Raw genomic sequence first — 57,671 nt, 5'->3', positions numbered from 1 at the left:
CCCAATAGGTAGGTACTTTTTCCGGGTAATAGATGGAAACATCGACCAGTTTATGAATATGTTCACCCATTGCCGATAATGCAAAAGCCAGCCCACCCGCCTTAGGTTTTAACAGGTGTGAGAATTGAGAGTTTTGCTTCGAGTGTTTATGGGCTCTGAAGCGAGTTCCCTCTACGAAGTTCATCACGCTGACCGGCGTCGATTTAAATTTTGCACAAGCCTTTCTCGTGATCTCGATATCTTTGCCCCTTAGCTTAGGGTTTTTCCTAAGTTGAGCCGTGCTATATCGACGCATAAATGGAAAGTCGAGCGCCCACCAGGCCAAGCCGAGAAACGGCACGAAGATCAGCTCTTTTTTCAAAAAGAACTTAAGGAAAGGTATTTTGCGGTTCAGCACCCTTTGTAGAATTAAGATATCTACCCAGGATTGGTGATTGGCGATCACCATGTACCACTCTTTGGGCGAAAGTTCGCCTTCACAGTGCAGGTGGACCCTTACGGGGTGAAAAATGCGTTCTATGACGCCGTTAATGCTTATCCAGGCGCTCGCGCAGTTATCGAGCAGTGAAGAGCAAGCCTTTCGTATCGCAGCGATTGGGATAAGTTTAATCGGGCTTAAAATGACAATGGGTAATACCCAAAAAATGGTATTAATGACCCAGCAAACAAATGCGAGACAGCCTCTGATTAATGAAAAAACTCCACCCACTTAACATCCCCCGATAAAAATTGGAGACTTATATTACTAGCAGTAGGGCTTTTGCTCAATCTAGATGTGCTCAATCATGGAAATATTCACATTTTCTTATGGAAAATAGCCGGTAAATGGTCGCATATTGCTGGCACTGAAAATGATATGGCTTTGTAGCTTGAGGTGTGATTTGCTAAACTAACAGGTGTAATGATTCTCATTGTTATCATGTCAATTGCTAACGGTGTCGACAAAAAGGAAGGCTGCATGAAGTTGATATCTCTATTTTGTCTGCTTTGCCTGTTGTGTACCCAGGTGCAAGCTAAGGCTGATGTGATCTTTTTTAACCCCGGAAAAGCGCAAGAAAGTTTCTGGGGTGATGTTGATCAAGCAATGGCTGAAGCGGCAAACCTAGTTGGCTTGGAACTTGAAATCCTTCACTCCAATCGAGACCGTCTATTGATGATAGATCAGGTAAATGCCTTGGTACGATCAAAGACCCTGCCTAAATATGTTGTGCTGGTTAGCGAAGAGGCTAGTGCTTCGAAGATGCTTGAATCATTTTATGGTCGGCCTGTGTATGTGGCCTTGATGCTTAATGATATCAGTAAGGAGGAGAGAGCACAGCTTAAGCAAGATCCGCATTGGCAGAAATTTTTACTGCCTGCGGTGGTGCCAGATAACTACTTTATCGGCCAAGATTCAGCGCGAGCCCTAGCTGAATCCATGACCTCTGAATCTCCCGAAGTTATATGCATTTCAGGCGACACCCTAACTCCTGCCTCTGTAGATAGAACGTCTGGGGCTGCTGACTTCTTTAAGTCACAAACTCAGCTGACTTTGCATCAAGTTGTTTATGCCCATTGGCGAGAGGATTCGGCATATTGGCTGACATTAAAGATGCTTAAACGCTATCCTAATCTGACAGGTATTTGGACCGCCAATGACCATATGGCTTTTGGTGTATTACGGGCACTGGAGGAGCAGGGAATTATTGCTGGAAGAGACATTTTCATCAGTACCGTCAATACCTCTGAAAAAGTATTGCGTTTGCGTCAGCAGGACAAAATCACTGCGTTAGGCGGAGGCCATTTTCTTGCAGGTGCGGTAGTTATGGATAAAATTGCAAAGCATCAACACAGTGGTCAATATAGTGCTGGCTCGCCATTCCCGCTGTTTAGTTTATTAGAGCCCGGCAGCGAATATTTCACGGCTTTGCTTAATCGAGATTGGAGAGCAATTATTAGTCATAAGCTCTGTCTGCCTGATCCCGATCTAAAGCTCGGCTGTGGTGTCTCTGTAGGTGCAAAATAGTGAAGATAGATGATTAGAGTTTCACCTATTAGCAAAGCGTGTTCAATAAGCCGATTTAAGGCTATTCAATAATCTATCCATGGCACGATAACCCAGTGCCTGAGCAATGTGGCTGCGATCGACGCGCTTGCTATGTTGCAGATCTGCAATGGTACGAGCCACCCGTTGCAATCGATGAAAGCTTCTCACCGATAAGCCCAGTTTGTTGACGCTCTGTTCGAGAAAAAGCAGATCGGACTGTTCGAACCCGCCACTCTCTTGTAGCTGTCGTCCACTCAATTCGCTGTTAAGTACACCGGCACGGGCAAGTTGCAGCTCTCTGGCACTCTTCACCCGAATTGCTATCGATTCACTGGTTTCTCCCATATCGACTTTTTGGGTCAAGGCGCCGGCAGGCAGTTTAGGCACCTCAATGGTCAGATCGAATCTATCCAGAAATGGCCCTGACAGTCGCGACAGGTATCGCTGGATCTGATCTTGTGTCGCCCTGGCGTTATCGACATCGCCACAAGGGCTTGGATTCATCGCCGCAACCAATTGGAAGCGACTGGCGAAGGTGAGTTTAGCCGCGGCGCGGGAGATGACGACCTCGCCGCTTTCCATCGGCTCTCGAAGACAATCGAGTACCCGACGTGGAAACTCGACCACCTCGTCTAAAAAGAGTACTCCCCGGTGCGCCAATGAGATCTCTCCGGGTTTGGGATTGCTGCCACCTCCGACTAAAGAGATGGCCGAGCTGGTGTGGTGTGGGTTTCGAAATGGACGCCGATAAAATTGCTTAGGCGCGAGGGACATGCCGGCTACTGAGTGAAGCGCCGCCACCTCGAGTGCCTCGTCATAACTCAACGGAGGCAATAGTTGCATCATGCGGCTGGCCAGCATGCTCTTTCCGGTGCCGGGTGGGCCGAGCAGAAGTAGGTTATGATTACCGGCGGCCGCTATCTCTAAACCCAGCTTGGCCTGGTATTGGCCTATGACTTCGCTCATACAGCTTGTGTGTTCTTGCGTCTCTGTATCTATCCACTCAAGCTCGGTCTGTATACCCGGCAGTGGCGTCTGTCCGTGCAGATATTCGCTCAGGGTTTGCAGATGACAGGCGAAATGGACTTTTTGATAACCCACCAGTTCGGCATCATCCCTGTTATCCAGCGGAATGACCAAGGTGGTATCTTGTTTGCGGGCATCGACAATCACAGGCAATAGGCCATGGCAGTGACGTATATGGCCGGAGAGTGCCAGCTCGCCGACAAACTCATGGTCTTTGAGTGAGTTTTTAGGAACCTGCTTAGATGCGGCAAGGATACCGATGGCGATGGGAAGGTCGTAGCGCCCCCCCTGTTTGGGGAGATCGGCTGGGGCCAGGTTGACCGTGATACGGCGCATGGGAAATTCAAACCCAGCATTGATAATCGCGCTGCGAACCCGCTCTTTAGCTTCCTTGACTGAGGTCTCGGGAAGCCCGACTAGGTTGAAGGCTGGCAGGCCATTGCTCAGATGAACCTCTACTGTTACCGAGGGGGCCTCGACTCCTTTGCTGGCACGGGTGGCGACACAGGCGATTGCCATAAACAAATCCTTTTGTTTAATAGATATGCGTAGCAGTTCTATTTATATCGCAAAGCGATGTTATTAAGAGTTAATTTTATAACGTATCAAGAGTATTGAGTGTAGCAGGGGATTGGTGATTTCGACTTGTTGTGTCGAAATCGGATCTATTCCGTTTGATAGGGTGCAGGGGATTCGAGTGTCATTCCGGCATGTTTGTTGGCCGGAATCCAGCTTTTGCTCTTCGATTACAGGTAACCAAGCTGTGCTTGAATCATTTTATGTGATTTCATCGCTCTATGGCCTGACGGCCATTAACGTCGTGGATTTTCAACCCACACTCGGCTAGTCCTCCTAGCACTACTCTTTGTTGCGAGAAGGGGAATGGAATTCCACGACGTTAGTTGTTAGACGAAGTTTAACTGTAAGTGATTGATGAATTTGAGCTGAAAGCCTGATTAAAAAAAGGCTTTCTATCGGATGGCGCACATTTTGGGATACAGTTGCAAACCAATTGTTATTCCATATAACTAATCGCTCTTATAACGAGATGTTTTATTCAGGGATTGAGTTAAGATCATTATTCGGTATTTCTTCATTATTTTAAGAGCAATAATATGCGTTATGAAGTTTGGGAGCAGCTCAGGGTAGAGGCAGAGGCTCTGGTTAAACAAGAACCTCTACTGGCCAGTCATGTTTATACTTCGATACTCAACCATGAGTGTCTGGGCTCTGCATTAAGCTTTGTTGTTGCCAATAAACTCTCCGATGGTGTGGTGTCGCCTTTTACCTTCCGCGAACTCTTCGATAAAGCCTTTATTCATTGTGACGAGATGCTGACGAACGTGGCGACCGATATTAAGGCGGTAAAAGATCGTGATCCTGCGGTGAGCAGTTATCTGACCGTGATGCTCAACCTAAAAGGCTTTCAGGCGATACAGGTTCACCGTTTAGCGCACTGCCTGTGGCAACAGGACAGGAGAGAGTTAGCTCAATTTATTCAGAGCCGAAACTCTGAGGTGTTCGGGGTGGATATTCATCCGGCCTGTAAGATAGGCACGGGTATCATGTTTGACCATGCGACCGGTATCGTCATCGGCGAAACGGCCGTGATAGAAGATAATGTTTCCTTGCTGCAGTCGGTCACACTTGGTGGTACGGGTAATCAGCAGGGCGATCGTCACCCCAAGATCAGGCAAGGTGTCATGATTGGCGCCGGGGCTAAGGTGTTGGGCAATATCGAAGTGGGTCAAGGTGCGAAAGTGGGGGCTGGCTCGGTGGTATTAACCGATGTAGCTCCCCATACGACGGTTGTTGGAGTACCGGCAAAGGCTGTCGGTACACCGGTATCTGACTGCCCGGCCGAGACGATGGAGCAGAACTTCTTCGACTCAAGCGCCATAGCTTAAACTTATCGCAGACAGCTACTGATAACTATAGGCTCAGCGGGCTGATGAGCATTATTTGAATGTTATCAGCCCATATGTGCCGCAAATATCTGTAAATGATTGTCGTGCTTCTTGGCATGATACATAGCGATATCGGCACTTTTCATTATGCTCTTTCGAGTATCGCCATCCTGCGGGTATTCGGCAATGCCGATGCTAATACCGATCACTAATGAGTGATTTCCACAAGTAATATCCTTGAGCAACTCCTCCTGAATCGCTCGGGCGACGATGAATGAATCTTGAGCCTGAGTGTTGGGAAGAACCACAGATAGCTCATCACCACCCAGCCTTGCGGCTATAGCGTCGTTGGGCAGCGCTCTGCTTATACGTTGGGCCACGATCTGCAACACATGATCGCCTTCGGCATGGCCAAAGGTATCGTTGATCATCTTGAAGTCATTGAGATCCATCATCAGGCAGCAAAATTTATTGTCGTCAAAGGTGATCAGTTTATCGATCTCTTCATAAAAGAGATTACGGTTGGGCAGCCCGGTTAATTGGTCATGATGGGCCTGATAATGTTTGGCTTGAATCGTGTTCTGGAGTGTAAATATGGTTTCCCGACTCATTTTCGTGATGACAAAAACAAACATCCCTCCACCACAAAATATGGTGGCTACGATCATCTCCAGAGTGCCAATCTCACGATTAATCAGCATCCAGATATAACCCAGGTAACCCAAAATAAACATAAAAATCAGGTTAAGCAGAAGCAGCCAGCCTTTATGTTGGTGATCGGGGATATTGCACATTTGATGAGTCGGGACCAGAGAGGCAATCAGTCCCGTTAACCCTGATAATACTAAGAAGATAGCCAGTATATTCATAGGCGCTTTATATTTTATTCATAATCAATCAATTAAGTATCTGTCTGTCTATTTAAATAAGTATAGATGAACAAATAATTTCTGAGAGTTTGCTCTGTGCAGTTGAGTTTACTCGCTTCTTAACTGTGGTAATTAGTCGTTATTTTTGGCATTTAGCCTGAGTTGATTGAGGTGGTGTGCGAGTAGTTTTTCAAGCTCACCATTGAGAGTGAGCTGTTTGACCTTTTCATTGAATAGTTTATTGATTAGCTCTGCAGAAGGAGACTTGCGTGATATCAACATATGGAAGGGTTCCGGCCGGAGATTTGGAACGGTACTCCTTCCCAGCAGTCGTTCAAACCGATAGAGATGATTGAGGGCTAAGGTACCAGCCAGGGTCTCTTTGCGGGCCAGAAAGAAGCGACAACGTTTCTTTTGCAGCATAGTTGGTAGATGTGCAATCTCATTGATCTCATAGAGCCGGGTTAGGTTTACCCAACCAAAATTAATGTAGTTGAATCCCTTGATTCCACAGATGTTTCCATGACTTTCCAGTTCGGAGAGGGCCTGTATCTCCAGCCCGTCGGGGAAGTCAGACCTGAGGTAGAAGTAGCTGGGGTTTAGAAAGTAATAGGCGTCAGAGTGAAGATAGTCTTTAGCTCGTTGAGGATTGAGAGAGGCGCTCATCACGCCATCGATAATTCCTTCGCTGACCTCTTTGAGGCATCGTCGCCAGGGGAGGGCTATCACCTCATACTCGATACCTGAGGGCTCGAAAACGAGTTTGAGTAGATCGATATCATAGCCGCTGGATTGCCCTTTCTCTCCATCGATTCGTTTGAAGTAATTGAAAGGCGGAAACTCAGTGTCTTCTACACAAAATTTTAACTTAGGCTGCAGGTAACTTTGCTCCGCCATCGAAGGCGCCGCAAATAGGGGAAGTAAGAGGGCAAGCACTAAATAGTAAGAACTTAAGGTCATTAGTTACATTCTGCTGAACGCCGATGATACTGAGTATAGCAAAGGCTATGTGTTTGGTTTATTTAACCAGAGTTCAGGTTATTGAGTTAAACCACCTTAAGAAATGCGGCCACTATGGGGTCGTCTAATCGCTTGTTTCTGCAACAGCAGCCTAACTCGAAAGGCGGGATCGCGATGGGAGTCGGGATTATCTGAATTCTATCGCGAACCGGACTGTTGGTGATAACCACTTCCGGAGTGATACTGACTCCGCAGCCTAGTGCCACCATAGAGGCGATGGCCTCCTGCCCCGATACCTGAGCATAAATATTGGGTGATAAGCCAAGCTGTTTAAACCAATTGTCGGTTCGACGTCTTCCCGGTCCGTGTTCGGGGACGATAAAGGGGAGGCGATCCCATGGGATATAGGATTCTGTCAGTAACTCCTGCACCCGACAGCGAAATGTGGGGGCGATGATGACCAGTGGAATATCATCAATTTTTGCGAAATGCAGATTGTCGGGAAAGGGATCCGGCAGTGCGGCAATGGCGATATCGGCGCGGTTATTTCTCACCTCACTGACGGCATTGGCCGCATCACCTGTGGTCAGTGCGATTTCGACCAATGGGTGCTCGCGTCTGAATCTATCGAGTAACCCCGGTAGGTGACTATAGGCGGCGGTCACCGAACAGTAGAGGTTGAGCTTGCCCCTGAGCAGGTCTTGCTTGGGATCTATCTTGGTTTTTAGCTTGGTCCAATGATCCAGAGTCTGTTCGGCAAAGTGGCGATATTCAACGCCTGCACTGGTTAGCGCGACACTTCGGTTATCCCGTTGAAGCAGTTTAGCGCCTACCTCATCTTCTAATCTTTGCATTGCCCTGCTCAGGGTCGACGGACTGACGTGCATGGCCTGAGCGGTACGGGAAAAGTGGAGGCTCTCAGTAAGGTGCAGGTAAAGCTTGATGGTTTTTATATCCAAATCTGATCTCCTTCATTTCACGAAAACGCACTCAAAAAAGCCCACCTCGGTGAGGGGGCAGAGCTTGGCTGCTGGTCATTTGATGTTGCGTAAAGCGCAATACCACGTCCCGAATATATCATTTTAAGCAATTAAAATCATGCGCTATAGTGATCTCAATCACTGCTCAAGCAAGATGAATTGAGCGACTTTTCTAAATTCGATACAGAAGGTGGTATATCAGATGGCTAACTATTTTAACTCTCTGAATTTGCGTCAACAACTAGAACAACTGGCTCAATGCCGCTTCATGGATCGCAACGAATTTAGTGAGGGTTGTGACTTCATCAAGGGCTGGAATATCGTCATCTTAGGTTGTGGCGCCCAAGGCCTTAACCAAGGTTTGAACATGCGTGACTCCGGTTTGAATATCGCTTATGCACTCAGGGCTCAGGCTATCGAAGAGAAGCGTGCTTCCTATCAAAAGGCTACCGGAAATGGCTTCCGTGTGGGGACGATTGAAGAGCTCATTCCCGATGCCGATCTCGTACTTAACCTGACCCCGGATAAGCAGCATACCGATGCCGTAAACACCGTTATGCCGCTAATGAAGCAGGGCGCAACCTTGTCCTATTCTCATGGCTTCAATATCGTTGAAGAGGGAATGCAGGTCCGTGATGACATCACAGTCATTATGGTTGCCCCTAAGTGCCCTGGCACCGAAGTACGTGAAGAGTATAAGCGTGGATTCGGCGTGCCGACTCTGGTTGCGGTTCACCCAGAGAATGACCCTAAGGGGAACGGTTTCGATATCGCTAAAGCCTATGCGAGTGCGACAGGTGGCGACAGAGCGGGTGTGCTTCACTCGTCGTTTATCGCCGAAGTTAAGTCTGATCTTATGGGTGAGCAAACTATTCTATGTGGCATGCTGCAAACCGGTGCAATTCTTGGTTACGAGAAGATGGTTGCCGATGGGGTTGAGCCTGGATATGCCGCTAAACTAATTCAACAAGGTTGGGAAACCACGACCGAAGCGCTGAAGCATGGTGGTATAACCAACATGATGGATCGCCTGTCTAACCCAGCCAAGATTAAAGCGTTCGAGATGGCCGAAGAGCTTAAGGGTATTCTTGCTCCTCTGTTCGAGAAGCATATGGACGACATCATAGGTGGCGAGTTCTCAAAGACTATGATGGAAGATTGGGCAAATGATGATGCGAACCTACTTAAGTGGCGTAAAGAGACGGGTGAAACTGCCTTCGAAAATGCGCCTCAAAGTGATGAAGATATCGATGAGCAGGCCTATTTCGATAAGGGTATCTTCCTTGTCGCCATGATCAAAGCGGGTGTTGAGCTGGCGTTCGACACTATGGTTGCCTCGGGTATTGTCGAAGAGTCGGCTTATTATGAGTCGCTACATGAGACACCACTCATTGCGAACACGATTGCCCGTAAGCGCCTTTACGAGATGAACATCGTTATCTCGGATACGGCTGAATATGGCTGTTACCTGTTTAACCATGCGGCTGTACCTATGTTGCGTGATTACGTCAATGCCATGTCTCCTGAGTTCCTGGGTGCCGGCCTGGGTGACAGTGGCAATGGCGTCGATAACCAGCGTCTAATCGAAGTGAATGCAGCGATTCGCGGCACAGGTGTTGAGAAAATTGGCGCCGAACTGCGTGGCTACATGACAGAGATGCAGCGTATCGTCGAAGAGAAGTAATATTTCTTAATCGACACCCTATGATAGGTTCGGTGCATTATCAGGGCCTATCGATAAAGCTAAAAAATACAAAAGCAAAAAGTTTAACCATTGAAGTAAAAGATAATTTCAAGTGAGAGGCTCGTTAGCCGACACATCTGAACGAACGGTTTGTTGGTTATCATTCAGATAGAGAAACGGTCAGTTTCTTGTTGGTGAAAAGGTTTTTGTTGTGTTTTTTATTGGCTTTGTGGTATTGATTAATAACTCTTCACAGGTGAAGAGACCGAATTTAAGCAAACTAATTAGGAAACAGGTCAAGCATGTTTAACCAAGTCGCCCTGCTCATTATTGAGATTATTACCGTCGTGATTATTAGATCACAGCGGGGGCTACGCACGGCGCATCGACAAACCTAATTAGGTAAAAGATTGCAACTAACCCCCCGCTCCGAAAGGACCGGGGGGTTTTTCGTTTAGGGCCCTGAAAAATCAATATTAAACGCAGGATTAGATAGGGCTCTACCCTTACAAATACAGGTTTTAAGTGAGTTTTTGAGAGAGTACTCACCGCAGACCGGCAAATAGAGAGAGTGGCAGATGGAGCAAGGGCAGATGAAGCAAGGGCAGATGATGAGAGGCGCTGACGCGGTCATCAAGGTATTAGCGGCTCACGGTGTCACCAACATATTTGGTTACCCGGGTGGTGCCATCATGCCAATTTATGATGCTCTCTATGGTGCGCCGGTAGAGCATCTACTGAGCCGCCATGAGCAAGGTGCAGCGTTTGCTGCAGTGGGCTATGCCCGCGCCAGCGGAAAGACCGGGGTCTGCTTCGCAACCTCGGGGCCAGGTGCCACCAATCTGGTGACGTCACTCGCCGATGCTCTGCTCGACTCTGTCCCTCTCGTTGCTATTACCGGTCAGGTATCGACCGCCGTGATCGGTACCGATGCCTTTCAGGAGATCGATGTCTTGGGGCTGTCACTGTCATGCACTAAGCACAGCTTCATGGTCACAGAGATGGATGAGCTGATCCCGACCCTGTATAAGGCTTTCGAAGTGGCTGCTTCTGGACGTCCCGGACCTGTGCTTGTCGATATCCCTAAAGATATTCAGATAGGCATGCTCGAATACAGGACGCCGCTGCAGGAGCGGATATCTGAGCCCGAGTTCGATGGGGAGAAAATTGATGCGGCACTGTCTCTGCTCAGGCAGGCCAAGCAGCCAATGCTCTATGTTGGCGGCGGTGTTGGGATGGCCAGTGCCGTCGATCAGTTGAGGGAGTTTATCGATGTCACGGGTGTTCCTTCGGTTGCTACCCTGAAAGGCTTAGGCTCAATTGGGAATGACAGCCCGGGTTACTTAGGCATGTTAGGCATGCACGGCTCGAAGGCGGCGAACATTGCCGTTCAGGAGTGCGATCTGCTGATCGTCGTCGGTGCGCGTTTCGATGACCGCGTTACCGGACGCCTGGCCTCATTTGCCGAGCATGCGAAGGTGATCCATCTCGATATCGATATTGCCGAACTGGGCAAGCTACGTCGCCCGGATGTCGCCATCGCCGGCGATCTTCGTCAGATCTTACCGGCCTTGTGTGCAAATCTTGAGATAGCCCCATGGCAGGACGAAGTGGCGCAGCTCAAGCGTGAGCATAATTGGAGCTACGACCGACCCGGTGAGCTCATCTTCGCCCCCGCTATGCTGAATCGTTTAGCCGATAAGTTACCCGAAGACAGCGTGGTGTGTTGCGATGTCGGCCAGCACCAGATGTGGGTTGCGCAGCATATGTGGTTCCGTAAACCCGAAGACCATCTCTCCAGTGCGGGCCTCGGTACCATGGGGTTCGGCTTACCCGCCGCTATCGGCGCTAAAGTTTCCCGTCCCGGTGCGACAGTGGTCGCCGTATCCGGAGATGGCTCATTTATGATGAATGTTCAGGAGCTGACCACCATCAAGCGTCGTAAGTTACCGGTCAAAATCTTACTCATAGATAATCAGAAGTTGGGCATGGTGAAGCAGTGGCAGCAGCTGTTCTTCGAAGAGAGGTATAGCGAGACCGATCTCTCCGATAACCCCGACTTTGTCACTATGGCGTCGGCGTTCGACATTCCCGGTCGCACTATCACCACAACCGATGAGGTCGAAGCGGCGCTGGATCACTTAGTCAATTGTGAAGGGCCTTACCTGCTGCATGTTCGAATTGATGATGCTCATAACGTGTGGCCACTGGTCCCGCCAGGGGCATCGAATCGCGACATGATGGAAGAGATGGATAAATCAACATGATGACATTATCGGACACAAGAAAGGCCTCACTTAAGACCTCATTTAAGACAGGCGTGATGGAGAAGCAGAGATGATCTACACATTAACCTTAACCCTTGCTCAGCGCCCCGAGGTGTTGGAGCGGGTACTCAGAGTCGTGCGCCATCGTGGCTTCAAAGTCACCGGGATGAATATGCAGTTAGAGGACAGCAAAACCGCCAGCCTGGATATGTCAGTTGAGAGTGAACGTGCCGTTGAGCTGCTCACCAACCAGCTGGAAAAGCTTATCGATGTTATCCAGTGCCGGGCGCTAACCCTAGAGCCGGTAAAAGCAGAAAAAGTCATCAGTTAGTTGTTTTTTACAGACAAGAGAAATTAGTAAGCAAGTTGTAGTTGCCAGTTGCTATAGACATTGAAAGAGATTGAGGGAAGAGATATGACCGCAAAGAAAGCTGAGTTCATTTGGTTTAATGGTGAAATAATGCCTTGGGGTGATGCCAAGGTGCACGTTATGTCACATGGCTTGCATTATGGCTCATCTGTCTTCGAGGGGATCCGTGTCTATGATACTCACCTTGGTCCTGCTGGATTTCGCTTGACCGATCACGTCCAGCGTCTGTTCGACTCGGCCAAAATCTACCGCATGCCAATCCCTTACACTTTTGATGAGGCGATGCAGGCGTGTTGTGATAGTGTGCTAAAGAATGATCTCAAGAGTGCCTATATCCGTCCTCTGGCCTTCTATGGTGACATAGGTATGGGGATCACTCCGCCGAAAGATGCCGTTTGTGACTTGATGGTGGCAGCATTCCCCTGGGGCGCCTATTTAGGCGAAGACAGCATGGAAGCCGGGGTCGATGTTGCCGTGAGTTCCTGGAATCGCCTCGCGCCCAACACCATACCGACCGGCGCTAAGGCCGGAGGTAACTACCTGTCATCGATACAGATATCGACGGAAGCGAAGCGCAATGGTTTCCATGAAGGGATAGCGCTGGATGTCAATGGCCTGGTCAGCGAAGGCGCCGGTGCTAACCTGTTTGTGGTTAAGAAGGGCAAGATCTACACGCCACCGGCAACGGCAGCCATCTTGATGGGCCTCACCCGGGATAGCATTATCACCCTGGCACGAGATCAAGGTTACGAAGTGGTAGAGGAGGCGATGTCCCGTGAGTTTCTCTACCTTGCCGATGAGATATTTATGACAGGCACCGCCGCCGAAATTGTACCTGTACGCAGCGTCGATCGCATCGACGTAGGCTGTGGTAAGCGCGGGCCGGTGACTAAGGCGGTTCAAGACAGCTTCTTCGGTCTGTTCAATGGCGAGACACAAGACAAGTGGGGCTGGCTGGAAGTGCTGTAAAAGAAGGCTCTAGGTTCTAGAAGCTAGGACGTAGATAAGCAAAGAATAACGACACCTAAGCGCATCTGTTCTTAGGTTTAAAGAATTACACTAGAAGGTTAAGCTGTGAGTGCTTCCTGGAACCTAAGTTCTAGCACCTCGCCCCTTCTTTGAAAAAGGACAATCGCAATGCCAAAATTACGTTCAGCTACCAGTACCGAAGGTCGTAACATGGCCGGAGCCCGCGCTTTATGGCGTGCTACCGGAGTGAAAGAGAATGATTTCGGTAAGCCGATTATTGCGATTGCTAACTCTTTTACTCAGTTTGTACCGGGTCATGTTCACCTTAAAGATATGGGCTCATTGGTGGCTGGCGCCATCGAAGAAGCGGGCGGTATCGCCAAAGAGTTTAATACTATCGCTGTCGATGATGGTATCGCCATGGGCCATGGCGGCATGCTTTATAGTTTGCCTTCACGGGAGCTTATCTCCGACAGTGTCGAATATATGGTGAATGCTCACTGCGCCGATGCCTTAGTCTGCATCTCAAACTGTGACAAGATCACCCCAGGCATGATGATGGCGGCGCTACGACTGAACATTCCGGTGATCTTCGTCTCCGGTGGTCCGATGGAAGCGGGTAAGACTAAATTATCAGACAAGATCATTAAACTCGACTTAGTCGATGCCATGGTCGCCGGCGCCGATGACCGGGTCTCGGATGAAGACAGTGAACAGATCGAGCGTAGCGCCTGCCCGACCTGTGGCTCATGCTCCGGCATGTTTACCGCCAACTCGATGAACTGCTTAACCGAAGCCTTAGGATTGTCACTTCCCGGTAACGGCTCTATGTTGGCGACTCACGCCGACCGTCGCGAGCTGTTCTTAGAAGCGGGTCGTCGCATCATGGATCTGACTACCCGTTACTATAAGCACGATGATGAGTCTGCACTGCCACGTAATATCGCTAACTTTAACGCATTCGAGAATGCCATGACGCTCGATATTGCCATGGGTGGCTCGAGTAATACCGTATTACACCTCTTAGCGGCTGCGCAGGAGGGGGAAGTCGACTTTACCATGGAAGATATCGACAGACTTTCACGTCTGGTGCCGCATCTGTGTAAAGTGGCGCCTTCGACGCCTGAATACCATATGGAAGATGTGCATCGCGCCGGTGGCGTGATGGGGATTTTAGGCGAACTCGACAGAGCCGGCCTGATCCATAACGATGCTTATCATGTGGCGGGCGCGAGCTTGAAAGAGGTGCTGGCTAAGTGGGATATCGCTCAGAGCAGTGATGAAGCCGTGCACAGGTTCTTCTCGGCAGGTCCTGCCGGGATCCCGACAACCAAGGCCTTCAGTCAGGCTTGTCGTTGGGACAGTGTAGATAACGATCGTGTGGGCGGTTGTATCCGTAAGCGCGAATTTGCCTTTAGTCAGGAAGGCGGCCTTGCCGTACTGTCCGGTAATATTGCCGTCGATGGCTGTATCGTTAAGACCGCGGGCGTGGATGAAGACAATCATACCTTTATCGGTTCGGCTCGTGTCTATGAGAGTCAGGACGATGCGGTTGCCGGGATCTTAGGTGGTGAAGTCGTTGCCGGTGATGTGGTGGTTATTCGCTACGAAGGGCCTAAAGGTGGCCCGGGTATGCAGGAGATGCTCTACCCAACGAGTTATCTTAAGTCTCGCGGACTCGGTAAGGCGTGCGCCTTAATCACTGATGGTCGTTTCTCCGGTGGTACTTCCGGTTTGTCTATCGGTCACGTTTCGCCGGAAGCTGCGGCGGGTGGCACCATAGGTTTAGTTGAAACCGGTGACAGAATCGAGATCGATATTCCGGCCCGTTCAATCAAGTTAGCCATTAGTGATATTGAGTTAGCAGCACGTCGCAGCGCGATGGAAGCACGCGGTAAGCAAGCGTGGAAGCCAGTGGGTCGCGTAAGAGAAGTGTCATTAGCCCTTAAAGCCTATGCGCTACTCGCTACCAGTGCCGATAAGGGCGCGGTTCGTGACACCAGTAAGCTGGAGGATTGATATGTTGGCTCTAGCCTCCAAAGAGAAATTAGATTTAGCCCACTATTATCTGCAGAAGATATTGCTCTCTTCTGTCTATGATGTGGCCAAGGTGACGCCGCTATCCAGCCTGAATAAGCTCTCGGGCCGACTCGGGTGTCAGGTGTTTCTTAAGCGTGAAGATATGCAGCCGGTTCACTCCTTTAAGTTACGTGGTGCCTATAACAAGATATCTGAACTCACGCCGCCGGAGTGTCAACGCGGGGTGGTATGTGCCTCGGCGGGAAACCATGCACAAGGTGTGGCTATGTCGGCGGCGGCGCGTGGGATCAGTGCCGTCATCGTGATGCCGGAAACCACTCCGGAGATCAAGGTCGATGCGGTCAGACGCCTCGGCGGCGAAGTCCTGTTGCATGGTCAAGCCTTCGATCAGGCCAATGCTCATGCGCAGAAGCTCGCAGAGACCGAAGGGCGCGTGTATGTGGCGCCTTTCGATGATGAAGCCGTGATTGCGGGACAGGGCACCGTCGCTCAGGAGATGCTGCAGCAGCAGCGCGATCTCGAGATGGTCTTCGTTCCTGTCGGTGGCGGAGGCTTGATTGCCGGTATTGCCGCTTATTACAAGGCGGTGATGCCTCAGGTTAAAATTATCGGCGTAGAGCCGGAAGATTCAGCCTGCTTGAAGGCGGCACTGGAGGCCGATGAGCGGGTCATCTTGCCACAGGTCGGCCTGTTTGCAGATGGCGTTGCGGTTAAGCAGATTGGTGATGAGCCGTTCAGGCTTGCCCGTGAATATGTCGATGATGTGGTCACCGTAAGCTCAGATGAGATCTGCGCTGCGGTAAAAGATATCTTCGAAGACACCCGCGCCATCGCCGAACCCGCCGGAGCACTTTCTCTTGCTGGCTTGAAGAAGTATATGGGTGATGAAGGGAAGGGTGAGAAGGTTGCGGCTATCCTCAGTGGTGCTAACGTCAACTTTCACAGCCTGCGCTATGTATCCGAGCGCTGTGAACTCGGCGAGCAGAAAGAGGCTATCCTGGCGGTTAAAGTACCCGAACGTCCCGGTATTTTTCTGCGATTCTGTGAGCTGCTGAATAAGCGAGTGATGACCGAGTTTAACTACCGCTTCAGTAGTCGTGATAGGGCCGTCGTGTTTGCCGGTATTCGTCTGTCGGGCGGGAAAGCGGAGCTCGATGAGATCATTGCGACTCTCGAAGGAGATGGCTTCGAGGTGCAAGATCTCTCCCATGATGAGACGGCAAAACTGCATGTCAGGTATATGGTTGGTGGTCATCCACCGGAGAAGCTCGATGAGCGTCTGTTCAGTTTTGAGTTTCCCGAGCACCCGGGGGCCCTGTTTAAGTTTTTAACAACCCTGCAGAGCAAGTGGAATATCAGCTTGTTCCACTACCGTAACCACGGCGCGGCCTATGGCAGGGTACTGGCGGGATTTGAGGTGCCGGAGTGTGACAGCTTAGCCTTCCAGCAGTTTTTAACTGAGCTTGGTTTTGTCTATCAGGAGGAGACATCCAGCCCGGCTTATAAGCTATTTCTGGATAATAGAGAGTAAAGAAATTGAGAGGACGCAACCGCGTCCTTTTTTATGTTATTGTTATTTTTTAAACACTAGTTTGAATTCTGAACCTGAGATTAAGTTTAATGGGAATGCTGGTGGCCGTTAGCCTTAAGTCCACTTGCGCTCATTAAAGCTAAAAAATAAGATGCCTTAAGGCACAAGTACTTCAATATGACTGTTTAATATGTAGGGAATTCGTGTCGACTTTACCAGTCAGATGCAAAACCTTAACCCCTTATCTTTCAGAGAAGGCCTTACCGAGGAAAGAAGATGTTAGTTGCACCCTATATCGATGCGTTTAATCCCCCACGTAGAACCCTTATGGGCCCAGGTCCATCCGATGTTTATCCCGAGGTGCTTGCCGCACAATCCCGTCCAACCATTGGGCATTTAGATCCCCTGTTTGTCGGCATGATGGATGAACTTAAGGGACTGATCCAGTATGCGTTCCAGACGACCAATGAGATGACGCTTGCCGTCTCAGCGCCGGGCTCTGCCGGTATGGAAACTTGCTTCGTGAATCTGGTCGAAGCGGGTGAGAAGGTGATTGTCTGCCGTAATGGCGTATTCGGTGAGCGCATGCGCCAGAATGTTGAGCGTGTTGGTGCCATTGCCGTTGTCGTCGACAATGAGTGGGGCGAAGCGGTTAGCCCGACAGATGTGGAAGCGGCGTTGCGGGCACATCCCGATGCAAAATTTTTAGCCTTCGTTCATGCGGAAACTTCAACAGGCGCGCTATCCGATGCAAAAGCCTTGTGTGCACTGGCTAAGCAATATGATTGTCTGTCGATCGTCGATGCGGTGACATCACTTGGCGGCGTCGAACTGAGAGTCGATGAGTGGGGCATCGATGCCATCTATTCCGGTAGCCAGAAGTGCCTCTCCTGTGTACCGGGCTTATCGCCGGTCTCTTTCTCTCCCGCTGCGGTTGAGAAGCTTAAAGCCCGTAAAACGCCGGTGCAGAGTTGGTTCCTGGATCAGACTCTGGTTATGGAATACTGGAGTGGCAGCGCCGCTACCGGTGGCAAGCGTAGTTATCATCATACGGCTCCGGTAAATGCGCTCTACGCCCTGCATGAGTCACTGCGTTTATTGGCTAATGAAGGCCTGGAAGCCGCCTGGAAGCGTCATGCAGATATGCACCAAGTGCTGCGTCAGGGGTTGGAAGGATTGGGACTCAAATTCGTGGTCGATGAGGCATCACGTCTGCCTCAGCTCAATGCGGTCTATATTCCCGAGGGGATCGATGACGGTGCCGTGCGTTCACAACTGCTGGAGAGCTATAACCTGGAGATCGGAGCAGGCTTAGGTGCGCTAGCGGGCAAGGCATGGCGCATTGGCCTGATGGGCTTCGGTGCCCGCCGCGAGAATGTCGCCTTGTGCCTGAAAGCATTGGACGATGTACTGAATTAGTGTACTGAACTAGAGACTGATATCGACACTCGGACGATACACAGAAGCAGCATTGAATCGGTTCAATGCTGCTTTTTTTACTAGGTAATCGCTACCCACCACTCACTCAAGGGGACTATTGCGAATGAAGTAGCTTTACCGCCTCTTGCTGATTTTTATCTTTGGCGTAATCCAGGGCGGTCTTTCCCTCCGCATTCTTCAGTTCTTTACTCACGCCAGCGTCTAATAAGGGCTTTATTGTTGCGATCTCACCGCCACCATAACGCGTTGCACAGTGGAGAGCCGTGTCACCTACCGCACTCTGTGCACTGATCTCTGCGCCCCTCTCCAGCAGCAGGTGAATCATATCGACTCGATTATAAGCGGCGGCATAATTGAGAGGATAGGCCCCTTTTTCATCTTTTGCGTTCACATCGCTGCCTTTCTCAATCAATACCTCAACCCGGTTAATTTCTCCCTTAGAAATGGCTTCATGCAGATCACCGGCCACCGATAGGTTTATAGAGATAGTTCCTAATATTAAGCAGATCAGAATGATCATTAAGCTTTTCATTTTTACTCTCCTCAGGAGTACTGGAGCCTTAAGTATAGTCGTTGCGGGCTCAATATTCTGACGCGCCCCCCCGAGGTGCCACAGCGTTTTATGAGGCAAGGATTCAGCGGTTTTTTCTCTTAAAGTAAGTCTGATTATTTGCTGTTTTTCTTTGACAGGTAAGGAGATAGTCTATTCTTAAATTAAGATAGGATAAAAATAATAGGTCAAGGATATGAGAATGACGCTGCAGTTTTTAGGGGCGACGCAAGAGGTCACCGGCTCTTGTCATCTGCTGGAGGTGGATGGCCAGCAACTGCTGTTAGACTGTGGACTTATTCAGGGGGGAAAGGCTGACCAGCTACGTAACCACGAGCCTTTTCTGTTCGAACCGAAGGTCATTGCCGCCGTCGTATTAAGTCATGCTCATATCGATCATTCGGGTCGTCTTCCGCTACTGGTGAAGTCCGGATTCTCAGGCCCTATCTTTACCCATAAAGCGACCGCAGAGCTGTGTGCCATCATGTTAAAAGACGCGGCAATGCTGCAGCGACGTGATGCGGAAAGATTGAATAAGAAGCGGGTCAAGCAGGAGATGGAGCCCATCGAACCACTCTTTATTGAGGAGGATGTCGATAGGGCTATGGCTCAGTTTGTGCTGCTGGATTATGGCGATATGACCCGGGTCATCCCCCACGTGGATATCTGCCTCTCTGATGCCGGCCATATATTGGGATCGGCGATAGTCGAGCTTTTCTTAGGGGAAGGAGTTGAGCAAAAGAAGCTGGTTTTCAGTGGCGACTTAGGCCGTGCGGGTATGCCCTTATTGGAAGACCCCAGTATTGTCGACAGTGCCGATCTGGTGATGATGGAGAGCACCTACGGTAACCGCATGCACCGTAGTTGGAATGACACGATCGAAGAGCTGAAACAGATTTTCTCTAAAGCGATCAGTGAAAGTCATGGCAATATTCTTCTGCCGGCATTTTCGGTGGGGCGCGCTCAAGAGCTGTTATATCTGTTTCACCTTTACGCAAAGGAGTGGGATCTGCAGCGATGGAAAATCTGCCTCGATAGCCCTATGGCGATAGAGGCGACTAGTGTCTACCTGAATAACTACCCCTTGATGGACGATGATTTTAAGCGTTTCACCCGCATGCATCCCGGTCAACATCCCCTGTTATCCAATGTGGAGTTTATTCTCAGCACCGACGAGTCCATGTTGCTCAACGATGTGCATAAGGGACTCATCATCATTGCCGGTAGTGGTATGTGTAATGGTGGGCGGATCCGATGTCATCTGGAGCATAACCTCTGGCGCAGTGAGTGTGATGTGATCATCTGTGGTTATCAGGCCATCAGTACGCCGGGTCGGTTGATAGTGGATGGGGCCGAGCAGCTCACGATTAATGGTAAGAGTATAGATGTGGCGGCGTGCATTCATACGGTCGGTGGTCTCTCTGCACATGCGGATCAGGCCGAGTTGTTACACTGGTATCGTCATTTTAAAGAGAGGCCACCACTCGTCTTGGTGCATGGTGAGTCTGAGGCGCAAGAGGGGCTGGTCGATAAGTTGCGGGAGGATAACAGCACTTGCCCACAAGCCCTCGCTATTGCCACTTATGGAGACAAGCTCGACCTGAATTCGTTACCTGAATTGACCTGGATAAAGCCCTGATGTTTAGGTTTATCGCCCCCATTCCCGGACGAAGGCCAGGGAATAGGAGCTAATTACCAGGCTAAAAGCTATAGTCCAGCTTCACCCATGTGGTACGACCGGGTTCATTGGAGCCTTGTAACTTAGGTTTACTACCTGAGTTCGCTACCTATTCGCCAGGCTAAAAGGTATAGTCCAGCTTCACCCATGCGGTGCGGCCGGGTTCATTGACCTGAAACATAGGCTCACTACCGGGGATATCGTTACCGGCACCAGAGCGACTCACATGTTCGGCATAGGTGATATCAAACAGGTTTTCGATACCGAAACTCACTAAAACCACGTCGCCATGCTTCCATGATCCATTGATGGCGAGTGTGCCGAAGCCACTGCTCTCAGCCAGATCTTGACCTGAGATATTACCTTGACCGATAGAGACTCGATCCTGAGCCGCAACAACACGCCAGAACAGCCCCGCCGTCCACTCTTCTCCCTCATAATTGACAGATACACGTCCCTCCATAGGAGAGACTTGTCCCAGAGGCGTATCCTGAGTGTCATTTTCTCCATGGCTATAGCTGAGGGTCGTTTGCGCTGACCACTGCTCCGTAAACGGGTAGGTTATGCCAACCTCGCCGCCCCATATGGTCGCATCGATGTTGTAGGCGGAGGTTTTCGATGTATTGGAGTCAACTAAGATGTAATCATCGACCTTGCCATAATAGAGTGAGGTCGATATTTCGATATTGGCTTGGTATATCCAACCAATGTCCAGCTGGGTTGTCTTCTCGGGCTCGAGATCGAATGCCTTGGTGGATAGGTTATCCGGACTGGCCTTCATGATCTCCCAATAATCGGGGATCCGCTGCGCATGACCCGTACCAAGGTAATACTGGTTATTACCATTGAGATATTCATAACGAATAAACCCGCTGATCAGGTCGTCACTGCGTTTACCCGTCTGCGCGACAAAGAGTTCACTGTCCCAATGGTCGAAGCGTAACCCTGAGAGTAGATTTCCTCCTCCTAAGGCATAGTCGGCTTCGATAAATATTCCCATGTTTTCATAACGCATATTATCTTTAAATGGTTTAGATAGCAGGTCATCGAGACCGTTATCAAACTCAGGGTTTATACCGCGTCCCTCATGGGTACTCTGCATGTAATCGACCCCTAAGGTTGCCTCCAAACTCTCACTCGGTGTTAGCTCCAGCCAGAAGTGACCCCCCGAGGTTTTGCGGCGAACATTGACTCCGGAGTTCACCCCCTGATCGAACTGGTCCATGATATGGTCGTTCTTGTTGGTGTAGGCCTGAAACTCAATTTCGCGGATAAGATCCGAGTCGAACTCGAACTGAGTCAACAGGGTGACATTTTCATTATTGATCACCCGGGCCTTATTGGCCCTGTCGGCGTACTCGGCTTCACCATCAGACTTACCATAAGCGAGTTCGATAACACTGGTGTCTGTCGGGGTCCACCCCAGGGCGATATTGTAATTGTTACGGTCGTAGCTGGATTGCACCGTGTTTCCGTCACCATCCTGGTAGTGATCGCTGCTGGATTGATTGACATCCAGATCGAGATAGTGGGTCTCATCACCGGCTTTCAGTTCGACGATATAGTCTTGTCGCTCGAAACTGCCGCCTGTGACGCTGGCCCGCCCTTCGACGCCGGGTTCGACAAAGCTATGTCTGTCTTTTTCAAACAAAACAGTTCCGGCGGAGCCCACCGGACCATATTTTACGGTTTGTGGCCCCTTGATCACAGTGATGCTGTCATAAGCCTCCGGGTAGATATAGGCCGTCGGTGGATCCATGCGTCCACCGCAGGTGCCATACACATGCTGGCCATCATCGACGATGCTGATGCGTGAGCCGCCCATGCCTCTTAAGGATGGATCGCCACCGGCCCCCCCTTTTCGACCGATACTGAATCCGGGAATGGTTTTCAGAAATCCTGCACCATCATATGAGGGGAGTGGCAGCCTTGGCTTCTTGGGATCTGTGACGACCTTTGTCGGCTCGCGCATCAAGTCACCCGTGATGACAATATAGTCGTCACATCGACGGTCTCCACAGTCCCTTGGCTCATCTTCGGCAAGGGCTGTCAGAGGGAAAACCAGAGTTGGAATACTCATGGTAGCGGTGATCACTGAGGCCAGTGTTATTGTTTTATGTTTCATGGCGACGCTCTTTATTATTTAGTTGCGTCTTTTTCGCAGATGTTTAGCTTGTTAACAAAGGGAAAGGTAAGTTGTGCGACAATGTGTCACAGCTGAGGTTGATCTCTCTCACATCTCCATTAGTTGCCACCATCTGTTTGCTGAATTTCCCCTCTTTGAGCTGTAACTGCCTGAAGTGAACAATGATGCCACTGAGCCTGTTTAGGCCCGGTGGCTTTTGGGGAACCGATGGCTCTACTTATTAAACAGCTGCACGATAATGAGCGTAATAAGCAGTGGACAGATAAATTTCACATAAACGGGCCAGACACGCCAGAACAGACTTTTGCTATCGACGCCATCCTGAGCCAGGATCTCTTTAAGCAGGCCATTTCTCTGCCATACCCAGCCCAGATAGATGGCGATACCTAAGGCGATGAGTGGCTGGGCGCGCTCGGTGGTTAAGGTGATCATAAAGCCAAACAGATGCTCGAAGTTCATCACCACGGTAAGGGACAGGACAATAATCAGTGCGCCAACCAGATAAGTGGCCTTGTTACGCCCCATATCCCTTTTCTCCATCAGGTAGCTGGTGGGCACTTCGACAATCGAAATTGCAGATGTAAGGCCTGCTATGGTCATTAACATGAAGAAGATAAAGGCCAGCAGGTATTGTAAGTTACCCCCTAAGGTGTCAAACAGTGCGGGCAGTACTGTAAACACTAAGGTGTCTGAGTTTAATAGGCTGCCATCTTCACCGAAGATCTGCACCCCATTGTGTTGAGCCACATACATAGCCGGGATAATCATTAATGCGGCTAAGAAGGCCACACTGGTATCGGTAAGGGTTACATAGGCCGTTAGCTTACCCAAGTGTTCATTCTTATTTAAATAAGCGCCGTAGACCATCATGGCACCCGTACCTATGGTCAGGGAGAAGAAGGTTTGCCCCAGAGCGCCGACGAGAACATCTGGATCCCAGACTCGGGAAAAATCCGGTATCAATAGTACTTTAAGCCCTGTCATCGCACCGGGTAGAGTCAAGATATAGCCCGCCCCTAATACCAATATCATCAGAAGCAGTGGCATTAAGCGTTTGGACCAGCGTTCGATCCCCTGCTGTACTCCCTGGCGTATCACGTAGATAACCATCAAGATGAAGATGGTTGTGAAGAGCAGATTACGTGACAGGGAGAAATCCATTAACCAATCAGATGCCGCCGTAAAACCAAAGATTTCTGCTACAGGTGCCAGGGCAAAGCTGACAAACCAACCCGACAATATGGTGTAGAAGGTACAGATCAAGGTTGCGGTGACAATTGAGGTGAAACCGATCACTTTACCGATTTTCTTACTTAGCGTGTTGTTGCCAAGTTTAGCCATCGCATCGGCAGGGTTAGTCTGACCGTGACGTCCAATCATCAGCTCGGCAACCAGCATTGGATAACCTAAGATTAGGATCAGTATCAGGTATACAAGCAGGAAAGCACCACCACCATGGGTTGCGGCTTGAGTGGGGAAGCCCCAAATATTACCGACGCCAACGGCTGAACCTGCCGCTGCCATAATAAAGCCCAATCGTGAGCTAAAGTGATTTGAATTTGTGCTGGCCATGCCTGCCTCTTTCTGTTTTCAAGAGGGCGCATGATAGAGGTTTATTATTATTGGTCAATGGTGCTTTATGTCGCAAATGTGTTGCATTTTAACTATCTGAATCACCACCAATGCTTTCTGTGATTTTATATTTTAATCTTGGGTCGTTTGGCGATATAAATTTGCGTTGGATGCTTTTGTGGTCGTCACTGACGCAAGAAAGTTGCGTTTGAATTAATTGACTATTTTGAGCCCAATCTCACTAATAATGCCAGGCGGGAGTGAAGTCACGTCTGTATTTTGAGCAATAATGCCAATCGGTATAACCTATGTGGGGAGCTGAGTTCGTGGGTATTAAACTCAGGACTGGGGGAGCGGTATGCTGGTTTGGTTTTTCACCTGTTTGAGCACAAAGCTTGAATGGACTCCGGCAATGTGCGGATCTGTGGTGAGTTTATCCAACAGGAAAACCTTAAACTGACTCATGTCTTCAACCAGCACCTTAAGTTGGTAATCTGCATCACTACCCGTAAGCAGGCAGCACTCGAGTACTTCATCGTAACCACAAACCCGGGTTTCAAATGATTCCAGTACCTCGTGTGAATGCTTATCCAGTCTCACCTGAACATAGGCGGTTAAAGACAGATTGAAATGCTCGGCCGAGAGTAGTGTGGCGTAACCCGCAATGAAACCAGACTCCTCCAGCGCCTTGACACGTCTGGAGCATGGAGAGGGGGATAAACCTATTTTTACAGCCAGCTCTTGATTAGAGAGTTTTCCATGACTCTGGAGCAGCTTTAAAATAGCGAAATCTATCTGATCGAGTTGTAACTCTGCCATGTTATCGGGTCTCGTAAAAGTTCGAGGTTAACTATTGAAGGGGATAGCATAGCCTTATCTGCTCTTGTTAGCATTAATTTCGCCTGTTCATTCCGTTATGATCAAGGTTTGAGCGTGAGCTGCTTCAACCGTAACTTAGCGCTCAGATCTGTATAGAGCTTAGCGCCATAGGGAAAGGTTTTATGGATGAAGAATAGGCTGAATAGGCTTATCACTCCGCCGAGCACTGTCGATGCCAGTACATCTTGAGACCAATGCATACCTAATAACATGCGACTGAACCCCATGGTGATGCTCCAGATGAACAGTATCGTCGGCAGCACCAGATTTCCTGCTAACAGAAGGTAGTAACTGGCTATCATGGTGAGAGTGATAGCGAAGAGCGTGTGGCCCGAGGGAAAGGCAAAACCTACCTCATTCTTCCAATGTTGTTTGACCAGAGGGGAGAGGACCATGTCTGTTTCGGCGTGCTCGAGTCGTTCGAGTGAGGCTGTCATCTGTGCCTTACGCTCTGCCTTTGAGAGAGTGTAGAAGTTTTCTGTGTTGAGCAGGTATTGCTGCTCAAGCCAAACCGCATTGGGGCGAGCCTCGTTGAAAAAAGGCTTGAGGTAGTGATTGAGTCCCAGTGTGGTGCACATACCCAAAGAGATGGTGAGAAACAGGCTGATGAACTCGGCTCTACCGAGACGCTGGTAACTAAGCAATAAGATAAGGAGTACCGTTGCGACGCCATAGGGAGCCGTGCCCGATGAGGTTAACCAAAACAACCCCTCTGCCGATAGTGAATTCAGTGGCAATAGCGGAAATAGAGCGGTATCAGATATCAACAATATTGCTGGTATGATGGTTAAAATGGTCCAACCCATCATCATGGGACCAAGTGGAAAACGCGATTTCAGTAAAGGTAATAGTTTCAAGAATAGGGTCTCATACCGACGGTGAAGGACACTTTGCCAAATAGTTTTTCAGGCTAACGCGCAACAAGAACATTGCCAAGCGAATAGCCCGATAAATCGACCATTTAGGATAATTGAGGGCAAGGGATTAACACTGAATTAGCACTGATGTAAAACTTCGCGCATCATATTTCACAGTGCAGATTCTTATGCCGGGTAATGAACATCAGAACCAAGAGGGCTATAAGCAGCAAGCCCGTTCCCATCAGCAATGCGAAATCTTCAAGTCTTAAAATTGAGTAAAGTACGGCGTACAGACAAACCAACATGGCCGCGATTATCCCTCCCTTTTTCATGCTGGCAGTCGCGCTGGCGACATAAGACGATACAGATAACACCGGGATACTCGCTGCTAGCATATAGGCTTGAGCGAAGACTAAATGTTCAGATAACGAGAGTAACAGCAGGTAAAACAGAGTGACTGCGCAGCCGACCAGCAGGTATTGAACCAGGCTAAGCGAGCTTTGTTGGCCAAGCTCAAAGATTAAAAGCATGATGAAGGTTAATGCAATAAATAACATGCCATATTTGACCGAACGCTCCACTTTGCCATAGTGGGTGACGGGTTCGAATAACGCCGTGCTGGCTTCGACCTCGGTAAGGTTAATTTCAAGTTGTTTAGTGAACACTTGTGGGTAGTTACGGGTCAAGTGGCTAATCTGCCAATTAGCCTTAAACCCAGAGTCTGTGATCTCTCTAGTCGTTGGTAAGAGCCCGTTAAAGCTGGGATGTGGCCAATCGCTTGAGATGCTGATGTTGGTTTGCTCACCTAAGGGCAGCGCACTAATGGCCTGTGATCCCCTAAATTGTATTGCAAAGTCGACATTAAATTGAGTCTGTTTAAGATTCAATTCTATGGGCAGATGGAAGCCGCGCTCCAGTCCTGGTTGTTGGGATAATCCGGTTCCCGGCATGATGTCGCCCACGGTATTTATATTTGATGACGTCGTTTTCGGACTGGTCACTTCAAATGATTCAATTTTCTCAATCGCCTGATTGGCTGATATGCCGAATACCAGCCGGGCATTCTCAGCTTCCAGAGAGATAAGGTTAGGGATATTTATCTCAGGAATGGAGAATTTAGCCTTGCCACTGACCATGGCACTGTAAACTAAGGATTGGTATATTCCTCTGGAGCGAAAGTCGTGGGTCAGATCCATATCCAGATCCAGATCCTTTGGCAAAATAACCAACTCATCTTGGAAACTGCTCTTAAACTTTACTGTTTTTCCTTCGTCATCGCTCTTCTCCTGAACAACCTCATAGCGATAGGGTAAGACAAGCGCCGGCCCTGCTATCATCTGTTGTTCTCCCCATGAACGGCCAATTTCATTAACGACGTCGTGATAGAGGTATTCTCTGTCCGAGGTCATGTTCATAACAAGCCCAAGCGGAATGGAGGAGAGCAGTGACATTCCCACAAGAACGATGATCTTATGGGTTAGGTTAGTGGTAGCCGTAGTGAAGAAATTGAGCATGATAGATCCCTCAGTGGTGATGAGAGTATTGAAACAGAATTTACCTGACCTATGAGGGCAAGCCAGTGATCAATAGTGGCGAGAAAAGGGCAATGAGATGGAGTATCGGAACATATTTGCAGACTGAGTCTGTTGTATATTATTAATCGATGAAATAGCAATTTGGTTTTCCGGGTCTATTGGTGCATCTGATTTGGAGACTTATATGTGCAAGATTAAATCAATACGTGCTTTAGCCATTGCGCGAGTGCTATTGGGAGTATTTTTACTGACAACAGCAATGAATCGCTTTACTGCAGTCGATGCGAGCTATTTTACTAAACAACTGGTGGCTGTGGGCTTGCCTGAGCTGGCCTGGTTATCAGCTGTGCTAGGTGTCATGCAGTTAACTGTGGTTGCCGCATTAATCTTTCCTGCGCATAAGCTGAGCCAGTATATGCTCTATCTCTATTCACTATTGGCTTTGGTACCTATCTTGATGCTATTCACTCACCCGGTGTGGATAGAGAGCTTAGGCGGCTTTCCTGCCATAGGTGCGGGGCAGGGACTGATTAAGTATCTGACCATCGCAGGTGTGAGTGCATATATCGCCTCAGACTACGGCGTAGATCGGCAGCTGAACCGACTTTCACTTAAGTTGATATGGGCGGGGGTGATATTAGTGATGCTATGGATAGGAGGAATGAAATTCACTCAGGTAGAAGCCGATGGTATTGAGCGTTTGATGGCGACGAGCCCATTTTTCAGCTGGATATATGAGTTGTTTAGTGTGCTTCATGGTTCATATTTTATCGGTGTGATTGAGTTGGTTGCGGTATTCGGACTTATTATCGGCTGTAAATACGTGTGGGCGAGGGCATTGGGATTATCGGTTGCCGCATTAACCTTCCTGGCGACACAAAGCTTTATTATTAGCTTACCCGCTTATGAGTTGAGTCATGGTTTGCCACTATTAACGGGAAGTGGTCAGTTTATCGTGAAAGATCTTGTCTTGCTGGCGGGATGCCTTTTATTTTATGCATCGAAAAAGAAAACGGTCGAATAGAGCCTTCTACACAATAAAAAAGAGCGCGAAAGCGCTCTTCATTTGTATTATGTTTAACCTGAAGCTTATTCGCTCTCACTCTCGTTGAGTCTCTTCTCCAGTGCTTCTACCTGTGCCTGAAGGGCTTCAAGTTTCTCACGTGTCTTTAGCAGTACATGTTGTTGTACTTCAAACTCTTCGTGAGAGACAACATCCAACTTCATCAATTGATTTTGAAGGATCTGCTTACTTTTTTCTTCAAACTCGCCAGCGAATTGCTTCAGTCCGCTAGGCAGGTTTTCGCTCAGTTGCTTAGCAACTTCTTCGATTTTCTTTGGATTGATCATGATCTACTTCCGCTGTGGGCTATCGCCTTTGATTCTTAGCTAAGATTGTACCTGAGGCAAGGTTTATTGGAAAACAAAAGCTGTGTAAATAAAAAAGGCCCTAACTATGAAGATAGTTAGGGCCTAGTGCTTAAGCTATGAGTGAGTTATCACTAACTCGCTGCGATATGTCCCTCTTCATCGAACACCGGAAGTGGTTCATGCTTCTCTGCCAGGTAGGTATAGATCACCGGCAGTACAAACAGGGTGAACAGGGTACCGATAGCCAGACCTGAAACAATAACGAGGCCGATATTGAAACGTGCAATGGCACCTGCACCTACCGCGAATAACAGTGGAATCAAGCCGGCAATCATCGCCGCCGTTGTCATCAGAATTGGACGCAAACGTATAGTGGCTGCCAGTTTAATCGCCTCCATCTTACTCAGGCCATTATGCAGCTGCTCCTCTTTGGCGACTTCACACATCAAGATACCGTGTTTGGTAATTAAGCCCACCAAGGTGATGAGACCGACCTGGGTATAGATGTTCATCGATGACAGACCAAAGATGTGAGTCCAGCCCAACGCGATGAGTGCACCGCTGATGGCCAGCGGCACCGATACCAGGATTACCAAGGGATCTCTGGCACTCTCGAATTGACTCGCCAGAACCAGGAAGATGATGGCAAGTGCCAGACCGAAGGTAGCAAACAGAGCCGAGCCTTCTGTGACATATTGGCGTGCTTCACCTAAGAAGTCATAGTTGTAGCCTTTAGGGAGATCGTTATCACCGATATTCTTAAGGAAGTCGATGGCATCGCCGATAGCTACCCCAGGTGTGGCCACTCCGCCCACTGTCAGTGCATTCATCTGATTGAAGTGAGGCAGAGAGCGTGGCTCAGCTACCATCTCAATATCGACCAGGCTCGATAGTGGTATAGAGTTACCGTCGGCAGCCTTAACATAGAAACCATCGAGCGCCTCGGGATTGGCACGATACTGACGCTCAACTTGAGGGATCACCTCATAAGAGCGACCGTCTAAGTTGATGCGATTGACGTAACCATCGCTCATCATAGTCGTTAAGGTAACACCTATGTCTTGCATCGTGATGCCATAGGTCCCCGCTAGATCGCGCTTGATATGGATCTTCATGGTACCTGAGTCAAACTTAAGGTTAATCTCCGAGTAGACAAATAGCGGACTCTGTTGCACTTTCTCCAGCACGCTGCTTCCTATCTGGAACAGGCTCTCAAAAGAGTTAGATGTCGTGATAACAAACTGAATCGGCAGACCACCCGATGCACCTGGAAGTTCAGGCATCTGGAATGTGGTGACCGCCATTCCCGGCACTTGCTTCACCTCTTCGCCCAGCATTTTCTGCATCTCTTTCTGGCTCTTATCTCGCTCACTCCATGGCACTAAGGGGGCGATACCGAAGGCTTGATTCGAGTTAGGGATCCCGACGAAGGCCAGTGAAGCCGCCGACTCAGGATGTGACTTAATCATATCGGTGACTAACGCCATGTTCGATTGGATATAGTCTAAGTTAGCCGTAGAGGGGGCGGTGCCCATCATCATAACGACACTCTTATCTTCGTTCGGTGCCAGTTCTGATGGAATAAAGCTGAACATCACAGGCAGAGAGGCGAAAACGATAATGGCGAAGGCGATAACGACGGGTCTACGCTCCATTACCGCATTCAGCATCCCCTGATAGCGTTTCGTCATGCCTTCGAGGAAGTTCTCGACGGCAAACTCAAAACGGTTGGGTGCCGAATGAGGCTTCAGGATCTTCGAGCACATCATAGGTGACAGGGTCAGGGCCACAATTCCCGATATAAATACCGCACCGGCTAAGGTTAAGGCGAACTCCTTAAACAGAGAGCCTGTGATACCGCCCATCAATGCAATTGGCGCGTACACGGCCGCCAGCGTAATGGTCATAGATATAACGGGAACCGCTATCTCGCGAGTACCGATAATAGCGGCTCTAAATGGCGACTCGCCTAACTTGATATGTCGGTCGACATTTTCTACTACCACGATGGCATCATCGACCACCAAGCCGATGGCCAGTACCATGGCTAGCAGTGTCATCAGGTTCAGCGTAAAGCCAAATATCATCATTATGATGGCAACACCGATCAAGGAGAGCGGAATGGTGACAATAGGGATAATGACCGCGCGAAATGAGCCCAAGAACAGGGTGATCACTATGATAACGATCAACGCAGCTTCACCTATGGTCTTAATGACCTCTTGAATCGATTCATCGATGGCAAGAGAGGAGTCATATAGGATACGGGTCTTCATTGAGACAGGTAAGTTACGTTCGATATCGGGCATGAGAGCGCGAGCATCTGCGGCGACAACTAATGGGTTTGCCGTTGGAGTCACATCCAGTGCAACAACTACAGCCTCCTGACCATCGGCAAGGGCGCGGTAGACATCGTGACTCTTCTCTAAGCTCACGTCGGCAATATCACCAAGACGAACGACAAGCCCCTCTTTACTGCCAATGACCAGTTTTTTCAACTCATCTACGGTAGCAACTTGAGTATCTGCGGTGCCGTTAAACAGGGTAAAAACCCCATTAGCCTGACCCACTGCAGATTGATAGTTATTCGCCTGTAAAACCTGCATGACCTCAGATGATGAGAGGCCGAAGGCTCCCATTCGAGCCGGGTCTAACCAGATCCTCATGGCGTATTTAATACCGCCGTAGAGGTTAACCTTAGCGACACCGTCGATCGTGAAGAGTTGAGGTTTTACCACCCGCTCCAGGTAATCGGTGATCTGACTCGAGTTAATCTCATCGCTATAGAAGGAGATATAGAGTACAGAGGTTTGTGAACCAGTCGACATATCAACGGTTGAGTCTTCGGCTTCCTTAGGTAGCTGAGACCGCACCGAATTTACCTTGGCAAGAATGTCAGCCAGGGCGCCATTGGGGTCGGTATTAAGCTTCATGTAGACGGTGATTTTTGAGCTTCCCAGGAAGCTATCTGACGTCATGAAGTCGACGTTATCGGCCTGAGCCAACGCTTGCTCAAGTGGCTGGGTGATGAAGCCCTGGATCAGGTTCGCATCGGCACCATAGTAGCTGGTGGATACTGTGACCACTGTGTTGGTCATCTCAGGGTATTCACGTACCTGCATTTTGCTCAGGGAGTAAAAACCCAAGAGTAACAGCATGAAGCTTATCGAGGCGGCGAGTACCGGCCTGCGAATAAATATATCAGTAAAGCGCATTGCCAGCTCCTGTTATAGTTGTGGCATAGTGGCTGGAGGAGTTAATGCTTTATCCTCGGTCACTTTGACTTTGCTGTTGTTACTTAATCGAATTTGCCCTGAGGTCACTATCTGATCGTTGGCTTTCAGTTCACCTGTGACTAAGGCGTTATTTCCGTTACGCTCAAGCACTTCCACATTTATCTGTTTAACACGTTTTACGGTTTCTCCATCTTCAGAAACTTCGTTAAGGATGTAGATAGAGTTGCCGTAGAGAGTGAAGTTAATGGCGGTTTGAGGCAGTACAAACTGATTGGTCATCTCTGGCAGTAGCACTTCCACTCTTGCAAACATACCGCTACGCAGCTTTGCATCGATATTTGGAATGGTTGCCTGAATTTGAATTAGACCACTCTGATAGAAAACGGCAGGTTCAATGGCTGATATTTTTCCTTCAAATGGCTGCTCTGGATAGGCATCGACGAAGACGTGGATGGTCTGTCCGGTTGAGATCCGTGGTAGCTGGGTTTGTGGCACGGTAAAACGTATCTTCATGGTGCTGATATCTTCGAGACGAACGATATCGGTACCAGCCTGCAGATACTCACCCAAGTTAACGCTGCGAATTCCGACTAAACCATCGAAAGGTGCATCGATCTCCCTGCGATCTATGGTGGCCGTTAAGCTTTCGATATCGGCTTTCAGGGCCAGATATTTTGATTCACTATTATCTAAGTCTTGCTTAGATACCGACTTTTGCTTGTAGAGGCGTGTGAGTCGTTTGAAATCGGCTTCGGCGGCAGGTAATTGAACCATCTTGCCCTTCAAGTTGGCTTTTTCGACCTTGGAGTCGAGCACAATCAGGCTGTGGCCCTTACTTATGGTGCTACCATTCTCAAAGTTTATCTCAGAGACGACACCCGACAGTTCATTGGCAATCGTGACACCTTGGTTTGGTTCTACAAAACCGATTGCATCTATGGTGGGCTGCCAGCTCTCAGTGATCAGTGTCATGGTGGTCACTGGTGATTCAGGCTCAGGCATATTGGCAATGGCATCGGCAATTTTACCTTTAACCATGATGTTAAAACCTATTACCGAGCCAAAGGCCAGTAATGCGATGATCAGCATAATCAGGGTCCATTTCTTCATCTGCCTGATTGCTCCTTTTGAGTAGTGTTTGATGGTGTAAGTATGGATTGCCAGCAAAGGTTGCAGACAAATTCTAGTTCAGTTTTATCGTATTGCATCTGGCCGCGACGGATGCTTCTTCCTAGCGCGATAGCCGGTTCTAAAGAGGTGGCAAACAGGGTTTTATCTTGCAAGTTATGAAATACCCCGGCATCTCTTCCCTCTGTGAAAATGTGGTGTAGCCCTTCAAAGGTGCTTCTTTCGAAAGCTTGATGCGGGCCGGTGTCTATGCCAGGAAGGTGGATATATTGCTCATAACTTAGGTTCGCATGCGTTCTTTGGCGTCCAAAATCGACAATGTTGAACCAGACACGTTTGAACCTCTGTTCGAGCGTACCCTCTTCACAATTTTCGAGAATATGGCTCGCCACTACACGTAACACATCTTTGCGGAGCTCAGAGATCAGCTCCTCCTTATCTGTGAAATAGCGGTAAATCGTACCTGCAGCAACACCAGCTTCCTGAGCTATCTGCTGCATCGAGAGACCTTGTAGCCCTTTGGTGGCAATGATCTTCTCGGTGGCTTTAAATATAAGTTCGCGTTTGTTATCCATAGTACCTTTCATAGGAGTGGATGCTCTGAATGAACGTTCATTCACTATTCTATGTCACTGACACAAATATCGCAATTATCGATTCAGGCTGACGGATGAAAAGTTGAGAGACGGACGGGTCAAACTTAACTCAGTGTAGTAGACACTTAGCGATTTAATTAGTTTTCACGACGTTTGTTTTGGATAAAAACAGAAGGCCCTGACTAATTTCTGGTATGATTCTCGGTTCCCAAAATATTTCTTAGTTTGTTGGTAAAAGTTAAAAGATGAAGCTAAACCCCGGACAAAATGATGCGGTGCACTATGTTACCGGCCCTTGCTTAGTGCTGGCTGGTGCTGGCAGTGGTAAAACCAGGGTGATCATTAATAAGATCGCCTATTTAGTGCAAAAGTGTGGTTATCAGGCCCGGACGATAGCGGCGGTGACTTTTACCAATAAAGCGGCACGAGAGATGAAAGAGCGTGTCGCTCAGTCTATGGGGCGTAAAGAGGCCCGAGGTTTATGGATATCCACATTCCATACACTTGGTTTGGAGATCATCAAACGTGAACATAAGGTTGTTGGCTTAAAACCTGGGTTTTCTCTATTCGATGATCAAGACTCTCTTGCGCTGCTAAAAGAGCTCACCGAAGATGAGTTCGATGGTGATAAAGACCTGCTCAAGATGCTGATGACGGCGATCTCTAACTGGAAAGGGGATCTGGTTGTTCCCGATCAGGCACTGAAGATTGCCAAAGATGAGCAATCACAGCTTTTTGCCGGCCTATACCAACGTTATGCTAAACATATGAAGGCGTATAACGCGCTGGATTTTGATGATCTTATTCTGCTACCCACCTTATTGTTAAGACACAATCAAGAGGTGAGGGAACGCTGGCAGAAGCGTATTCAATACATGCTTGTGGATGAGTATCAAGATACCAATACCAGTCAGTATGAACTCGTTAAGTTGTTAGTTGGAACGCGTGCCAGATTTACCGTGGTAGGAGATGATGATCAATCTATCTACTCCTGGCGTGGCGCTAAGCCGCAAAACCTGGTCTTGTTGGGTACAGACTTCCCCAAGCTTAAGTTGATAAAACTCGAGCAAAACTATCGCTCGAGCCAGTGTATTTTAAGAGCCGCCAACATACTTATCGCTAACAACCCCCATGTCTACGATAAGGCGCTGTTTAGTGAGCTTGCCTACGGTGAGCCATTGAGAGTATTGATCGCAGCGAATGAGGAGCAGGAGGCGGAGCGTGTTATCGCAGAGATGGTCCGTCATAAATTTGTTGGCAGGACTCAATACGGCGATTACGCCATTCTCTACCGTGGAAACCATCAATCGCGTTTGCTTGAGCGAGCATTGATGACCAACCGGATCCCCTACAAACTCAGTGGCGGGACCTCATTCTTCGGCAGGGCTGAAATTAAAGATATCATGGCCTATCTCAGGTTGGTGGTGAATCCGGATGATGATAATGCGTTTCTACGTGTGGTTAATCTGCCTAAGCGGGGGATTGGCCCATCGACACTTGAGCGTTTAGGGAACTATGCTAACGAGCGTCATATCTCTATGTTTGAAGCTATCTTCGAAGCCGAGTTAAACCATCATCTACCTCCGGCCGCGATGGCGTCCTTGTATAAGTTTGGTCAGTTCGTTATCGACACAGGTGAAAAAGCGACGCGCGGTGATCCGGTGGATGCGGTTAAGCACCTAATTCGTAATATCAATTACGAAGATTACCTCTATGAGACCAGCACAAGTGCCAAAGCTGCTGAGATGCGAATGAAGAACATCTCCGAGTTATACCGCTGGGTCACTGAGATGCTTGAGGGTGATGAGTTGGATGAAGGGATGACTTTGCCTGAAGTCGTCACGCGTTTAACGCTCAGGGATATGATGGAGCGTAATAGTGAAGATGAGAGCGGTGATCAGGTTCAGCTGATGACGCTGCATGCCTCTAAAGGGCTGGAGTTCCCCTACGTGTTTATGGTCGGCACCGAAGAGCGGATCCTGCCTCACCAGAGCAGTATCGATGAAGACAATGTGGAAGAGGAGCGTCGCCTCGCCTACGTGGGGATCACCCGAGCTCAGAAAGAACTCTGGTTTGTTCTGTGCCGTGAGCGTCGCCAGTTTGGTGAAACTATGCGCTGTGAACCGAGCCGTTTCTTGATGGAGCTGCCGCAAGATGACCTTGTTTGGGAAAACCGTAAGCAACCTCAGAGCGAACAACAGCGTCAGCAAGTTGGTAAATCTAATATTGCCAACTTAAGAGATATGTTTAAAAAGTAGCAGGGTTAATTGATACCTATTGTACCGTCATTGCGGTGCTGTAGGTATCTAGCTGGTCTGCGCATAAGGCATAACGCTAAGCGCAAAACAGATCCGATATTGTCGTCAGCCGTAACACTTTCCCCAGTGCCTGCCCTTGTCCCAGAGTGAAACCTATCTCCTGCAGAGCCTCACTTTGTTGTGTTGTACCAATTCCATCGACAAAGACCGTAAGCTCTAATGCTTGAGCCGTCAGGAAGTGAGCCTTTAATAACTTTATATGCTGTTTGCTTTCAAGCTGATTGGCATAGCTGGGATCGAGCTTAAGGCCTTGTAGCGGCAGGAAGGTGAGGCTGCTTAAGGCGCTGTGAGCGCTTCCATAGGCCATGAGGCCAAGATTAACATTCAGACTTGTCAATATTTCAAAGGCATTGATATGGTTATCGGTATCGAGAATAAAGCCTTGTTCATCGAAGAATAACCATAGCTGCTCAGCCTTGAAGCGGCTCTGCTTGAGCGCATTTTTGAGTTGTCTCACCGCATGTTTATGCTTCAGGTGTTTTCCGGATATATTGATATGCAGGGGTAACAGACTGAGTGAGTGTTTTTGCAGTGCCTGGTAATCGCTATTTAGCCTCTGAAGCAGGTAGATATCGAGTTCGGTTGTGAGCCCGCAATGTTCGGCAATATTATTCAGATGAGCCTGTTTGATTTTCCCAAGTCTTGGGTGGTTCCAATAGAGTCGTGGCTCCAATGCCATCGTAGTCTCTGATCTAAGGTTTTGAATCGGCAGGTAACTCAGAAGCAGCTCATGATTAGAGAGTGCATTTTGTAATTCAAGCTCCAGTTTTACATCTTGGTTGAGCAGTTTGTGAGACTTGTCATCGTATATGACATAGCAACCCTTACCATTCGTTTTGGCCTGATACATGGCCGCGTCGGCGTCTCGCAACAGGGACTCGCTGGTATCCGACTTATGATTATGACTAAAAGCGATACCAATACTTGCTCCGGAAATAAAATGTTGATTGGCGAGTTTGTAGGGGCGTGATAGTTCGGTTAGCACACGCTCTGCCACCTCTTCGGCATCGTCGGTTCCATTGATGCTGTCGAGTAGGATTACAAACTCATCTCCGCCAATCCTGCCAAGAGTATCATTGTCGCGTATACAGAGTTTTAGTCGTGATGAGGTTTCCATCAGGAAGCGATCGCCTTCGAGATGACCCAGAGTATCGTTTATCAGCTTGAACCTGTCTAAATCGATAAATAGCAGGGCGAATCGGTCTAGTCCATGTCTTCGAATGTGTTTTACGGCTTGAGAGAGTCGCTCCATAAACATTGCGCGATTAGGGAGGCCTGTTAGCGTATCGTGATTAGCATCGTGTACTAATTGCAGCTCTATTTTCCGCCTCTGAGCGATCTCATTCTCTAAGTCTTGATTTAGTATGGCGAGCGCTTGCGTTCTCTCGACGACTTTTTCTTCTAACTGTTCGTAGCTGTTTTTCAATGTTTCAGCAGATAATTTTTGTTCGATTGCCGTTGCGATATGCTGAGAGACAAAGGTTAATAGTTCCAGGTCTTTTTCTTGATAACTCTGAGAAATGCTTATGCTGTAGATGGTCAACGCCCCTCGAACCTGGCCATGAATAAACAGAGGGATCCCAATCCATTGATAAATATCTTTTGTGCAGTTGAGCTCCGGGGTTTTGGAATAGATCTCACCAGAGTCGATGAGAGCCTCTAGTTCACTGTTGTGCAGCAGTAGAGGTTTTCTGGTTTTAATCACATATTCTGTAAGCCCATCACATACCTTTCGGCTGTCGGGTAAACAAGAGCTGGCTTGGCTGACGTAAAATGGAAAATTAATATGAGAAAGCTGCTTATCGAGCAGTGCAATATAGCAATTGTTAGCGGGTATAAGGTGGCTGATGACTCTGTGAAGCTCAGAATAAAACACTTTACTATCAATATTTGAGGTTGCCAGATCTGCAATTTCAAATAACGACTGTTGCAGTCGTTCGGCGCGACGCCTTTCAAAAACCTCCTGCTTGAGTTTTTCGTAAGCGACGCTGAGTTCTTTGGTTCGTTGAACTATCGCTTGTTCGAGTTGCTCTTGGTGTTGCAGACGTTCCATGACACCAGATATCTGATGACTGACGAAGTTCATCAGCTCAATATCCATTTCGGTGAAATTGATATTAGACGAGTAACTTTGTACGACTAAGACACCGGCAACCGAGTTGTTGACCTTAATGGGAACGCCGAGCCAATGATGGCTGGGAGCTCCGCGGCTGACTATCTGTTTGCTCTCTATCAGTTCATTGAATTTTGACTCATCACAGAGCAGATATTCCCCAGTTCTTAGAACATAACCGGTAATTCCGCTGACTAAGGTCTCTGATAGTGCCTCTTTAGGATAGGACTCGTATGGATGAGTATCTTTTTCATCCAGGAAGAAGGGAATTTCAAGGATATTGGTGTCTGTGTTGAGTAAGGCGACAAAGAAATTATCTGCATGAAGCAGGAGATTAAGGGAACGGTGGATCTCTGAGTAGAACTCTTCGGGTGAATTGACTTGAGCCGCAAGATTTGAGATCTCAAGCAGCATATTTTGAGTCACTTCAGCTCTTTTGTATTTAAGAGCTAATGTCTTTAGGCGCGCAATCCTTTTTTGCATGCGCCCAACTTCGTATTGCGAATATTGAGTCGATTCTTCCCTAAACATGTTTTCCGCCAATCGCTATTTTGTTTTTTTAGAAGCAGGATTTGGACTAACGAGTATTGATAGCATAAAAAAGCAGCAGCGCCAAGTCATAAATTTGACGCGATGTGCTATTTTTTTGACCGTAACCGATAAAAACTCTCGAAAATAGGTGAAATTGAGTTAAAACTTGAGCAAACAGAAAAAAAAAGCATTAAAGGTGTGGACGTAGGGGGGAATAATCCATAATATATGCGGCGCTAACAAGGCAGGCACCCATAGCTCAGCTGGATAGAGCGCACCCCTCCGGAGGGTGAGGCCGAGGGTTCGAATCCTTCTGGGTGCACCAGATTGATTAGGACGTCATGTTAGTAAGGTAAGTTGAAAATCAGTGGTGATTGTAGCTCAGTTGGTAGAGCCCCGGATTGTGATTCCGGTTGTCGTGGGTTCGAGCCCCATCAGTCACCCCATTTCATTTGCTTATCTTTAAAAGTAAAAAGTTTTAAAAGTAAAAAGCTCGGTGATTAGCGCAGCCCGGTAGCGCATCTGGTTTGGGACCAGAGGGTCAGAGGTTCGAATCCTCTATCACCGACCACATTTAAAATAGTGAGATATTATCTCGTTATTAGTAAGACAAGAGATTACGGTGATTAGCGCAGCCCGGTAGCGCATCTGGTTTGGGACCAGAGGGTCAGAGGTTCGAATCCTCTATCACCGACCACTTTCGAAAAGCCTCTTGAAAAATCAAGAGGCTTTTTTCGTTTCCGGCTTTGAGGATTTAGTGAAAAGGGTCAGAGGTTCGAATCCTCCCTCTTTATCAAAGCAGGCCGACCACTTTTCGAAAAGCCTCTTGAGAAATCAAGAGGCTTTTTTCGTTTTATCTCATAAAAACAGCTGACTACCTTAAAAAGTGCAGCCCAGTAGCGCATCCTGATTTGAAGCAAGAGCGGACCAGAGGGTCAGAGGTTCGAATCCTCCCTCTTTATATATGCAGGCCGACCACTTTTCGAAAAGCCTCTTGAAAAATCAAGAGGCTTTTTTCGTTTCCGGCTTTGAGGATTTAGTGAAAAGGGTCAGAGGTTCGAATCCTCCCTCTTTATCAAAGCAGGCCGACCACTTTTCGAAAAGCCTCTTGAGAAATCAGAAGGCTTTTTTCGTTTTATTTTATAAAAACAGTCAACTATTCTTTAAAAAATTTACGGACTCTTAATGAAGTAAAAGTGCGCAGCCCGGTAGCGCATCCTGATTTGAAGCAAAAGCGGACCAGAGGGTCAGAGGGTCAGAGGTTCGAATCCTTCCTCTTTATCAAAGCTGGCCGACCAATTTTATGAGAAAGCCCTTCGAGAAATCGAAAGGCTTTTTCCGTTTTTGGCTGTGGGGATTAGTGAAAAAGGGTCAGAGGTTCGAATCCTCCCTTTTTATCAAAGCTGGCCGACCTCTTTCGAAGAGCCTTCAGAGAAACCGAAAGGCTTTTTTCGTTTCCGGGTTTGAATATACAGGGAGCAAATCACGCAAGTTTCGATAAGTTCGTCATTCCGTAAAGTGAGGGACGAACTTATACGGAATCTAGGCACTTTAGTTTAGTTTGATCCCGGATATCTCGTTCCTCACCCCCTTGATTCTGAGATAATGGGATATACAGGCCGGCCAGGTACGAAAAAGGCCTCAGAGTTCATCTGAGGCCTTTTATTACTGTATCTTGTAGATATTACATTTAATCTTCAACATCCACTGGTGGGGATATGTAGCCCATGTAAGCATTGGTTTTCAATGGGATGAAGCGATCTAACTGAGCTATCTCCTCAATGCCGGTTACTATGATCTTAATATCCAGACCCCTTGCGACATTGATCAATGCACGACATAGTTCGCTACTGTGTTCACTCTCATCATAATAGGCAAATGATTGATCTAGTTTCACATAACTTGGTCTCAGCGTTTGCAGGTAAGACATGGAGCCAAACTGACGGCCGAAGTGATCGATACCGAAGTGAGCTCCATTATCACGAATAATCGTGCAAAGTGCCTGACAGGAATCAGGATCGCTATACACGCCGGCTTCAGGTATATCGAAACAGATGCGTTCAGATAACACTGTTGAGCGTAAGAATTGGTTTAGCCATTCATGGAATTTAGGATCGCTCAAACTTTGGAATGTTAAGTTAATTGCGATGGGCTCAAGACTCTTATCGAGGAGGCGATCCTCATGTACTTTCTCGATGAGACACTTATCCAGCAAAGAGCCAAGTGATAACAGTTCGACATAAGGCATAAACTGCCCTGCATGGACCATCTTTTCACCGAGTTCAAGCTGACAGTACAACTCTCTTTGCATGATATTGTCACTATCATTGTGCTGTACGGGCTGCCACTTAAATTTAAATCGACGGCCATTGATCGCTGAGCTCAAGTGTTCACGCCATTGTTCACGGGTGAAAAGTTGTTTCTCGGTATTTTCAAACCAATGAAAAACTTTATCCTCTTTTATGGCTTTTTGAAGGGCATTATCCGATTGTGCCAAGATGTCAGACACCGTCATTTGACCTATGCGCTCCGCAACACCTATGGCAAAGTTTTCATTGGGCTTGCAGCCTGCTTTAGACATCTCTTGGTTAATTGTGCGGATCAGAGTCTGAAGATATTTGCTGGTTTGCTCATGTTCTGAGCTGGTAATTAAGAACGCAAATTCATAAGCAGCAATTCTTGCTACAACAGAAGTCGCGACCTCATCTAAGTGCTCCTTCAGCTTCTGAGAAAGTAATTTAATCGTTTCATCTCGAACCTGATAGCCATATTTGCTATGCACCTCCTCTAACCAATCCAACTTCGCCATGACCAGAGCACCACTTTTTGGCTCATTAAGCCAACTGCTTAAATGTCCCATCATATATTGGCGGTTTGGAAGGCCTGAGACTTGATCGACTAAGTTCTTCTTACGTAGCTCTCCCACCTCTTCATCGAGAGAGTTAAAGATTAATTTGAGTTGATCTGACATGCTGTTAAAGGCGAGTACGACGGACTTTAACTCCGTGGTTTTAGGTACAGGCATGTCCGGGCCAAATTTTCGTTGTGAGATCTCTCGAGCGTGCTCCGCGATGGTATGTAAAGGTTTGAGGATCCAAGTTAGCCCTACTCGAGCGAATACAATTGCAATTAAAAAGAGCAGTGAAAATACGATAATCGCATTGCTCATCGTGCGCCACAGTTCGTGATAGCCAAACCCCGGGTGAGCGGTTATCTCAAGTCGAGCCAGCTGGATCCAGCCGGAGGTGATGGTACTCTCCTTCTTGATTTTCTTGAATAGATCCAGGTCGATAAACCATTGTGGGACGCCTTCAATCTTAACTGAGTTTTCCCAAACCTGTTGTTTGCCGTCGACTAACCATGTCAATTTTACCTGCTGGTAATATCCACCTTCAAAAATAACATTGATCAGTGTTTCCGCACCGACAATATCGCCAGCTTCAAGATCGGGTACTAACATGATCCCAAGAGAGTTGCTGGTGTTGTTAAGATCTGACTCCATCTGCTTCGTAAGAAAGCTTTGAGTCTCAGTGAACTGCACATAGCCTAGACTCGCCACCACCAGTAGAAACAGGCCAAACAGTAGTGAGTATATCTGTCGAAACAGTGTCATCTTTCTAGCTACTCCAATCTTAATTTTGGTTGTCTAAGTCTTTCGACACCCAATCTATATTTGAGATCGTTCCATTTCGCAAGCTTTTTGGAGGAACCTGCAAGAACGCCTCGTCCTTTTTCCTTGTTAAGCCACAGCTGTCGACCATTAAAGCTGTAAACCGGTATTAAATCTTTTCTCTGGGTAGCGGGTTTAATTCTTGTATCTAGATTATCGAGTACCCAGGGGATAGCAGAAGGTGTTTCGTAATAAGCCAGAACCATATGATATTGGTTAACGCTCGTTGCTTTAACCATAGTGATCCGCAACTTATCTTCTGGTACGCCAAGCTGAAGCAGGGTGAAATACTTTGCTATCGAAAAGTCTTCACAATCACCGCCGTTAACTCCGATAAACTCCATCGGGGTCGACCAGTAGTTACTATCACCCCAAAGTTTAATGTCGTCGACAAAGCGAAAAAGATTAAAAAAGTTGTTCACTTTAGTCATCTTTTCTTTTTCGCTTAACCCTTGTGCCTCATCAAGCACCCTAAACCATGCCTTGGCTCGTTTACCTGCGCGTTCACCATATTTGGACTCGAGTGTCGAAGTAATATGGCCCCTATCCAGTTTTTGCGTGGGTGAAGCGTAAAGGCATGATATGGCCAGAGTCAGTGCCATTAATATGAACTGGCAGACTTTTCTGCATGCTAATTTACTACAATAAAGCCTGCCATTCATGATGCTTGGTTTATTTCCTTACTTTACTTCTTCATCAACGGTATAGATATGCCATTTCATATCTGCCGTTGTATCTTCTCCGGTCACTTCTGCAATGACGCGTCTGTTACGGGTATGGGCAATACTCGTCTCACTCATATCAACCGGGCGGTCAAAACTGTAACCAATCGCGGTTAACCTATCTGGATTAATGCCGAATTGTTCAGTTAACGTCGTCGTTACCGCGTTAGCCCTGTTCTGTGAAAGCGTTAAGTTATGATCGTAAGATCCCGTTTTACTGCAATGTCCCTCAATGGTAACAACAGTATTTGGATAATCGGTCATAAATGTTGCTATGACCTCTATCTGATCATAGTACTGAGGATCTATGTAGTAAGAGTCGTTTGCAAACAAAATCTTAAGCTCAGAGCGTTCATTAATAGCACTCACTTTACCACAGCCGTAGTTGTCTATGGTGGCACCTAATACTGTATCATTACAACGCTCTCGGGCGACAATAACACCATCGGTATCAAGATCGTTAAGATCGTGGATTTGATTGGTGGGTTCATCCATGGTGACGATATCATGCGATGAGCAGCCGCCAAGCAGGGCAATACTTAATATGAATATGAAGGTTTTCATTAGTTAACTCCTCCTTCGTAGTTACGCTCACCTTGCCATACATCCGGGCGAGTGACTCTTAATGATTCCAATAATCGACCTGTAGCATTCAAAATGCGGTATTCAGACAGAATACTATCGTACTCGGCTTCAAGGTAATCTTTACGGGCTTCGAAAAGTTCGTTTTCGGTATCCAATAGATCGAGTAGGGTTCGTTGTCCCAGGTTGAACTGTTGGCTGTAAGCGACTTGTGTATCTTTAGCCGCGATGACGTGCTCACGAATATACATTTTTTGCGGTTCGAGTAGTTCGTAGGCGTTCCAGGCTAGGTTAACACCCTCAACGACTTGACGATGAGCGCGTTGACGGATCTCTTTGGCTTCACCGATTTTATATGCGGCTTCTTTCGTGCGAGCGAGATCTTTACCGCCTGCAAAAAGGTTATATTTGACTCTGACCATGGCAACCAGATCATTGCTGTATCCGCCGACATCATTTAAGAATAGGCCTGAACCTGAGATCCCCTCTTCACCATCTAAGTTATTATTCCAGTTCCCTTCCAGATCCAAAGTGAATTTTGGATAGTAGTTGGATTGAGCCGAAGATTTCTCGTTTTTAGCCGCTTCAATATCGCTGGCAGCCGATTTTAAAATCGGATGATTTTCTTGTGCGACTTTGACGCTGGTGCTGAGATCTTCAGGCAACATATCGTCATCGGGGACAGGAACAATTAAGCTTTCAGGTTGCTGTTCTACCACGCGGATAAATTGTGCTTTCGCATCGAAAAAGTTATTTTTAGCCGAGATAAGGTTTGAATTGGCACGAGCCTGACGACCCGTTATTTGTGACAGATCGGCAACAGAGCCTAAACCCGAATCGGTTCTCTGTTTAATCTGGTCGTATATCTCCTGATGGCTGGCCAGGTTTTTTTCTGCCAGCGTCAGTACCTGCTCGCTACGGATATAGTTAACATAAACTTTAGCCACATCGAGAGCCATATCTTCGGCAGCGGAGAAGAGTGCCCACTGTTCGGCACTGGCTTCGAAGCTATATCTGTCGACTTCGCTACTGGTATAGAAACCATCGAACAGCATCTGCTTGATGCTGAAACCTGCCTCACCACGTTCCAACTCAACAACACCATCAGAATCGACTTCACCTACATTTGGCTTTCTGCGTGTCGATGGGCTATCTGTCTGCTCATATCCATATCCTCCACTGATATCTACCGTTGGCATGTAACCGGCTATCGCTTGACTAACCTGCTCTTCACGAGCTTTAAAGCGATTAAATGCGATACGAATTTCAGGATTCGTATCCAAGGTGTGCGCGACCGCTTGCTCCAATGTCTGGCAGTAAGCCGACGCGGGAATAATCAGTGCGCTAACGGCTAACGCTAAGCCGCTGCGTTTTAGTTGCCGAATTTTACTGGTGTTCATGTTAACCCCTCCAGGTTGATTTTATTAGGCTAGCGCTCTCTGAGTGCCGTATCTTTCGCCCTTAAAATTGGATTAAGTATGTACTCTAAAACGGATCTTTGCCCAGTAATTACATCAACCGAGGTTAACATCCCTGGTATAATTGGCATTTCAGTGCCGTCGTCCTTTTTTAAGCTTGATAGTTCAGTTCGAACTCTGACAAGATAGAAGCTGTTTCCCTCTTCATCTTGTGTTGTATCCGCACTAATATGCTCTACAACCCCATTTAAGCCTCCATACCGTGTAAAGTCATAGGCTGTGACCTTAACTACGGCGGGTAAACCTGGGTGTAAAAAAGCGATATCTTTAGGAACTATTTTGGTTTCAATTAGCAATTGGTCTTCGGATGGAACAATTTCGAGTATATCGATCCCCGGCTGCACCACGCCGCCAAGGGTAGTAATATGAATACTCTTAATGGTTCCATTCACCGGTGATGTTATCTCGGCTTTACTGACTTTATCTTGCGCACCGACTTGAGCTTCGCTCATTCTGGATAGCTTGGTTTGCATCTCATTGAGCTGAGTCCGTGTTTCGGCGGCAAAGACAAACACGGCCTCACGACGCTTCAATATTGCTTCATCTTGTGAGGCTTTAACTTTAGGCCTTAGCAGTCGAAGAGAGGAGAGCTCGCCTTGAATATCGTTAACCGTGCGCTCAAGTTTGAGTAGCTCTACTTCGGGAACGATCCCTTTTTCTGCCAGAGGCTTGGTGAGTTCTAACTCCCTTGAAATTAATTGGAAGCTTCTGGTGAGCGTATTGATCTTCGAAGCCAGCTCTTCAGTTTCCTGCTGTTTTTGTTGGATCTGTCTGGCCAGAATTTCTAGTTGATTGCTCAGGCTATCCATTCGTCCGGAATACTCTTCCGATTGACGTTTTACCAGTTCAGGTTCTTTTTCGATTAGCTCCCCTGAAAATAACAGAGGCGTCTTGGTGATTTTGACCTGCTCTCGCCAATTTGAAGACATATCGGAAATAATAATACTATTGAGCTCGGCTTCTAGCCGTTTTACATTAGCCTGAAGGCTAAAAACTTCTTGTTCCTGTTGATCGAATTCGGAGCGAAAGCGGGTATCATCGATTCGTACCAGTGCTTGGCCCTTAGTGACATGCATACCCTCCTCAACGTAGAGCTCTTGCATTATCCCGCCATCCAGGCTCTGAATCACCTGAATTTGAGAGGAGGGGATCACTTTGCCCATGCCTGTTGTGACCTGATCTAACTTAGAGAAGTAAGCCCAGAGAACGAAGCATAGCGCAAAGGCTGATAGTGCCCAGATGATCAATCTATGACTGGTCGGTGCATCGGTCATCATGGCACCGTATACATCATCGACCATTTCCAGATCTTGAGTCGTCAAGTGTTTACTCATTTCTCTGACCTCCGGCGAGTAAACCTTTGCTCAGTTTTTCCAGCACCTCATTTTTAGGCCCATCGGCAACTACATGACCTCTGTCGAGCACGATAATACGGTCGACCAGCTTTAGCAGATGCATCTTATGGGTGATAAGCAGCAAGGTTCTGTCTCTCGTGACGTTTTCCATGGCTTTTATAAATTGTTTCTCGGCTCTTGCATCTAAGCTCGCCGTCGGTTCGTCCATAAGCAGTACCGGCGGGTCGTTCAGCGTCGCCCTAGCCAGGGCAACGGTTTGCCTCTGCCCCCTGGAGAGTGCGCGGCCACCTTCACCTACCTGTTGATCTAATCCTTCTGTTTCCAGATCTGTAAACTGGCTGATACCAGACAGTTGCACCGCCCGGATCAGTTGGTGTTCGGATACCTGTCGGGTGCCAAACAGAATGTTGTCCCTGATAGAGCCATGGAACAAAGTGATATCTTGAGGGAGATAACCAAAGTTTCGTCTCAGGTCTGTAGGGTGGATCTGAGCGGAGTCCAGTCCGTCATACCTCAGGCTTCCCTTGCTTGGTTGATAGAGTCCGACCAGCATTTTCGCCAGGGTACTCTTACCTGAACCATTCCGGCCTATGATAGCGACTCTCTCGCCTGGCTGAATGTTAATAGACATAGGGTGCAAGACCGGTCTTTCCGAACCGGGATAGGAGAAACTAATATGATCGGCACTCATCTGCCCCTGGAGGCGCTGTCGGCTAACCAGGTGACCCTTATTCTCAAATTCATCCTCTTGGGTCATGATCTCATTGAGTTGCCGTAGGGCGCTTGCGGTGTGATTACCGCGGGTCATGAGTCCCGCCAGCTGCGCCATGGGAGAGATTGCCCGACTGGATAAGATCACGGCCGCAATAATGCCACCCATAGAGATCTCGTTATCGGCCACGCGATATACCCCCAGGATCACCACTGACACGACAGAAAGCTGTACCGTAAAGTTAGCGAGGTTGGTTACTGAGGTTGAAATTTTCTTCGATTTCAATTGCCAGTTGGCGGTATGGCCAATCATCTGTTGCCAGCTTTTCTGCACTAACCCCTCGGCGCCACTGGATTTTATCGACTCTAATGAGGCGAGCGATTCGATAAGATGGCCATGTTTCAGGCTGGAAAACTTGTTGCTCTCCTCAATAGCCGCCTTTAACTTTGGCTGCATGATCAAGGTATAGGTAATAATAATTACCCCTCCCAACAGAGGTACTAAGGCTAAGTCGCCCGCTACTAAGTAGATAATCATCATGAAGAAGATGGCGAATGGTAAGTCCACCAATGTGGTAATTGTTGCCGAAGTCAGAATATCCCGAATACTGTCAAACTCACCTAGCTGCCTGGCCATGCCTCCGACACTGGGTGAGCGATTCTCCAGCGGAATGCCTATTGCTTTGGCAAACAGCTTGGAAGAGACGATGATATCGACCTTCTTACCCGCAACATCGATGAGATAGGCGCGAAGTTGCCGCATGATTAGATCGAAGATATAGGCGATGCCCGCGCCGATGGCTAATACCCACAGGGATTCGAACGCCAGGTTGGGGACGACCTTATCATAGACATTCATGATGAATAGCGGCGAAACCAAAGCGAAAAGGTTGACCAATACCGATGCGATTAATGCATCCCGGTAGATAGGCGCCGAATCTTTAATTGTTTGAAATAACCAGTGCTTATTACTGTCATGGAGATGAATATCGAAGCCCATATCGCCACGATACTGCTGCTTAACCATAAACAGGTACCCGACATAGATAGCTTCAAGATCTTCAAGCGATAGCGTCTCTTCGCCACCAGTCTCCGGCAGCTGAATGACAGCCCTATCTTTTTTTACATCCAATTCACGAAGCAGGCAGGCTTTCTTATCTTTTAGCAGCAAGATACAGGGCAGGAAAATTGGCGATATTTGGTTTAACCCTTTACGGGTTAACTTTGCAGCCAACCCCGCTCGAGCAGCGGCCTGAGGCACCAAGTCTGGTGTGAGTACACTACCGGACAGGGGGAGACCTGCCGCCATGGATTCACTGGAGCAAGGGCTGCCGAAATATTCGGTTAATAACACTAAACTGTCTAACAGGGGATCGACTGACACTCTTTGAGAGGCAGAAACGGTCCATTGCTCAGTTTTCTGAGGAGTGGAAACAGACACCTAAAAGCTTATCCTTAAGATTTTATTATGGAATTATTCTTATTGTATTATAAAAGTATTAGTCAAGATGGTCTATTTTGCTATAGACCATCTTGATAATTAGCAGATTTATGGAAGAAGATAAGTAATTTGATCATCATCCGAGTACGAATTAGAACCAGGTGCTTCAGCAAACGTAGTAGACGAAGTCGTTTCATCGGTTGAATTACTGATGATTAATGCTCCGTTTCCATTGTCACCGAGTAACCCTTGAATAATCGCCCCTTCACTATCTCCAAACGCATCACTCAGGTCGACGCCATCCAAGACGATATGCTGCTCGTATATGCCGTTAAGGTCTGCATCTATATCGATAGATGTTGAGGGCGTCGACGTCGTATTATCGACGGTAAAGTGGAGGTATTCAGCAAGTTGATGCCCACTCTCAACATGTAGAAGGTCGCTAAGATCTAGCTTATCTTCACCTAGTTTAAAGTCTGTGATGTGATCGGTACCCGTTGAGCCCGCAGACCAGACGAAGGTATCTGCACTGGTGGGACCCGTAGGGCCATCGCCGGTCAGAGTATCATCGCCTAAACCACCGATCAGCGTATCTATACCGACCCCGCCAATGAGGTGATCCGATCCCGTACCACCGTCCAAGGTATCGTCACCACCCTGACCGAAGAGGATATCTTTACCTTGACCGCCGTAAAGTTTGTCGTCACCGTCATCATTATTAGCCAGATTAAACATATCTGGGTTGTTAGTAATGAAGTTATGTACATCCTTGACGGTAACGTCAGTGGTTTCGACATTTTCGAGTTGACTAGCCACAAATTTTTGTAAGGCTGAGTAGCCTTGGCCTTCAATATTTTCGAAGCTAACTAAGTCGCCGAAGATAATATCATTACCTTCACCCGCGTTAACCGTGTCGTCACCCTGAAGCAGGACTTCTTCAGAGCCAAGAATAACGCTGGCAATCTCATCCGCCTTAATGTTGTGATGAGCCAGGCCATCGGAGTCGTATGGGGTGAGATCATCTAAATCAATACCGTTGCCTATGCCAATAGCCTTAACTTCTGAAACGATATTTAGAACATCGAAGGCTGCTAAAGCTTCGGTTTCGGCTTGGTCATCACCATACGCAATTTCTGCTACAGTATAATTGCCGTCAGCGCCCAGTTTTATTGTGCCTGTTTGATGGCTACTCCAACTGCCATTGCTATTAGACCAATAGTATGTATTTCCATACTCGTCAATGATGACCTTGTTGTTATATATAAGCTCTTGCCCCTCAATATAAGTATCGAGTAAATCTGATAACTGTTTGCTTTCATAGTACGAATCGTAAGCACGTAGCTCTTCGGGCGTTTGATCTACGTTGTAATTATTAGGTTCACCATCGGTAATAAAGTAAGTCAGATTCGTGCCAGTATTTTCCGATGCCGTTCCACTATTAAACCAGTTCGTCGTTGTTTCAAAGGCTGATTCGTAGTTGGTTCTACCTCCGTCACTAGCGATAGTACTTAACACGTCAGTCAGATTAGATATTGCGTTGTTATCGGCTAAATTAACTGAAACATTGGCTTTAGTTCCATTATTAAAATCGACTAATAAAACATTTACGACACCGGAGTGCACACTGGTTGCACTGGCTTTTAGTGTATTGAAAACTTCCAGTAGTTGCTCTTTGGCTGAAGTGACATTAGTGTTCCCCATGCTGCCCGACGAGTCGAGAATAAATGCGATGTTATAGTTTTCACCACTAACAATCTGTAAGCCTGTAGTGTCACTAACTATTACATCATGATTGCTGGTACCTTGAATGTCATTATTTCCGTCAGTCCCCGTGTTTTGGCCATAGCCTCTTGATGGCACCACATCGAAAGTTACTGTCGCGGTATCGGTTAAGCCTGAAGGATCGGAGATGGTGTACTGATAGCTTGCAGCCCCTGTGTAGCCCTCTTCTGGGGTGAACACTACATTACCATTAGCATCGAGCGATACAGTGCCGTGCTCTGCATTCATGACGTCAATGATGGAGAGTGCGTCCCCATCAGGATCGCTATCATTGCCTAAGATGCTGCTGGCTGAGAAAGTAAATGGCGTATCTTCCATTACCGCTAATGGCGGGGTTAACACCTGGTCGCCTAGCTGGCTGTAATCACCTATCTGCTGGTTATTTTGATCGAACTGGCCCAGCTCAACATTAAACACATAAGCACCACCTTGATCCCAGTAGACGATTTCGATTTCATGTAACCCGGCAGTCTCTATGTCGAAATAGATATGGCCATCATCGCCTGGGGACTTGGTATGTTGCGACTGAATCTTAGAGTACTGTGCCACAACTACCCCATCAACCTTGATGGAGTAACCGTCATCGGCAGTGACTCTCAGGCCATATTTCCCGGCATCTAACTGCACATTGCCCTGCATATGCAAGATGGCATCCGTACTGTTTCCTGGATCGTTACTCAGGCTGGCGGCATCTGTGCCAAGGAAATTTTGTAGACTGGTACCAGTACCTAGATCGCCTCCGCCGTAAGCATAATTCAATGTTGTAGCGGTGAAGGTCGCATCGGGAGCGTTTTTATTGATGAAAGTATTAACTTGGCTTAGGAGGTTTAAGTTTCCACCATCTTTGTCGCCATAGGCTTTGCTGTCGTTATAGCCGTAGTAATGACTCGTTAAGCCACCAAAGTTGTCATTCTCAGCATCGGGGGCGCGGTTATGATCTGCGACACTGACTGTGACGTTCGATGTTGCACTCTCTCCTGAACCATCGGTGGCAATGACTTGAATACCCGTCACTAACAGGTCGTCTACGTCAATGTTGTGCGGAAATTTACCAAGTAACTCTGCATCGAGAATGACTGAGCCTTGTTGTCCTGACGCGATTGCATCCCAGTCCAAGGTTAACTTAAGCAGATCTCCGCGCCCATTCATCGAACCAATGAGATTACCACCTTCAATACGCCATTCCATCGGTTGGCGAATCCCATATACTTCAATGTTATTGGTATCGCCAAAGGTAAAGCTATTGATTTCAGTATCACCCGCTTTGAACAGTAATGTCTCTTTGTCATTATCAGCGGCATCAGAGAGTAATGTGGCTTCATCGAGCTGTGCAACGGCGTTGGCTGTTAAAACTGACAATGATGTAGGAGCGTTCAGTATAACGCTGAAATCATTATCATTGTCTACATCTCCATCGCTGTCTATTATATCCACAGTAAAGTCGAGTGTCGTTCCAGCTGAATCAATTATGATTGAGTCGGTGGATAAGCCTTGGAGGTTAAAGTCTTCACCTCCTACAGCTTTGGAAAGTGTAATTAAGTCAACTTCTACTATCGAAGAATTGGATAGGGCCGTTGCAAATTCCTCACTTGTGCCGGTGAAGTCTAATACTGTTTTCACACCCAGAGCATTCTTACCTTCAACATAGAAAGTGGCATTACCATCAAAAACAGTGCCGCTATTGTTACTTAAGGTGATCTGAATGTCAGTGGTAATAGTTTGATTGAATGACAAAATAAGAACGTCGCTGTCACTAATATCTTTTCCTGCACCTGGACCTCCTCTTGAGCCGACACCGATACCATTGTTACTGTTATTGACAGTAGCAGTAGCACCTCCGTTGGTAGTGGCAGTAATGGTACACAGAACGCTTTTGCTAGCACTAGCGCTGTCAGCATATTCAGCAGTACTGTCTAGATAAATAAACAGGTCACCATCGTTTCCAGCTACTATATTGCCACTTAAATCAACAGTCGTTTCCTGAATAAGGGTTATAGAATCTTTCAGATCAAGTACGTATTCACCAGATTCACCAGAATTAGGATCTACCCTTAATGTAAATATCTGTGTTTGATTGCCGTTAGCACTATAGCTGGATGCATCGGCACTTGAATCTGTATAACCGATTAAGACATCTGGCTGATCAGGGTCGACAAAGTAGTAAATTGTCTCCCCACCAGTTGTTAGACCTGAGTCGACGAAATCACTTTGCCCATCATGGTTAGTATTGCCAGTAATGTTACCCATTAAGTTGGCTGAGTAATCTGTGTCTGCGCCACTGACTGTCATTGAACCAAGAATTGTTTGAGCTGCATTCTCTGCCTGGCTATCCGCGACATCAGCTACAACTTGATCGTCATTGACGGTGACATTGACAATACCTTCCGCAGTTGCTCCTGAAGTACCGGAAGCGACAACAGTAATACCGTTAATAGTTAGAGAATCAGCACTCGCACCATGCGGAAGGTTATCGAGAAGCGTTACAGAGACCGTCACCGCCCCCGTAGTGCCTGCCGCTATAGTCGTATCGGAAAGCTCTAGCTGTATTAGCGCATTTCCACCTAGGCTGCCTATTAAGTGACCGGAATCGTTAATTGCCCAGGTTAACTCTCCATCCAGGCCATTTACAGAGATCTCACTGAAATCATCTCCGAAAGTAAATTGATGCACGGCCTCTGTACCGGCTGAAAAGCTTAGCGCCATTGAGTGGCTGTCTGTTGTACTGCTTATAGTGTCAGCATCATCAACAAAGAGTTCTACGGGATTGCCAGCTGAAATTATAGGCGTGACGGTGATCGTCAGGGTCGAGTCATTGTTGCTGTCGCCATCACTGACGGTGTAGTCGACGGTCGGTACGGTGCCATTCCAGTTGTCAGCCGAGTCAAAGCTATAGGTGCCATTTTGGTTAATGATTAAGGTGCCGGCATCGAGGTTGACGGTGTGGCTGGTGACGCTGGCACTGAAGGTATAAGTGCTGCCGTCAACGGTAAATTCGGCGAGTGACACATCGCCATCGACGCTGTTGGTACCTGCGAGTAGATCACCGTTGTGCAATGCGCTGTCTTCGGCAATTTCAACCTCTTCACTGGCATCGTCGAAGGCATCGCCTTCAGGCGTGACGGTGATGCTCACGGTACCGGTGTCGGTGTCGCCATCGGCGTCAGTGGCGATGTAATCGAAGCTGACTGGGCCGTAGTAGTTGTCTGTTGGCTCAAAGGTCATAGTGCCATTATCGGCGATCACTACGGTGCCGTTAGCAACCGCAATGTTTTGTGCCAAGCCGGTGAGGGTTATGCCATTGATAGACTGGATCGCTAAGCCGCCATCCGGTGCCACATCGTTACCGAGTAAGTTCAGGGTAACGCTGCCATCTTCAAGCACAGTGTAGTCATCGTCGCCAGCCGTTACGCCTTCATCGTTATTGGTGACGGTGATGCTCACGGTACCGGTGTCGGTGTCGCCATCGGCGTCAGTGGCGATGTAATCGAAGCTGACTGGGCCGTAGTAGTTGTCTGTTGGCTCAAAGGTCATAGTGCCATTATCGGCGATCACTACGGTGCCGTTAGCAACCGCAATGTTTTGTGCCAAGCCGGTGAGGGTTATGCCATTGATAGACTGGATCGCTAAGCCGCCATCCGGTGCCACATCGTTACCGAGTAAGTTCAGGGTAACGCTGCCATCTTCAAGCACAGTGTAGTCATCGTCGCCAGCCGTTACGCCTTCATCGTTATTGGTGACGGTGATGCTCACGGTACCGGTGTCGGTGTCGCCATCGGCGTCAGTGGCGATGTAATCGAAGCTGACTGGGCCGTAGTAGCTGTCTGTTGGCTCAAAGGTCATAGTGCCATTATCGGCGATCACTACGGTGCCGTTAGCAACCGCAATGTTTTGTGCCAAGCCGGTGAGGGTTATGCCATTGATAGACTGGATCGCTAAGCCGCCATCCGGTGCCACATCGTTACCGAGTAAGTTCAGGGTAACGCTGCCATCTTCAAGCACAGTGTAGTCATCGTCGCCAGCCGTTACGCCTTCATCGTTATTGGTGACGGTGATGCTCACGGTACCAGTGTCGGTGTCGCCATCGGCGTCAGTGGCGATGTAATCGAAGCTGACTGGGCCGTAGTAGTTGTCTGTTGGCTCAAAGGTCATAGTGCCATTATCGGCGATCACTACGGTGCCGTTAGCAACCGCAATGTTTTGTGCCAAGCCGGTGAGGGTTATGCCATTGATAGACTGGATCGCTAAGCCGCCATCCGGTGCCACATCGTTACCGAGCAAGTTCAGGGTAACGCTGCCATCTTCAAGCACAGTGTAGTCATCGTCGCCAGCCGTTACGCCTTCATCGTTATTGGTGACGGTGATGCTCACGGTACCGGTGTCGGTGTCGCCATCGGCGTCAGTGGCGATGTAATCGAAGCTGACTGGGCCGTAGTAGTTGTCTGTTGGCTCAAAGGTCATAGTGCCATTATCGGCGATCACTACGGTGCCGTTAGCAACCGCAATGTTTTGTGCCAAGCCGGTGAGGGTTATGCCATTGATAGACTGGATCGCTAAGCCGCCATCCGGTGCCACATCGTTACCGAGTAAGTTCAGGGTAACGCTGCCATCTTCAAGCACAGTGTAGTCATCGTCGCCAGCCGTTACGCCTTCATCGTTATTGGTGACGGTGATGCTCACGGTACCGGTGTCGGTGTCGCCATCGGCGTCAGTGGCGATGTAATCGAAGCTGACTGGGCCGTAGTAGTTGTCTGTTGGCTCAAAGGTCATAGTGCCATTATCGGCGATCACTACGGTGCCGTTAGCAACCGCAATGTTTTGTGCCAAGCCGGTGAGGGTTATGCCATTGATAGACTGGATCGCTAAGCCGCCATCCGGTGCCACATCGTTACCGAGCAAGTTCAGGGTAACGCTGCCATCTTCAAGCACAGTGTAGTCATCGTCGCCAGCCGTTACGCCTTCATCGTTATTGGTGACGGTGATGCTCACGGTACCGGTGTCGGTGTCGCCATCGGCGTCAGTGGCGATGTAATCGAAGCTGACTGGGCCGTAGTAGTTGTCTGTTGGCTCAAAGGTCATAGTGCCATTATCGGCGATCACTACGGTGCCGTTAGCAACCGCAATGTTTTGTGCCAAGCCGGTGAGGGTTATGCCATTGATAGACTGGATCGCTAAGCCGCCATCCGGTGCCACATCGTTACCGAGTAAGTTCAGGGTAACGCTGCCATCTTCAAGCACAGTGTAGTCATCGTCGCCAGCCGTTACGCCTTCATCGTTATTGGTGACGGTGATGCTCACGGTACCGGTGTCGGTGTCGCCATCGGCGTCAGTGGCGATGTAATCGAAGCTGACTGGGCCGTAGTAGTTGTCTGTTGGCTCAAAGGTCATAGTGCCATTATCGGCGATCACTACGGTGCCGTTAGCAACCGCAATGTTTTGTGCCAAGCCGGTGAGGGTTATGCCATTGATAGACTGGATCGCTAAGCCGCCATCCGGTGCCACATCGTTACCGAGTAAGTTCAGGGTAACGCTGCCATCTTCAAGCACAGTGTAGTCATCGTCGCCAGCCGTTACGCCTTCATCGTTATTGGTGACGGTGATGCTCACGGTACCGGTGTCGGTGTCGCCATCGGCGTCAGTGGCGATGTAATCGAAGCTGACTGGGCCGTAGTAGTTGTCTGTTGGCTCAAAGGTCATAGTGCCATTATCGGCGATCACTACGGTGCCGTTAGCAACCGCAATGTTTTGTGCCAAGCCGGTGAGGGTTATGCCATTGATAGACTGGATCGCTAAGCCGCCATCCGGTGCCACATCGTTACCGAGCAAGTTCAGGGTAACGCTGCCATCTTCAAGCACAGTGTAGTCATCGTCGCCAGCCGTTACGCCTTCATCGTTATTGGTGACGGTGATGCTCACGGTACCGGTGTCGGTGTCGCCATCGGCGTCAGTGGCGATGTAATCGAAGCTGACTGGGCCGTAGTAGTTGTCTGTTGGCTCAAAGGTCATAGTGCCATTATCGGCGATCACTACGGTGCCGTTAGCAACCGCAATGTTTTGTGCCAAGCCGGTGAGTGTTATGCCATTGATAGACTGGATCGCTAAGCCGCCATCCGGTGCCACATCGTTACCGAGTAAGTTCAGGGTAACGCTGCCATCTTCAAGCACAGTGTAGTCATCGTCGCCAGCCGTTACGCCTTCATCGTTATTGGTGACGGTGATGCTCACGGTACCGGTGTCGGTGTCGCCATCGGCGTCAGTGGCGATGTAATCGAAGCTGACTGGGCCGTAGTAGTTGTCTGTTGGCTCAAAGGTCATAGTGCCATTATCGGCGATCACTACGGTGCCGTTAGCAACCGCAATGTTTTGTGCCAAGCCGGTGAGGGTTATGCCATTGATAGACTGGATCGCTAAGCCGCCATCCGGTGCCACATCGTTACCGAGTAAGTTCAGGGTAACGCTGCCATCTTCAAGCACAGTGTAGTCATCGTCGCCAGCCGTTACGCCTTCATCGTTATTGGTGACGGTGATGCTCACGGTACCGGTGTCGGTGTCGCCATCGGCGTCAGTGGCGATGTAATCGAAGCTGACTGGGCCGTAGTAGTTGTCTGTTGGCTCAAAGGTCATAGTGCCATTATCGGCGATCACTACGGTGCCGTTAGCAACCGCAATGTTTTGTGCCAAGCCGGTGAGGGTTATGCCATTGATAGACTGGATCGCTAAGCCGCCATCCGGTGCCACATCGTTACCGAGTAAGTTCAGGGTAACGCTGCCATCTTCAAGCACAGTGTAGTCATCGTCGCCAGCCGTTACGCCTTCATCGTTATTGGTGACGGTGATGCTCACGGTACCGGTGTCGGTGTCGCCATCGGCGTCAGTGGCGATGTAATCGAAGCTGACTGGGCCGTAGTAGTTGTCTGTTGGCTCAAAGGTCATAGTGCCATTATCGGCGATCACTACGGTGCCGTTAGCAACCGCAATGTTTTGTGCCAAGCCGGTGAGGGTTATGCCATTGATAGACTGGATCGCTAAGCCGCCATCCGGTGCCACATCGTTACCGAGTAAGTTCAGGGTAACGCTGCCATCTTCAAGCACAGTGTAGTCATCGTCGCCAGCCGTTACGCCTTCATCGTTATTGGTGACGGTGATGCTCACGGTACCGGTGTCGGTGTCGCCATCGGCGTCAGTGGCGATGTAATCGAAGCTGACTGGGCCGTAGTAGTTGTCTGTTGGCTCAAAGGTCATAGTGCCATTATCGGCGATCACTACGGTGCCGTTAGCAACCGCAATGTTTTGTGCCAAGCCGGTGAGGGTTATGCCATTGATAGACTGGATCGCTAAGCCGCCATCCGGT

35 protein-coding genes and 4 tRNA genes (2 of these 39 running past the window's edge) are annotated in these 57,671 nt (G+C 48.3%); 16 read left to right on the top strand and 23 right to left on the bottom strand.

Translation table 11 applies throughout. The features are described from left to right. Positions 1-709, bottom strand: the 5' portion of a protein-coding gene (gene yihG / locus SSED_RS21765; protein ID WP_012144506.1) for a 1-acylglycerol-3-phosphate O-acyltransferase, YihG family. The gene continues 200 nt to the left of window position 1, outside the view; only the first 709 of its 909 coding nucleotides appear in the window; it begins with the start codon at positions 707-709; its stop codon lies off the left edge, out of view. A 249-nt stretch (positions 710-958) separates the two neighbouring features. On the opposite strand from yihG, the gene SSED_RS21760 reads away from it, so the two are divergent. Beyond that, entirely contained in the window at positions 959-2,005 is a 1,047-nt protein-coding gene (locus SSED_RS21760) for an ABC transporter substrate-binding protein (RefSeq protein ID WP_012144505.1), read from the top strand. A gap of 42 nt (positions 2,006-2,047) precedes the next feature. Here the strand turns inward: SSED_RS21760 and SSED_RS21755 are convergent, their stop codons facing one another. After that, entirely contained in the window at positions 2,048-3,571 is a 1,524-nt protein-coding gene (locus SSED_RS21755) for a YifB family Mg chelatase-like AAA ATPase (RefSeq protein ID WP_012144504.1), read from the bottom strand. Between the two features lie 596 nt (positions 3,572-4,167). Between SSED_RS21755 and cysE the strand changes: the two genes are divergently transcribed. Next, a complete protein-coding gene (gene cysE, locus SSED_RS21750; RefSeq protein WP_012144503.1) occupies positions 4,168-4,959 on the top strand; it encodes a serine O-acetyltransferase in 792 nt (263 codons plus the stop codon). A gap of 65 nt (positions 4,960-5,024) precedes the next feature. Here cysE and SSED_RS21745 read toward each other — a convergent pair whose 3' ends face one another. The 3 genes from SSED_RS21745 to ilvY all read right to left on the bottom strand — a co-directional run bounded on the left by SSED_RS21745 (position 5,025) and on the right by ilvY (position 7,747). Further along, positions 5,025-5,828, bottom strand: coding sequence for a GGDEF domain-containing protein (locus tag SSED_RS21745; RefSeq protein WP_012144502.1), 804 nt, complete (start codon positions 5,826-5,828; stop codon positions 5,025-5,027). Positions 5,829-5,960: 132 nt separating this feature from the next. Further along, a complete protein-coding gene (locus SSED_RS21740) occupies positions 5,961-6,788 on the bottom strand; it encodes a substrate-binding periplasmic protein (RefSeq protein ID WP_012144501.1) in 828 nt (275 codons plus the stop codon). Between the two features lie 86 nt (positions 6,789-6,874). After that, a complete protein-coding gene (ilvY, locus tag SSED_RS21735) occupies positions 6,875-7,747 on the bottom strand; it encodes an HTH-type transcriptional activator IlvY (protein ID WP_012144500.1) in 873 nt (290 codons plus the stop codon). 223 nt (positions 7,748-7,970) lie between these two features. Between ilvY and ilvC the strand changes: the two genes are divergently transcribed. The 7 genes from ilvC to SSED_RS21700 all read left to right on the top strand — a co-directional run bounded on the left by ilvC (position 7,971) and on the right by SSED_RS21700 (position 18,048). After that, positions 7,971-9,452 carry a ketol-acid reductoisomerase gene (ilvC, locus tag SSED_RS21730; protein WP_012144499.1) on the top strand — a complete coding sequence of 494 codons (1,482 nt, stop codon included), beginning with the start codon at positions 7,971-7,973 and terminating at the stop codon, positions 9,450-9,452. Between the two features lie 593 nt (positions 9,453-10,045). Next, complete coding sequence (ilvG, locus tag SSED_RS21725; RefSeq protein WP_012144498.1) at positions 10,046-11,719, top strand: acetolactate synthase 2 catalytic subunit; 1,674 nt, start codon at positions 10,046-10,048, stop codon at positions 11,717-11,719. A gap of 70 nt (positions 11,720-11,789) precedes the next feature. Next, on the top strand, positions 11,790-12,050 hold the full coding sequence (ilvM, locus tag SSED_RS21720) for an acetolactate synthase 2 small subunit (RefSeq protein WP_012144497.1): 261 nt from the start codon (positions 11,790-11,792) through the stop codon (positions 12,048-12,050). Between the two features lie 84 nt (positions 12,051-12,134). Continuing rightward, entirely contained in the window at positions 12,135-13,058 is a 924-nt protein-coding gene (locus SSED_RS21715; RefSeq protein WP_012144496.1) for a branched-chain amino acid transaminase, read from the top strand. A 168-nt stretch (positions 13,059-13,226) separates the two neighbouring features. Then, complete coding sequence (gene ilvD / locus SSED_RS21710) at positions 13,227-15,077, top strand: dihydroxy-acid dehydratase (protein ID WP_012144495.1); 1,851 nt, start codon at positions 13,227-13,229, stop codon at positions 15,075-15,077. Position 15,078: 1 nt separating this feature from the next. After that, entirely contained in the window at positions 15,079-16,629 is a 1,551-nt protein-coding gene (gene ilvA / locus SSED_RS21705) for a threonine ammonia-lyase, biosynthetic (protein ID WP_012144494.1), read from the top strand. A gap of 276 nt (positions 16,630-16,905) precedes the next feature. Next, a complete protein-coding gene (locus SSED_RS21700) occupies positions 16,906-18,048 on the top strand; it encodes a pyridoxal-phosphate-dependent aminotransferase family protein (protein WP_012144493.1) in 1,143 nt (380 codons plus the stop codon). 115 nt (positions 18,049-18,163) lie between these two features. Here the strand turns inward: SSED_RS21700 and SSED_RS21695 are convergent, their stop codons facing one another. Next, positions 18,164-18,601: an ankyrin repeat domain-containing protein gene (locus SSED_RS21695; RefSeq protein ID WP_012144492.1), complete on the bottom strand. Its 438-nt coding sequence runs from the start codon at positions 18,599-18,601 to the stop codon at positions 18,164-18,166. Positions 18,602-18,815: 214 nt separating this feature from the next. On the opposite strand from SSED_RS21695, the gene SSED_RS21690 reads away from it, so the two are divergent. After that, positions 18,816-20,258, top strand: coding sequence for an MBL fold metallo-hydrolase RNA specificity domain-containing protein (locus tag SSED_RS21690; protein WP_041421851.1), 1,443 nt, complete (start codon positions 18,816-18,818; stop codon positions 20,256-20,258). A 160-nt stretch (positions 20,259-20,418) separates the two neighbouring features. Here SSED_RS21690 and SSED_RS21685 read toward each other — a convergent pair whose 3' ends face one another. The 5 genes from SSED_RS21685 to creD all read right to left on the bottom strand — a co-directional run bounded on the left by SSED_RS21685 (position 20,419) and on the right by creD (position 27,268). Beyond that, a complete protein-coding gene (locus SSED_RS21685; RefSeq protein ID WP_012144490.1) occupies positions 20,419-22,422 on the bottom strand; it encodes a TonB-dependent copper receptor in 2,004 nt (667 codons plus the stop codon). Positions 22,423-22,656: 234 nt separating this feature from the next. After that, positions 22,657-24,015, bottom strand: a complete 1,359-nt coding sequence (locus SSED_RS21680) for a sodium-dependent transporter (RefSeq protein ID WP_012144489.1) — start codon at positions 24,013-24,015, stop codon at positions 22,657-22,659. A 339-nt stretch (positions 24,016-24,354) separates the two neighbouring features. After that, positions 24,355-24,834: an Lrp/AsnC family transcriptional regulator gene (locus SSED_RS21675; RefSeq protein WP_012144488.1), complete on the bottom strand. Its 480-nt coding sequence runs from the start codon at positions 24,832-24,834 to the stop codon at positions 24,355-24,357. A gap of 101 nt (positions 24,835-24,935) precedes the next feature. Continuing rightward, on the bottom strand, positions 24,936-25,751 hold the full coding sequence (locus tag SSED_RS21670; protein WP_223295933.1) for a phosphatase PAP2 family protein: 816 nt from the start codon (positions 25,749-25,751) through the stop codon (positions 24,936-24,938). Between the two features lie 164 nt (positions 25,752-25,915). Beyond that, positions 25,916-27,268 (bottom strand): cell envelope integrity protein CreD, encoded by a 1,353-nt coding sequence (gene creD, locus SSED_RS21665; protein ID WP_012144486.1) that lies wholly within the window; start codon positions 27,266-27,268, stop codon positions 25,916-25,918. Positions 27,269-27,473: 205 nt separating this feature from the next. Between creD and SSED_RS21660 the strand changes: the two genes are divergently transcribed. Beyond that, on the top strand, positions 27,474-28,313 hold the full coding sequence (locus SSED_RS21660; protein ID WP_012144485.1) for a DUF417 family protein: 840 nt from the start codon (positions 27,474-27,476) through the stop codon (positions 28,311-28,313). Between the two features lie 65 nt (positions 28,314-28,378). Here the strand turns inward: SSED_RS21660 and ubiK are convergent, their stop codons facing one another. The 4 genes from ubiK to SSED_RS21640 form a co-directional block, all read right to left on the bottom strand. Continuing rightward, entirely contained in the window at positions 28,379-28,639 is a 261-nt protein-coding gene (gene ubiK, locus SSED_RS21655; RefSeq protein WP_012144484.1) for a ubiquinone biosynthesis accessory factor UbiK, read from the bottom strand. A 152-nt stretch (positions 28,640-28,791) separates the two neighbouring features. Beyond that, a complete protein-coding gene (locus SSED_RS21650; RefSeq protein WP_012144483.1) occupies positions 28,792-31,875 on the bottom strand; it encodes a multidrug efflux RND transporter permease subunit in 3,084 nt (1,027 codons plus the stop codon). A gap of 12 nt (positions 31,876-31,887) precedes the next feature. Continuing rightward, entirely contained in the window at positions 31,888-33,006 is a 1,119-nt protein-coding gene (locus SSED_RS21645; RefSeq protein WP_012144482.1) for an efflux RND transporter periplasmic adaptor subunit, read from the bottom strand. Continuing rightward, a complete protein-coding gene (locus SSED_RS21640) occupies positions 33,003-33,599 on the bottom strand; it encodes a TetR/AcrR family transcriptional regulator (RefSeq protein ID WP_041421850.1) in 597 nt (198 codons plus the stop codon). The genes SSED_RS21645 and SSED_RS21640 overlap by 4 nt, the downstream gene beginning before the upstream one ends. A 266-nt stretch (positions 33,600-33,865) precedes the next feature. Between SSED_RS21640 and rep the strand changes: the two genes are divergently transcribed. Beyond that, positions 33,866-35,878 (top strand): DNA helicase Rep, encoded by a 2,013-nt coding sequence (gene rep, locus SSED_RS21635; RefSeq protein WP_012144480.1) that lies wholly within the window; start codon positions 33,866-33,868, stop codon positions 35,876-35,878. A 76-nt stretch (positions 35,879-35,954) separates the two neighbouring features. Here the strand turns inward: rep and SSED_RS21630 are convergent, their stop codons facing one another. Further along, positions 35,955-38,582: a sensor domain-containing phosphodiesterase gene (locus tag SSED_RS21630; RefSeq protein ID WP_012144479.1), complete on the bottom strand. Its 2,628-nt coding sequence runs from the start codon at positions 38,580-38,582 to the stop codon at positions 35,955-35,957. Between the two features lie 248 nt (positions 38,583-38,830). Here SSED_RS21630 and SSED_RS21625 point away from each other — a divergent pair. From SSED_RS21625 to SSED_RS21610, 4 genes are all read left to right on the top strand, one after another. Next, positions 38,831-38,907, top strand: a tRNA-Arg gene (locus tag SSED_RS21625). Positions 38,908-38,952: 45 nt separating this feature from the next. Next, a tRNA-His gene (locus tag SSED_RS21620) sits at positions 38,953-39,028 on the top strand. A 48-nt stretch (positions 39,029-39,076) separates the two neighbouring features. Then, positions 39,077-39,153, top strand: a tRNA-Pro gene (locus SSED_RS21615). Positions 39,154-39,202: 49 nt separating this feature from the next. Continuing rightward, positions 39,203-39,279, top strand: a tRNA-Pro gene (locus SSED_RS21610). Between the two features lie 993 nt (positions 39,280-40,272). Here SSED_RS21610 and SSED_RS21595 read toward each other — a convergent pair. The 7 genes from SSED_RS21595 to SSED_RS24695 form a co-directional block, all read right to left on the bottom strand. Further along, positions 40,273-42,195, bottom strand: coding sequence for a bifunctional diguanylate cyclase/phosphodiesterase (locus tag SSED_RS21595; RefSeq protein ID WP_012144478.1), 1,923 nt, complete (start codon positions 42,193-42,195; stop codon positions 40,273-40,275). An 8-nt stretch (positions 42,196-42,203) separates the two neighbouring features. Further along, positions 42,204-42,914 carry a transglutaminase-like cysteine peptidase gene (locus SSED_RS21590; protein WP_012144477.1) on the bottom strand — a complete coding sequence of 237 codons (711 nt, stop codon included), beginning with the start codon at positions 42,912-42,914 and terminating at the stop codon, positions 42,204-42,206. 18 nt (positions 42,915-42,932) lie between these two features. Then, a complete protein-coding gene (locus SSED_RS21585; RefSeq protein ID WP_012144476.1) occupies positions 42,933-43,538 on the bottom strand; it encodes an OmpA family protein in 606 nt (201 codons plus the stop codon). Continuing rightward, positions 43,538-44,956: a TolC family outer membrane protein gene (locus tag SSED_RS21580; RefSeq protein WP_012144475.1), complete on the bottom strand. Its 1,419-nt coding sequence runs from the start codon at positions 44,954-44,956 to the stop codon at positions 43,538-43,540. The genes SSED_RS21585 and SSED_RS21580 overlap by 1 nt, the downstream gene beginning before the upstream one ends. Before the next feature lie 29 nt (positions 44,957-44,985). Continuing rightward, positions 44,986-46,368 carry an HlyD family type I secretion periplasmic adaptor subunit gene (locus SSED_RS21575; RefSeq protein ID WP_012144474.1) on the bottom strand — a complete coding sequence of 461 codons (1,383 nt, stop codon included), beginning with the start codon at positions 46,366-46,368 and terminating at the stop codon, positions 44,986-44,988. Beyond that, on the bottom strand, positions 46,361-48,541 hold the full coding sequence (locus SSED_RS21570; protein WP_012144473.1) for a type I secretion system permease/ATPase: 2,181 nt from the start codon (positions 48,539-48,541) through the stop codon (positions 46,361-46,363). The genes SSED_RS21575 and SSED_RS21570 overlap by 8 nt, the downstream gene beginning before the upstream one ends. A 108-nt stretch (positions 48,542-48,649) precedes the next feature. Next, on the bottom strand, positions 48,650-57,671 hold the 3' portion of the coding sequence (locus SSED_RS24695; protein WP_041421847.1) for a retention module-containing protein. It continues 3,383 nt past the right edge of the window; 9,022 of the gene's 12,405 nt are visible here — the last part of the coding sequence; the start codon falls outside the window, past its right edge — the gene reads right to left on this strand; the stop codon is at positions 48,650-48,652.

Source organism: Shewanella sediminis HAW-EB3, assembly GCF_000018025.1.
GTDB classification, from domain to species: Bacteria; Pseudomonadota; Gammaproteobacteria; order Enterobacterales; family Shewanellaceae; genus Shewanella; species Shewanella sediminis.
This window is presented reverse-complemented; position numbering and strand designations above follow the sequence as displayed.

What these genes read in the sequence shown, in the direction of transcription:
- SSED_RS21575 (WP_012144474.1), bottom strand. Translation starts at nt 46,368, where the DNA reads ATGAGTAAACACTTGACGACTCAAGATCTGGAAATGGTCGATGATGTA.
- ubiK (WP_012144484.1), bottom strand. Translation starts at nt 28,639, where the DNA reads ATGATCAATCCAAAGAAAATCGAAGAAGTTGCTAAGCAACTGAGCGAA.
- SSED_RS21585 (WP_012144476.1), bottom strand. Translation starts at nt 43,538, where the DNA reads ATGAAAACCTTCATATTCATATTAAGTATTGCCCTGCTTGGCGGCTGC.
- ilvM (WP_012144497.1), top strand. Translation starts at nt 11,790, where the DNA reads ATGATCTACACATTAACCTTAACCCTTGCTCAGCGCCCCGAGGTGTTG.
- ilvC (WP_012144499.1), top strand. Translation starts at nt 7,971, where the DNA reads ATGGCTAACTATTTTAACTCTCTGAATTTGCGTCAACAACTAGAACAA.
- SSED_RS21595 (WP_012144478.1), bottom strand. Translation starts at nt 42,195, where the DNA reads ATGACACTGTTTCGACAGATATACTCACTACTGTTTGGCCTGTTTCTA.
- SSED_RS21580 (WP_012144475.1), bottom strand. Translation starts at nt 44,956, where the DNA reads ATGAACACCAGTAAAATTCGGCAACTAAAACGCAGCGGCTTAGCGTTA.
- SSED_RS21690 (WP_041421851.1), top strand. Translation starts at nt 18,816, where the DNA reads ATGAGAATGACGCTGCAGTTTTTAGGGGCGACGCAAGAGGTCACCGGC.
- SSED_RS21745 (WP_012144502.1), bottom strand. Translation starts at nt 5,828, where the DNA reads ATGAATATACTGGCTATCTTCTTAGTATTATCAGGGTTAACGGGACTG.
- SSED_RS21760 (WP_012144505.1), top strand. Translation starts at nt 959, where the DNA reads ATGAAGTTGATATCTCTATTTTGTCTGCTTTGCCTGTTGTGTACCCAG.
- SSED_RS21715 (WP_012144496.1), top strand. Translation starts at nt 12,135, where the DNA reads ATGACCGCAAAGAAAGCTGAGTTCATTTGGTTTAATGGTGAAATAATG.
- ilvA (WP_012144494.1), top strand. Translation starts at nt 15,079, where the DNA reads ATGTTGGCTCTAGCCTCCAAAGAGAAATTAGATTTAGCCCACTATTAT.
- SSED_RS21695 (WP_012144492.1), bottom strand. Translation starts at nt 18,601, where the DNA reads ATGAAAAGCTTAATGATCATTCTGATCTGCTTAATATTAGGAACTATC.
- ilvG (WP_012144498.1), top strand. Translation starts at nt 10,046, where the DNA reads ATGAAGCAAGGGCAGATGATGAGAGGCGCTGACGCGGTCATCAAGGTA.
- SSED_RS21700 (WP_012144493.1), top strand. Translation starts at nt 16,906, where the DNA reads ATGTTAGTTGCACCCTATATCGATGCGTTTAATCCCCCACGTAGAACC.
- cysE (WP_012144503.1), top strand. Translation starts at nt 4,168, where the DNA reads ATGCGTTATGAAGTTTGGGAGCAGCTCAGGGTAGAGGCAGAGGCTCTG.
- rep (WP_012144480.1), top strand. Translation starts at nt 33,866, where the DNA reads ATGAAGCTAAACCCCGGACAAAATGATGCGGTGCACTATGTTACCGGC.
- SSED_RS21740 (WP_012144501.1), bottom strand. Translation starts at nt 6,788, where the DNA reads ATGACCTTAAGTTCTTACTATTTAGTGCTTGCCCTCTTACTTCCCCTA.
- SSED_RS21685 (WP_012144490.1), bottom strand. Translation starts at nt 22,422, where the DNA reads ATGAAACATAAAACAATAACACTGGCCTCAGTGATCACCGCTACCATG.
- SSED_RS21660 (WP_012144485.1), top strand. Translation starts at nt 27,474, where the DNA reads ATGTGCAAGATTAAATCAATACGTGCTTTAGCCATTGCGCGAGTGCTA.
- SSED_RS21640 (WP_041421850.1), bottom strand. Translation starts at nt 33,599, where the DNA reads ATGGATAACAAACGCGAACTTATATTTAAAGCCACCGAGAAGATCATT.
- SSED_RS21630 (WP_012144479.1), bottom strand. Translation starts at nt 38,582, where the DNA reads ATGTTTAGGGAAGAATCGACTCAATATTCGCAATACGAAGTTGGGCGC.
- SSED_RS21590 (WP_012144477.1), bottom strand. Translation starts at nt 42,914, where the DNA reads ATGAATGGCAGGCTTTATTGTAGTAAATTAGCATGCAGAAAAGTCTGC.
- SSED_RS21675 (WP_012144488.1), bottom strand. Translation starts at nt 24,834, where the DNA reads ATGGCAGAGTTACAACTCGATCAGATAGATTTCGCTATTTTAAAGCTG.
- SSED_RS21645 (WP_012144482.1), bottom strand. Translation starts at nt 33,006, where the DNA reads ATGAAGAAATGGACCCTGATTATGCTGATCATCGCATTACTGGCCTTT.
- SSED_RS21680 (WP_012144489.1), bottom strand. Translation starts at nt 24,015, where the DNA reads ATGGCCAGCACAAATTCAAATCACTTTAGCTCACGATTGGGCTTTATT.
- ilvD (WP_012144495.1), top strand. Translation starts at nt 13,227, where the DNA reads ATGCCAAAATTACGTTCAGCTACCAGTACCGAAGGTCGTAACATGGCC.
- SSED_RS21755 (WP_012144504.1), bottom strand. Translation starts at nt 3,571, where the DNA reads ATGGCAATCGCCTGTGTCGCCACCCGTGCCAGCAAAGGAGTCGAGGCC.
- SSED_RS21650 (WP_012144483.1), bottom strand. Translation starts at nt 31,875, where the DNA reads ATGCGCTTTACTGATATATTTATTCGCAGGCCGGTACTCGCCGCCTCG.
- creD (WP_012144486.1), bottom strand. Translation starts at nt 27,268, where the DNA reads ATGCTCAATTTCTTCACTACGGCTACCACTAACCTAACCCATAAGATC.